At 65.6% G+C, this 56,585-nt stretch carries 50 protein-coding genes and 1 pseudogene (1 of these 51 running past the window's edge); 21 read left to right on the plus strand and 30 right to left on the minus strand.

The features are described from left to right. The coding region (locus tag HMPREF0298_RS02585) for a PH domain-containing protein (RefSeq protein ID WP_006839534.1) at nucleotides 1–880 on the plus strand (880 nt) is incomplete at its 5' end. A 1-nt stretch (nucleotide 881) separates the two neighbouring features. On the opposite strand, the gene HMPREF0298_RS02590 is transcribed toward HMPREF0298_RS02585, so the two are convergent. Further along, complete coding sequence (locus HMPREF0298_RS02590) at nucleotides 882–1,352, minus strand: tRNA (cytidine(34)-2'-O)-methyltransferase (protein ID WP_040422195.1); 471 nt, start codon at nucleotides 1,350–1,352, stop codon at nucleotides 882–884. Nucleotides 1,353–1,377: 25 nt separating this feature from the next. Here HMPREF0298_RS02590 and HMPREF0298_RS02595 point away from each other — a divergent pair, with 25 nt between their 5' ends. After that, nucleotides 1,378–2,229 (plus strand): bifunctional methylenetetrahydrofolate dehydrogenase/methenyltetrahydrofolate cyclohydrolase, encoded by an 852-nt coding sequence (locus HMPREF0298_RS02595; RefSeq protein WP_211205412.1) that lies wholly within the window; start codon nucleotides 1,378–1,380, stop codon nucleotides 2,227–2,229. Beyond that, a complete protein-coding gene (locus tag HMPREF0298_RS02600) occupies nucleotides 2,207–2,530 on the plus strand; it encodes a DUF3017 domain-containing protein (RefSeq protein WP_040422196.1) in 324 nt (107 codons plus the stop codon). The genes HMPREF0298_RS02595 and HMPREF0298_RS02600 overlap by 23 nt, the downstream gene beginning before the upstream one ends. On the opposite strand, the gene metX is transcribed toward HMPREF0298_RS02600, so the two are convergent. Together metX and HMPREF0298_RS02610 are read right to left on the minus strand one after the other, a co-directional pair. Further along, nucleotides 2,527–3,678: a homoserine O-acetyltransferase MetX gene (metX, locus tag HMPREF0298_RS02605; protein WP_006839538.1), complete on the minus strand. Its 1,152-nt coding sequence runs from the start codon at nucleotides 3,676–3,678 to the stop codon at nucleotides 2,527–2,529. The genes HMPREF0298_RS02600 and metX overlap by 4 nt on opposite strands. Nucleotides 3,679–3,695: 17 nt before the next feature. After that, nucleotides 3,696–5,018, minus strand: coding sequence for an O-acetylhomoserine/O-acetylserine sulfhydrylase (locus tag HMPREF0298_RS02610; protein ID WP_006839539.1), 1,323 nt, complete (start codon nucleotides 5,016–5,018; stop codon nucleotides 3,696–3,698). Between the two features lie 397 nt (nucleotides 5,019–5,415). Here HMPREF0298_RS02610 and HMPREF0298_RS02615 point away from each other — a divergent pair, with 397 nt between their 5' ends. After that, a complete protein-coding gene (locus tag HMPREF0298_RS02615; RefSeq protein WP_169304951.1) occupies nucleotides 5,416–6,069 on the plus strand; it encodes an endonuclease domain-containing protein in 654 nt (217 codons plus the stop codon). 194 nt (nucleotides 6,070–6,263) lie between these two features. Here HMPREF0298_RS02615 and HMPREF0298_RS02620 read toward each other — a convergent pair whose 3' ends face one another. Beyond that, entirely contained in the window at nucleotides 6,264–8,483 is a 2,220-nt protein-coding gene (locus tag HMPREF0298_RS02620) for an NADP-dependent isocitrate dehydrogenase (protein ID WP_006839541.1), read from the minus strand. Between the two features lie 108 nt (nucleotides 8,484–8,591). On the opposite strand from HMPREF0298_RS02620, the gene HMPREF0298_RS02625 reads away from it, so the two are divergent. Together HMPREF0298_RS02625 and HMPREF0298_RS02630 are read left to right on the plus strand one after the other, a co-directional pair. Then, complete coding sequence (locus HMPREF0298_RS02625; protein WP_006839542.1) at nucleotides 8,592–9,503, plus strand: exodeoxyribonuclease III; 912 nt, start codon at nucleotides 8,592–8,594, stop codon at nucleotides 9,501–9,503. 36 nt (nucleotides 9,504–9,539) lie between these two features. Next, a complete protein-coding gene (locus tag HMPREF0298_RS02630; RefSeq protein WP_169304955.1) occupies nucleotides 9,540–10,478 on the plus strand; it encodes a trimeric intracellular cation channel family protein in 939 nt (312 codons plus the stop codon). Between the two features lie 544 nt (nucleotides 10,479–11,022). Here HMPREF0298_RS02630 and HMPREF0298_RS02635 read toward each other — a convergent pair. After that, the gene (locus HMPREF0298_RS02635) at nucleotides 11,023–11,718 is read right to left on the minus strand and encodes an ATP-binding cassette domain-containing protein (RefSeq protein WP_006839545.1); all 696 of its coding nucleotides are present in this window, start codon (nucleotides 11,716–11,718) and stop codon (nucleotides 11,023–11,025) included. After that, nucleotides 11,719–12,069 carry a GntR family transcriptional regulator gene (locus HMPREF0298_RS02640; protein ID WP_050758261.1) on the minus strand — a complete coding sequence of 117 codons (351 nt, stop codon included), beginning with the start codon at nucleotides 12,067–12,069 and terminating at the stop codon, nucleotides 11,719–11,721. 61 nt (nucleotides 12,070–12,130) lie between these two features. Between HMPREF0298_RS02640 and trpS the strand changes: the two genes are divergently transcribed. Both trpS and HMPREF0298_RS02650 read left to right on the plus strand, forming a co-directional pair. Beyond that, nucleotides 12,131–13,141 (plus strand): tryptophan--tRNA ligase, encoded by a 1,011-nt coding sequence (gene trpS / locus HMPREF0298_RS02645; RefSeq protein ID WP_006839547.1) that lies wholly within the window; start codon nucleotides 12,131–12,133, stop codon nucleotides 13,139–13,141. Between the two features lie 95 nt (nucleotides 13,142–13,236). Next, nucleotides 13,237–14,325 carry a YhjD/YihY/BrkB family envelope integrity protein gene (locus HMPREF0298_RS02650; RefSeq protein ID WP_040422199.1) on the plus strand — a complete coding sequence of 363 codons (1,089 nt, stop codon included), beginning with the start codon at nucleotides 13,237–13,239 and terminating at the stop codon, nucleotides 14,323–14,325. Here the strand turns inward: HMPREF0298_RS02650 and HMPREF0298_RS02655 are convergent. Further along, entirely contained in the window at nucleotides 14,258–15,523 is a 1,266-nt protein-coding gene (locus HMPREF0298_RS02655) for a D-alanyl-D-alanine carboxypeptidase family protein (protein WP_006839549.1), read from the minus strand. The genes HMPREF0298_RS02650 and HMPREF0298_RS02655 overlap by 68 nt on opposite strands. A 158-nt stretch (nucleotides 15,524–15,681) precedes the next feature. On the opposite strand from HMPREF0298_RS02655, the gene HMPREF0298_RS02660 reads away from it, so the two are divergent. Continuing rightward, entirely contained in the window at nucleotides 15,682–16,395 is a 714-nt protein-coding gene (locus HMPREF0298_RS02660) for a VIT1/CCC1 transporter family protein (RefSeq protein ID WP_006839550.1), read from the plus strand. Between the two features lie 6 nt (nucleotides 16,396–16,401). Here HMPREF0298_RS02660 and HMPREF0298_RS12895 read toward each other — a convergent pair whose 3' ends face one another. From HMPREF0298_RS12895 to fliE, 5 genes and pseudogenes are all read right to left on the minus strand, one after another. Continuing rightward, nucleotides 16,402–17,040 (minus strand): trimeric intracellular cation channel family protein, encoded by a 639-nt coding sequence (locus HMPREF0298_RS12895; protein WP_006839551.1) that lies wholly within the window; start codon nucleotides 17,038–17,040, stop codon nucleotides 16,402–16,404. A gap of 166 nt (nucleotides 17,041–17,206) precedes the next feature. Continuing rightward, nucleotides 17,207–17,410 (minus strand): annotated as a pseudogene (locus HMPREF0298_RS12900) (TRIC cation channel family protein); the annotation flags it as partial. Nucleotides 17,411–17,449: 39 nt separating this feature from the next. Then, the gene (locus HMPREF0298_RS02670; RefSeq protein ID WP_006839552.1) at nucleotides 17,450–18,688 is read right to left on the minus strand and encodes a hypothetical protein; all 1,239 of its coding nucleotides are present in this window, start codon (nucleotides 18,686–18,688) and stop codon (nucleotides 17,450–17,452) included. A 22-nt stretch (nucleotides 18,689–18,710) separates the two neighbouring features. Continuing rightward, nucleotides 18,711–19,649, minus strand: a complete 939-nt coding sequence (locus tag HMPREF0298_RS12870) for a C40 family peptidase (RefSeq protein ID WP_006839553.1) — start codon at nucleotides 19,647–19,649, stop codon at nucleotides 18,711–18,713. Beyond that, nucleotides 19,650–19,931, minus strand: coding sequence for a flagellar hook-basal body complex protein FliE (gene fliE / locus HMPREF0298_RS02680; protein ID WP_157464344.1), 282 nt, complete (start codon nucleotides 19,929–19,931; stop codon nucleotides 19,650–19,652). A 70-nt stretch (nucleotides 19,932–20,001) separates the two neighbouring features. On the opposite strand from fliE, the gene upp reads away from it, so the two are divergent. The 4 genes from upp (at nucleotide 20,002) to HMPREF0298_RS02700 (ending at nucleotide 23,842) form a co-directional block, all read left to right on the plus strand. Then, nucleotides 20,002–20,637 (plus strand): uracil phosphoribosyltransferase, encoded by a 636-nt coding sequence (gene upp / locus HMPREF0298_RS02685; protein WP_083789499.1) that lies wholly within the window; start codon nucleotides 20,002–20,004, stop codon nucleotides 20,635–20,637. A gap of 61 nt (nucleotides 20,638–20,698) precedes the next feature. Next, nucleotides 20,699–21,118, plus strand: coding sequence for a helix-turn-helix domain-containing protein (locus HMPREF0298_RS02690; RefSeq protein ID WP_245527430.1), 420 nt, complete (start codon nucleotides 20,699–20,701; stop codon nucleotides 21,116–21,118). A 56-nt stretch (nucleotides 21,119–21,174) separates the two neighbouring features. After that, nucleotides 21,175–22,368, plus strand: coding sequence for an amidohydrolase (locus tag HMPREF0298_RS02695; protein ID WP_006839557.1), 1,194 nt, complete (start codon nucleotides 21,175–21,177; stop codon nucleotides 22,366–22,368). Nucleotides 22,369–22,435: 67 nt separating this feature from the next. Next, nucleotides 22,436–23,842: an NAD(P)H-quinone dehydrogenase gene (locus HMPREF0298_RS02700; protein ID WP_006839558.1), complete on the plus strand. Its 1,407-nt coding sequence runs from the start codon at nucleotides 22,436–22,438 to the stop codon at nucleotides 23,840–23,842. Here HMPREF0298_RS02700 and HMPREF0298_RS02705 read toward each other — a convergent pair. Continuing rightward, entirely contained in the window at nucleotides 23,839–25,149 is a 1,311-nt protein-coding gene (locus HMPREF0298_RS02705) for a helix-turn-helix domain-containing protein (RefSeq protein WP_006839559.1), read from the minus strand. The two genes, HMPREF0298_RS02700 and HMPREF0298_RS02705, sit on opposite strands and share 4 nt — an antisense overlap. 161 nt (nucleotides 25,150–25,310) lie before the next feature. Between HMPREF0298_RS02705 and prpD the strand changes: the two genes are divergently transcribed. The 4 genes from prpD (at nucleotide 25,311) to HMPREF0298_RS02725 (ending at nucleotide 32,534) form a co-directional block, all read left to right on the plus strand. Further along, nucleotides 25,311–26,822, plus strand: coding sequence for a 2-methylcitrate dehydratase PrpD (prpD, locus tag HMPREF0298_RS02710; RefSeq protein ID WP_006839560.1), 1,512 nt, complete (start codon nucleotides 25,311–25,313; stop codon nucleotides 26,820–26,822). Further along, nucleotides 26,822–27,745 (plus strand): methylisocitrate lyase, encoded by a 924-nt coding sequence (prpB, locus tag HMPREF0298_RS02715; protein ID WP_006839561.1) that lies wholly within the window; start codon nucleotides 26,822–26,824, stop codon nucleotides 27,743–27,745. Before prpD ends, prpB begins: the two co-directional genes overlap by 1 nt. A gap of 14 nt (nucleotides 27,746–27,759) precedes the next feature. Further along, complete coding sequence (locus HMPREF0298_RS02720) at nucleotides 27,760–28,902, plus strand: bifunctional 2-methylcitrate synthase/citrate synthase (RefSeq protein WP_006839562.1); 1,143 nt, start codon at nucleotides 27,760–27,762, stop codon at nucleotides 28,900–28,902. 221 nt (nucleotides 28,903–29,123) lie between these two features. Further along, nucleotides 29,124–32,534, plus strand: a complete 3,411-nt coding sequence (locus HMPREF0298_RS02725) for a pyruvate carboxylase (protein ID WP_006839564.1) — start codon at nucleotides 29,124–29,126, stop codon at nucleotides 32,532–32,534. On the opposite strand, the gene HMPREF0298_RS02730 is transcribed toward HMPREF0298_RS02725, so the two are convergent. The 3 genes from HMPREF0298_RS02730 to HMPREF0298_RS02740 form a co-directional block, all read right to left on the minus strand. Continuing rightward, nucleotides 32,531–32,863 carry a GNAT family N-acetyltransferase gene (locus HMPREF0298_RS02730; RefSeq protein WP_425358135.1) on the minus strand — a complete coding sequence of 111 codons (333 nt, stop codon included), beginning with the start codon at nucleotides 32,861–32,863 and terminating at the stop codon, nucleotides 32,531–32,533. The two genes, HMPREF0298_RS02725 and HMPREF0298_RS02730, sit on opposite strands and share 4 nt — an antisense overlap. A gap of 157 nt (nucleotides 32,864–33,020) precedes the next feature. Next, complete coding sequence (locus HMPREF0298_RS02735) at nucleotides 33,021–34,787, minus strand: acetyl/propionyl/methylcrotonyl-CoA carboxylase subunit alpha (RefSeq protein ID WP_006839566.1); 1,767 nt, start codon at nucleotides 34,785–34,787, stop codon at nucleotides 33,021–33,023. Between the two features lie 138 nt (nucleotides 34,788–34,925). After that, nucleotides 34,926–35,783, minus strand: a complete 858-nt coding sequence (locus HMPREF0298_RS02740; RefSeq protein ID WP_006839567.1) for a sulfurtransferase — start codon at nucleotides 35,781–35,783, stop codon at nucleotides 34,926–34,928. Nucleotides 35,784–35,962: 179 nt separating this feature from the next. Here HMPREF0298_RS02740 and HMPREF0298_RS02745 point away from each other — a divergent pair, with 179 nt between their 5' ends. After that, entirely contained in the window at nucleotides 35,963–37,027 is a 1,065-nt protein-coding gene (locus HMPREF0298_RS02745) for a Cj0069 family protein (RefSeq protein ID WP_006839568.1), read from the plus strand. A gap of 7 nt (nucleotides 37,028–37,034) precedes the next feature. Here HMPREF0298_RS02745 and HMPREF0298_RS02750 read toward each other — a convergent pair whose 3' ends face one another. The 4 genes from HMPREF0298_RS02750 to HMPREF0298_RS02765 are packed head-to-tail and all read right to left on the minus strand — an operon-like array spanning nucleotide 37,035 to nucleotide 39,764. Further along, nucleotides 37,035–37,430, minus strand: coding sequence for a DUF3151 domain-containing protein (locus tag HMPREF0298_RS02750; RefSeq protein WP_006839569.1), 396 nt, complete (start codon nucleotides 37,428–37,430; stop codon nucleotides 37,035–37,037). A 10-nt stretch (nucleotides 37,431–37,440) separates the two neighbouring features. Next, the gene (locus tag HMPREF0298_RS02755) at nucleotides 37,441–38,037 is read right to left on the minus strand and encodes a Maf family protein (protein WP_006839570.1); all 597 of its coding nucleotides are present in this window, start codon (nucleotides 38,035–38,037) and stop codon (nucleotides 37,441–37,443) included. Beyond that, on the minus strand, nucleotides 38,037–38,234 hold the full coding sequence (locus tag HMPREF0298_RS02760; RefSeq protein ID WP_006839571.1) for an acyl-CoA carboxylase subunit epsilon: 198 nt from the start codon (nucleotides 38,232–38,234) through the stop codon (nucleotides 38,037–38,039). Before HMPREF0298_RS02760 ends, HMPREF0298_RS02755 begins: the two co-directional genes overlap by 1 nt. Before the next feature lie 15 nt (nucleotides 38,235–38,249). Further along, nucleotides 38,250–39,764, minus strand: coding sequence for an acyl-CoA carboxylase subunit beta (locus tag HMPREF0298_RS02765; RefSeq protein WP_006839572.1), 1,515 nt, complete (start codon nucleotides 39,762–39,764; stop codon nucleotides 38,250–38,252). A gap of 175 nt (nucleotides 39,765–39,939) precedes the next feature. On the opposite strand from HMPREF0298_RS02765, the gene HMPREF0298_RS02770 reads away from it, so the two are divergent. Together HMPREF0298_RS02770 and HMPREF0298_RS02775 are read left to right on the plus strand one after the other, a co-directional pair. Then, entirely contained in the window at nucleotides 39,940–40,608 is a 669-nt protein-coding gene (locus tag HMPREF0298_RS02770) for a class I SAM-dependent methyltransferase (protein WP_006839573.1), read from the plus strand. Nucleotides 40,609–40,696: 88 nt separating this feature from the next. Further along, nucleotides 40,697–41,626, plus strand: a complete 930-nt coding sequence (locus tag HMPREF0298_RS02775) for an RNase H family protein (RefSeq protein WP_169304952.1) — start codon at nucleotides 40,697–40,699, stop codon at nucleotides 41,624–41,626. A 10-nt stretch (nucleotides 41,627–41,636) separates the two neighbouring features. On the opposite strand, the gene HMPREF0298_RS02780 is transcribed toward HMPREF0298_RS02775, so the two are convergent. From HMPREF0298_RS02780 to gltB, 8 genes are all read right to left on the minus strand, one after another. Then, a complete protein-coding gene (locus tag HMPREF0298_RS02780; protein ID WP_006839575.1) occupies nucleotides 41,637–42,320 on the minus strand; it encodes a hypothetical protein in 684 nt (227 codons plus the stop codon). 86 nt (nucleotides 42,321–42,406) lie between these two features. After that, on the minus strand, nucleotides 42,407–42,679 hold the full coding sequence (locus tag HMPREF0298_RS02785) for a DUF3253 domain-containing protein (protein ID WP_006839576.1): 273 nt from the start codon (nucleotides 42,677–42,679) through the stop codon (nucleotides 42,407–42,409). Continuing rightward, the gene (locus HMPREF0298_RS02790) at nucleotides 42,679–43,041 is read right to left on the minus strand and encodes a DoxX family protein (RefSeq protein WP_040422202.1); all 363 of its coding nucleotides are present in this window, start codon (nucleotides 43,039–43,041) and stop codon (nucleotides 42,679–42,681) included. The genes HMPREF0298_RS02785 and HMPREF0298_RS02790 overlap by 1 nt, the downstream gene beginning before the upstream one ends. 127 nt (nucleotides 43,042–43,168) lie before the next feature. After that, entirely contained in the window at nucleotides 43,169–43,606 is a 438-nt protein-coding gene (locus tag HMPREF0298_RS02795; RefSeq protein WP_040422204.1) for a hypothetical protein, read from the minus strand. Then, nucleotides 43,603–44,250, minus strand: coding sequence for a hypothetical protein (locus HMPREF0298_RS02800; RefSeq protein WP_006839579.1), 648 nt, complete (start codon nucleotides 44,248–44,250; stop codon nucleotides 43,603–43,605). The genes HMPREF0298_RS02795 and HMPREF0298_RS02800 overlap by 4 nt, the downstream gene beginning before the upstream one ends. A 117-nt stretch (nucleotides 44,251–44,367) precedes the next feature. Further along, nucleotides 44,368–45,804 carry a type I glutamate--ammonia ligase gene (glnA, locus tag HMPREF0298_RS02805; RefSeq protein WP_006839580.1) on the minus strand — a complete coding sequence of 479 codons (1,437 nt, stop codon included), beginning with the start codon at nucleotides 45,802–45,804 and terminating at the stop codon, nucleotides 44,368–44,370. A 186-nt stretch (nucleotides 45,805–45,990) separates the two neighbouring features. Further along, on the minus strand, nucleotides 45,991–47,523 hold the full coding sequence (locus HMPREF0298_RS02810) for a glutamate synthase subunit beta (RefSeq protein ID WP_040422206.1): 1,533 nt from the start codon (nucleotides 47,521–47,523) through the stop codon (nucleotides 45,991–45,993). Continuing rightward, on the minus strand, nucleotides 47,523–52,073 hold the full coding sequence (gene gltB / locus HMPREF0298_RS02815; RefSeq protein ID WP_040422402.1) for a glutamate synthase large subunit: 4,551 nt from the start codon (nucleotides 52,071–52,073) through the stop codon (nucleotides 47,523–47,525). The genes HMPREF0298_RS02810 and gltB overlap by 1 nt, the downstream gene beginning before the upstream one ends. Before the next feature lie 388 nt (nucleotides 52,074–52,461). On the opposite strand from gltB, the gene HMPREF0298_RS02820 reads away from it, so the two are divergent. Beyond that, nucleotides 52,462–54,111: an NAD-dependent epimerase/dehydratase family protein gene (locus tag HMPREF0298_RS02820; protein WP_006839583.1), complete on the plus strand. Its 1,650-nt coding sequence runs from the start codon at nucleotides 52,462–52,464 to the stop codon at nucleotides 54,109–54,111. Nucleotides 54,112–54,196: 85 nt separating this feature from the next. Here HMPREF0298_RS02820 and HMPREF0298_RS02825 read toward each other — a convergent pair whose 3' ends face one another. Together HMPREF0298_RS02825 and HMPREF0298_RS02830 are read right to left on the minus strand one after the other, a co-directional pair. Then, nucleotides 54,197–56,329, minus strand: coding sequence for a catalase (locus HMPREF0298_RS02825; protein WP_006839584.1), 2,133 nt, complete (start codon nucleotides 56,327–56,329; stop codon nucleotides 54,197–54,199). A gap of 79 nt (nucleotides 56,330–56,408) precedes the next feature. After that, a protein-coding gene (locus HMPREF0298_RS02830) for a DUF3253 domain-containing protein (protein ID WP_006839585.1) crosses the window boundary here: on the minus strand, nucleotides 56,409–56,585 show its 3' portion. The gene runs 78 nt beyond the window's last position; 177 of the gene's 255 nt are visible here — the last part of the coding sequence; the start codon falls outside the window, past its right edge; it ends in the stop codon at nucleotides 56,409–56,411.

The raw sequence follows: 56,585 nt of genomic DNA on the forward strand, positions 1-56,585 counted from the left end.
GCCACGGCGCGAGGCGGAGCAAGTGCGTGAGGAGATACTGCGCGCCGCGGGTTCCGCCGGCGGTGGCGCGGCGGCGCAGGAGGACTACCTTGTCGCGCCCATCCCCATCCGCCGCTCGCTCATTGGCACGGCTCTGCGGCTGACCACGGTCGCCGCCGCCGCCTGGACGGTCATTTCCCTGCTCACGAGTGTTTCCGTGGCCGCTGCGGTGCCGGTTCTCGTTGGCGTGTTGCCGGTGATCTGGCGGATGGTGGACCAGTCGTGGCGGTTTAGCTCGACGCTGGATAGCGGCGTGGTGAACCTCACCTACGGCCTCGCCAACCGCCGGAGGCAAGCGGTTCCGCTGGACCGCATCCACGCGGTCAAGCTATCCCAGCCGGTACTGTGGCGCCCGCTCGGCTGGTGGGAGGTCACGGTCAACGTGGCCGGCTACGCCACCACCGGTGCGCGCGCGGGCACGCTGACGCTTCTGCCGGTCGGCTCGCTGGAGCAGGCCCTCGAGGTGGTCGCGGCACTGAGCCCGGCACCGTGCACGGCACCGTGCCCGGCGCCCGACCCCGCCACCGCCGAGGTGGGCATGCGCTCCCCGCGGCGCGCACGCTGGGTCTCGCCGGTGGATTGGAAGCGGCAGACCGTCACGCTGGAAGGGGGCGTCGCCGTGGTCACCTATGGAGCGGTCTCGCGGCGCTACGTGTTCGTGGAGATCCCGCACATCCAGGAGCTGACGTACACCCAAGGCCCGGTGCAGCGCTGGCTCCGCCTGGCGCACGTGCGTCTCGACCTCGTGCCGGGGCCGGTCAAAGCGACGGTGCGCGATCTGGAGGAGGATCACGCGCGGGAGCTCGTCGATAAGCTGCGTGCGCGAAACCTGCCGGGGTGAGTCACACCCCGCCGGGAAAGCCCAGCTGGCGCCACGCCTCGTAGGTGGCCACGGCCGCCGAGTTGGACAGGTTCATCGAGCGCCGGCCGGGCAGCATGGGGATGCGCACGCGCTCGGTCACGCGGGGGTGGTGCGCGTGGCTTTCCGGCAGGCCGGTTGGTTCGGTGCCGAAGAGGAGGGCGTCGCCGCGCTCGTAGGCGATCTCGTGGAAGTACGCGGAGGCCTGGGTAGTAAACGCGAAGACGCGCGAGCCGGTCAGCGCCGCCAGGCACGCGTCCAGGTCCGGGTGGATGATCACGTTGGCCAGGTCGTGGTAGTCCAGCCCGGCGCGGCGTAGGTGCTTTTCGTCCAGGGTGAAGCCGAGCGGCTCGACGAGATGCAGCGTCGCCCCCGAGCCCGCACACATGCGGATCGCGTTGCCGGTGTTCGGCGGGATGACCGGGTTATCAAAGATGACATGCAGGTGCGCCACGGGCCATAAGTCTAGGATGGGGGCCGTGACTGCGATCAAATTGGACGGAAAGCTCTACCGCGACGAGATCTTCGAGGACCTGAAGAAGCGCGTCAGTGCGCTCAAGGACAGGGGGATCACCCCGGGTCTGGCCACGGTTCTCGTCGGCGAGGACCCCGCGAGCCAGAACTACGTGCGCATGAAGCACAAGGACTGCGCTGAGCTCGGCATCGCCTCCATCATGAAGGTGCTGCCCGGCGACACCTCCCAAGCAGAGCTTGGTGCGCTTATCGACGCCCTGAACAACGACCCGGCCGTCACCGGCTACATCGTCCAGCTCCCGCTGCCGAAGCACCTGGATGAGAACCGTGTTCTGGGGCTCATCGACCCGGACAAGGACGCCGACGGCCTGCATCCGGTCAACCTGGGCAAGCTGGTGCTGAATGAGCCCGCGCCGCTGCCGTGCACCCCGAACGGCTCCATCAAGCTGCTCGAACGCTTCGGCGTGGAGCTAAACGGTGCAATCGTCTGCGTCATCGGCCGCGGTGTCACCGTGGGCCGGCCGATCTCGCTGATGCTGACCACGAAGGCGACCAACGCCACCACGGTGCTCTGCCACACCGGAACGAAAGACCTCGCGACGGAGACGCGCCGGGCCGACGTGATCATCGCCGCCGCCGGCAAGCCGCACATGATTACCGCCGACATGGTCAAGGAGGGCGCCGCGGTGCTCGACGTCGGTGTCTCGCGTGTCGACGGTAAAACGGTCGGCGACGTCCACCCCGACGTGTGGGGCAAGGCAGGCTGGGTCTCCCCGAACCCCGGTGGCGTGGGCCCCATGACCCGCACCTTCCTGGTGCGAAACATCGTGGAGCGTGCCGAAGCACTTGCTGGATAACCCCCACGACGTCAACAACGCCCCCTCCACACTGCCCGTCGCGGTGCAGCGAGCGATGGTGGCGGTATTCGTGGTGGGCTTCGTCGCCTCCGGACTCTTCTCCGCCACCGAGCACTGGCGCCGCGCCACCTTCACCCTGGGCGCTGCGATGCTGTGGCTCACGCTCATGCGCCTGACCTGCGATTCCCGCGTCATTGGGCTAGTCGCCGTGCGCTCGAAGCGCTTCGACGCCTTCTTCACCACCGCTCTCGGCGCCGCCATGATGTGGCTGGCTTGGTCGGTGGATGCGCTGGGGAGTTAGATGTCGTACGCCCCGCTGCGCGCCGCGAAGTCGTGCGGTGAGGGGGTTTGCTCCGACAGCGCGATGAACTTGCGCAAGATGATGTCCATCTGGCGCGCCTCAACGAGAAAGGCGTCGTGGCCGACGGGGCTGGACAGCTTCGACATCGCCAGCAGGTTGCCCAGGTTGCGGCTCAAGTGCTCCTGCTGGTGGTAGGGGTAGAGAATGTCGGTGTCCACGCCGACGATCATGGTGGGCACCTTCGAGCTGGCCAGGGCCTTGTTCAGCCCGCCGCGGCCGCGCCCGACGTCGTGGCGGTTGAGCGTTTCGGTCAGGGCCACGTAGCTGCCGGCGTCGAAACGCTCGACGAGCTTTATCCCCTGGTGGTCGAGGTAGCTCTGCACCGCGAATCGCTGGTCGTCGAGGCGGTAGGGGCCGAGCGGGTTCTCGCCGGCCTGGGCGGAGGTGCCGAAGCGTTCGTCGATCTCCAGCTCGCCGCGGTACGTCAGATGCGCGATGCGCCGCGCCGCGGCGAGGCCGGCGTCGGGGCCGTTCGGCTGGTCGTAGTAGTCGCCTCCGTGCCAGTCGGGGTCGCGGGTGATCGCCGACAATTGCGCTGTTTGGATCCCGATCTGCCACGCGCTCGAGCGAGCCGAGACCGCGAGCACGCACGCGTAGTCCACCCTTTCGGGGTACATCAACGTCCATTCGAGCGTGCGGGCACCGCCCATGGAACCACCGAGCACGGCGCGCACGCGCCCGATGCCCAGGGCGTCCAGGAACTGTTTTTCAGCGGCGACCTGGTCCCTGATGGAGATGGCGGGGAAGCGCGAGCCCCAGCGGCCCCCGTCGGGGTGAGGGCTCGCCGGCCCGGTGGAGCCGTAGCAGCTGCCCAGAGCGTTGGTGCACACCACGCACCAGGTATCGGTGTCCAGCGCCTTGCCGGGGCCGATCACCTCACACCACCACTCGGCCGCGTTCGAGTCGCCGGTCAAGGCGTGTTCGACGAGCAGAATGTTGTTCGCCCCGTAGGCGTCACCACGAAACTCGCCCCAGGCCTGGTAAGCGATTTCGGCGCCCGCGATGACAGCGCCGGCTTCCGTGGCGACATCGCCGATCGGCACGACGCGCAGTGCACCGTCTCCGGTGAGCGGGGGTGTGGAGGTCATAGCAGTCAAGGGTATCGCTACACCGCCGCGAAGCCGCGCTCGAGGTCGACGATGATGTCTCCGACGTTTTCGATGCCCACGCTCAGGCGCACCGTCGCCTGCGTGATGCCGGCGCGCGCAAGGCCTGCCTCGCTCGACTGGGAGTGTGTCGTCGAGGCCGGGTGGACGACGAGCGAGCGGACGTCGCCGATATTGGCGAGGTTCGAGTGCAGCTTCAGGGCATCGATGAACGCCCACGCCGCGTTGCGGTCGTTCGGGTCACCGGCCAGGTCGAAAGAGAGCACCGAGCCGGTGTACTTCAGGCCCAGTTTCTCCTTCACCGCGTAGTAGGGGCTCGACTCAAGCCCGGCGAAGTTGACCTTGGCCACCTTGTCGTTGCCGGCAAGGAACTGCGCGACCTCCAGCGCGTTCGCATTATGCTTCTCGACGCGCAGACTCAGCGTATCCAGCCCCTGCAGCGCCACCCACGCGTTAAAGGGTGAGATCGCCGCGCCCGTGTCGCGCAAAATGCCGGCGCGCGCCTTGAGCGCGAAGGCCGCCTCGCCCAAGTCGGCGTACTTCAGGCCGTGGTAGGCGGGGTCGGGGGTGACGAAGTACGGGAAGACCGGTGCGCCGTCGCGGGTGACCGTCCAGTCGAAGCGCCCGCCGTCGATTAGCGCGCCGCCGATGGCGGCGCCGTTGCCGGTGTAGAACTTCGTGGTGGAGACCACGACGATGTCCGCGCCGAGCTCAAGCGGGCGAGCGATGGCGGCGGTGGCCATCGTGTTGTCCACGATCAGCGGCACCTGGTGGGAGTGAGCGACTTCGGCGACGGCGGGAATGTCGAGCACGTCCGCGATTGGGTTTCCGAAGGTCTCGCCGTAAAACGCCCGCGTGTTGGGCTGGACGGCCTGCGCCCAGGACTGCGGGTCGTCGGGGTTGTCGACGAAGGTCACCTCGATGCCGAGACGTGGCAGCGTGACCTCGAAGAGTGTCTCCGTGCCGCCGTAGAGGCGGGGAGAGGTCACGATGTGGTCACCCGCGGAGGCGAGGTTGGTAATCGCGGCGGTCTCTGCGGCCATGCCGGAGGCGAACGCCACCGCTGCCACGCCGCCCTCGAGGCTGGCGAGGCGGTCCTCGAGAGCCTGCTGGGTCGGGTTGGTCAGGCGGGTGTAAATGGGGCCTGGGTCGGAAAGGTTGAACCTGGCCTCGGCGTGCGCGGCGTCGTCAAAGACGTAGGAGGTGGTCAGGTAGAGCGGCTGGTTGCGAGCCTTGAAGTCGGAGTCGAGTTGCTGCCCGGCGTGGATCGCGCGGGTCTCGAAAGCCCACGACTGCGGATCGGAGTTGTCGTACTTGGTCATGTGGCCAATGTATCCGTGCCGTACGCAGTTGTGAACCAAGCTGTCTATATTGCGTAGTGACCTGTCTGTTTACGTGAATATAAATGCAGAGTGGAACCGTTGGCACATCTCGACAGCCTAATAGTGCATGGGTGTTGATCGTGAAAATCCTTTTGTCGTCTCGCAGCACGGTTTTCTCGTGCGTAGGTTGCGCAGCGAGTTGGTGAATCTGCGCACTGCCGATGGATTCCGATCTGTGTCCGGCGGGGTGGTTCCGCTCGGTGACCAGCTAGTGTTCTCGCGCGCGAAGTTTGAAAAACTGAGGCCGCATGAACAGCGCCTGCTGGAGGCGTTGGCAATCGGTTGGTCGAACCGCAGCGGAATCCTCATTGGCAGGTCGGCGGCGCGAGTTTGCGGCATGTGGGTGGTACCCCTCGGAGACGAGAAGATTGAGGTGGCGCTTCCCTCGCGCAGCGCATCGCCGAGCAGGCGCGCTTCCACCAGCGTCCAGTTCCGATATTCACCTATTCCGGCGGAGCATATTTCTGAGGTCCAGGGGATTCGGGTCACCGTCCTCGTCAGGACCTTCGCCGATATCGCGCGCTACCACGGTTTCCTCGAAGGCCTTGTGGCCATTGATTGTCTTCGTTTCCGCGGCATTGAGCTCAGCGTCGTCGCCGAGCACCTTCGCCCGATGGGCCGGTTCAAGGGCGTGGCGACGGTGCGTCGCTGCATACATCACAGCGTTGCCATCTCCGATTCCCCGTTCGAGTCACTCGCCCGAGGGCTGCTTATCGACGCCTGCGTCACCGGAATACAAACCCAGGTCAAAATCGAGGGGTACCGGGTTGATCTGCTTGTCGACGGTTGGCTGGTTGTGGAAATCGATGGCGCATCGAAGTACTCAGGGGCTGACGCAGAACGGGTTAGACAAAGCGAGTTCAACCGCCAAAAGACCATCGCCAACCTGGGGTATGTCTTCCTTCGTTACTCCCCGGCGGACCTGCTTCGTGACCCTGCGGCCTTCGTGGCGGAGGTTACCTCGACGCTCGCGAATCGTAGGTCGCGTTGACAGCCAAGGGGCCCGCATCCCTCTCAACCGCCCGTGTCATGCGCCCCGCCGAGGCAGATGCTGACCAGCACTTGCTTGTTAGTCGAGTGCGGGAGCGTGGACCAAGTCAGCTTTCTCGACTGACAAGCATGTACTGGTCAGCATCTGCACAAAGGAAAGAATGTGGGCCCCGCTGGAAAAACCACCGAGAGTGGCTAGCCCCGGGCCACCATCGAATCGATGATCTCGTTCAGGGTTGCCGACGGGCGCATCACCTTGAAGGCCTTCACGTCGTCCGGCAGGTAGTAGCCGCCGATGTCGCCAGCGCTGCCCTGCGGGGCGAGTAGCTCGGTGGCGATCTTCTCCTCGTTCTCGCGCAGCTTCTGCGCCACCGGCGCGAAGTACTGCGCGAGCTCGGCGTCCTGCGTCTGCTTCGCCAGCTCCTCGGCCCAGTGAAGGGCGAGGTAGAAGTGGGAGCCGCGGTTGTCGATCTCGCCGACCTTGCGCGACGGTGAGTGTCCCTGGATCAGTACTTCTTCGGTGGCCTTGTCCAGGGCGTCGGCAAGCACGTCGGCCTTGGGGTTGCCCTGGTCGGCAGCGAGGCGCAGTGACTCTGCCAGCGCGAGGAACTCGCCGAGCGAATCCCAGCGCAGGTGGTTCTCGGCCTCAAGCTGCTGGACGTGCTTCGGCGCGGACCCGCCGGCACCGGTTTCGAACAACCCGCCGCCCGCCATGAGCGGAACGATGGAGAGCATCTTTGCCGACGTGCCCAGCTCGAGGATGGGGAACAGGTCGGTGTTGTAGTCGCGCAGTACGTTGCCGGTCACCGAGATTGTGTCCTTGCCCTGACGCAGGCGCTCAACCGTGATCTTGGTCGCCTCGACGGGCGAGGCGATCGAGATGTCGAGGCCGTCGGTGTCGTGCTCGCCGAGGTACTTGTTCACCAGGCCGATCAGGTTGCGGTCGTGGGCGCGCGACTCGTCGAGCCAGAAGATGGTCTTCATGCCGGACTTGCGCGCGCGGCTCACCGCGAGACGGACCCAGTCGCGGATCGGGGCGTCCTTGGTCTGGCAGGCGCGCCAAATGTCGCCGGTCTCCACCTCGTGCTCCATCAGCGTCTCGCCGGCGGAGTTGACCATGCGTACGGTGCCGTCGGCCGGGATCTTGAACGTCTTGTTGTGGGAGCCGTACTCCTCGGCCTTTTGTGCCATCAGGCCGACATTGGGCACGGTGCCCATCGTGGTCGGGTCGAAGGCGCCGTTCTTCCGGCAGTCGTCGATCACGACCTGGTAGATGCCGGCGTAAGAGGAATCGGGGATGGTGGCCAGGGTGTCCTGCTCCTGGTCCTCGGCGTTCCACATGTGGCCGGAGGTGCGGATCATCGCCGGCATCGAGGCGTCGACGATGACGTCGGAGGGTACGTGCAGGTTGGTGATGCCCTTGGCGGAGTTGACCATGGCGAGATCGGGGCCGTCGGCGAGCGCTTTGTCAATGGCGGCGCGGATCTCCTCACCGTTGTCGAGCTGGGACAGCCCGTCGAGGATGGCGCCGAGACCGTTTTCGCCATTGAGGCCCGCGGCGAGAAGTTCCTCACCGTGGGCCTCGAATACGTCGTGGAAGTACGCGCGTACTACGTGGCCGAACATGATGGGGTCGGAGACCTTCATCATGGTGGCCTTGAGATGCGCGGAAAACAGCACGCCCTCCTCCTTGGCGCGGGCGACGGCCTTGAGCAGGAACTCGTCGAGGGCCTTGGCGGACATGAAGGTCGCGTCGACGACCTCGCCGGCGAGCACGGGCAGGGCTTCGCGCAGCACGTCGACAGAGCCGTCGGCCTTGACCAGCTCGATGCGCAGCGTGTCGTCGGCCGGCATGATCACGGACTGCTCGTTGTCGCGGAAGTCACCGGACTGCATCGTGACCACATTGGTTTTGGAGTCGGAGGACCACTCGCCCATGGAGTGGGGGTGCTTGCGCGTGTAGTTCTTCACTGCCTCGGGCGCGCGGCGATCGGAGTTGCCCTGGCGCAGCACCGGGTTGACTGCGGAGCCCTTGACCGAGTCGTAGCGCGCGCGGATGTCGTGCTCCTCGGCGGTGGTGGGGTTATCCGGGTAGTCGGGGAGTTCGAAGCCTTTGGCCTGCAGCTCAGCGATCGCCTTCTTCAGCTGCACCAGCGATGCCGAGATGTTGGGCAGTTTGATGATGTTCGCTTCCGGGCGGTTCGCCAGGTCACCGAGCTCGGCGAGGGCGTCGTGGGCGTACTTGTCATCCTTCACGCGCTCCGGGAACAGGGACAGGATGCGACCTGCAACGGAGATGTCGCGTGCTTCCACGTTGACTCCCGCGTTGGTGGCGAATGCCGTGACGATCGGCAGCAGCGAGTAGGTCGCAAGCAGCGGTGCTTCGTCGGTGCGTGTCCAGATGATGGTAGCCACTATTTTGCTCCTCTAACTATTACTTAATTATCCAAGCACTCAGAATACCAATGTTGGGCGGAAACGACGGTGAAGTTGCCCGCCGATGACATTGCTAGGGTGACACGCATGAGTCTCACGATCGCGTCTGTCAATGTCAACGGCATCCGCGCCGCCACCAAGGTCCGCAACGAGTTGAACCCCGGAATGCTCGCGTGGCTGGAAACGACCACTGCCGACGTCGTTCTTATGCAGGAGGTTCGTGCCAGCGTGGACCAGGCGCGCGCGGTACTCGCCCCCGCGCTGGAGGCGGGCTGGCACCTCGTGGTCGCCCCCGCCGAAGCCCCCGGTGCGAAGGGTCGTGCGGGCGTGGGAATTTTGAGCAGGTCACAGTTGGAGGACGTGGAGATAGGCATCACATCCTTCGAGGATTCCGGCAGGTTCATCGCCGGCACGCTTGACGACGTCCGCGTCGCGTCGCTCTACCTTCCTTCCGGTTCGGCGGGCACGGAGAAGCAGGACGAGAAGTACCGCTTCCTCGATTCGTTCGAGCCGCTGCTGGAGTCTTGGGCGAGCGAGCATCCGAACATGGTCATTGGCGGGGATTGGAACATCTGCCACCGCCGCGAGGACCTGAAGAACTGGAAGACCAACCACAAGAAGTCCGGGTTCCTCCCCGACGAGCGCGCGTTCATGGACGCCGTGTTCGGCGTCTTTCCGGACGATGAGGCTCAGGACCTGGAAGCGAAATCGCTCCACTCCTGGGCGGGCGCGGTGGATTACGCGTCGACGGGGCGTCGGCAAGCGAATGCGGACCCGAAGTGGTTCGACGTCGCGCGGCGACTCGAGCCCGAATCCGCACCGTACACCTGGTGGACCTTCCGCGGCCAGGCGTTCAACAACGACGCGGGATGGCGTATCGACGTCCAGGCGGCGACAGCGGCGATGCTCGAGCGCGCCCAGCACACGTGGGTGGAAAAGGTGCCGACGGTGGAGCAGCGCTGGTCCGATCACTCGCCGCTGATGGTCGAGTACGCTTAAGCCCCAGTGGAGTCGTTAAAAATGCTCGGCGTGAGCATGCCCGAGCTGTTGACCACGCTGTTTGTCATCGGCATCATTGCCGAATCCATGACAGCCGCCGTTGCCGCCGGGCGCGTGCGCTTGGACTTGTTCGGGGTGATCACTCTCGGTGCGCTGACCGCGCTCGGCGGTAGCACCGTGCGCGACGTCATCTTGGGTAACTACCCGTTGACCTGGGTCGACGAGCCGCGCTTCTTGCTGGCGACGGTAATTGCGTCCGTGGTGACCGTGCGGATCAACTGGCTGATGTACCAGCTGCGCAAGTTCTTCCTCGTCGCCGATGCCGTCGGCCTCGCGGCGTTCGTGGTGCTCGGTGTGCAGACCGCGCTTTCGCTCGGGCACGGGTTCATCATCGCTGCCGTGGCAGCCGTGACCACGGGTGTGTCTGGTGGTGTGATGCGAGACATCCTCTCCGGCCGGGTTCCGCTGGTCTTTCGTGAGGAGCTCTACGCCTCGATCGCGGTGCTAGGCACAGTGGTTTACATGGGGCTGATGACAGTCGGATTGCCGGAATGGATTGTCACGATCGTGTCCGTGATCTTCGTGTTTGTCACGCGCCTGCTGTCGCTCCGGTTCAGGTGGTCGCTGCCGATCTTCGACTACGACGAGGAAAGAGCGGCGCAGATCGACCCCAGAGATGAGCTGGCCACCTTCGTGCGCAACCGCGGGCGCAAGATTCCCGGTGCGCGGCGCGTTTACCGCAAGGTGCGCATGGTCGCGGAGCAAGCGCCCGTGCGCCACAAGCGCAAGGGCAACAGCAAGGGGTTAGCGGATAAACCGCGGGGCGCGCGCAATCACCCAGGCGGCGCCAAGGGCAAGTGCGGTCAAGACAGCGGCGAGCGCGATCGACCCCGCGTTGGGTGCGGTTCGTGGAATTATGTCGCCGCCGATCTCCACCGTCTCGGTCAACGCCGCGTAGGTAAATCCGGCCACTAGGCCACCGATCACAGTGGCGGCCATGAGGATTGCAAACGCCCCGCGGTTCCTGCCGGCAATCCCGGTGGCGATGCCCACCATCGCCGCGACGACGAAGAGGGCAAAGGTGAGAAGCACGGTCAGCGTGATCGTCGTGGCGTTCTGGCCGGCGTTGTCCACCATGTAGGGCTCGCCGTTGGTGTCGACAAACGGGGTGTCGCCCTGGGTGATCAGCAGGACGTCGTAAAGCCGGTACCAGGGGTTGTTCGTCCACATCACCTGGCCGGCGACGACGTTTGCTGCCGTCAGGATGACCGCGCTGATCGCGCTGAAGACGGCCGCACCGCCGAGCCAGCGGCCGTAGCTCGCCCCGAGCTGGTTGAGCGTTGCCCACTTGTCGGCGAAGTAGGCAGTCAGCCCGGAGAGCACAATTGCGGACAGGAGTGTCCACGTCGTGCCGTCGCCGGCGTAGAAGCGGCCTGCTGCGCCCGCCGCCGCGGCCAGTGCGATGACGCCAATGGTGAGGAGGAAACTGTGGGGACCGAGGAAGAGCTTCATAACGGTGTTAGGCCTTTCGGGTAGCAAGCAGGTCGATGAGTTCGGTGTCGTTCGGGTAGCTCAGCTCGATGCCGTCGGCGCCATCACAGGGTTCGGCGAGCTGCGCGCGAAGCGTCGGCCCCAGGGACTGGGCAGCAATCACGTCGCGGCCCGCGATCAGCTTGTCGACGTCCTCTTTACGCCCCGTGAGCACCGGAAATGATGTCCGGGCGTCGTCAAGCAGCAGCGGCTGCGAGATATCGCAGTCGAAGACGCGGATGACGCGGTCGGCGAGCCCCGCCAAATCCTCGCTGCGGTGCGACGCCATGATGACCACGCGGGTTTCGTCGGCTGCGACGAAATCGATCAGGTCGTTGCGCAGCCGGGCTCGCGTGGCTGCGTCGAGGCCGTCGAAGGGCTCGTCGAGAAGAAGCAATGGTTTTTCTGCGGCGAGAGCGAGGGCGAAGGTGAGCTCGCGCCGTTGGCCGACGGAGAGCTTGCTGAGACGCGTGGAGGTGTCAAACGGCAGAGTGAGGGCGGCGCGCGGTGTTGCCTCGCGGGCCCAGGCGATGTGGTCAGCGACGGTACGGCCAGCGAAGAGGGCGTCGGCGGCCGCGGGGACATATGCCGCGTCGGGGCCGATCAGTGAGCGCAGGTAGTAGGTCTTGCCGGCGGCGTTGGGGCCGATCAAGGCGCTAATACCGGGGGAGTGGTGGATGGTCATTTACGAGTTCTCCTGGGTGATCATCGCGGTGAGTTCCTCGGTTGAGATGCCAAGTTGCTTGGCCTCGTGCACAAGGGGGGTGATGAAGGTGTTGTAGAAAGCGTCGCGGCGGGTGCGCAGGACTTGTTCGCGCGCGGTGGGTAGCACGAACATGCCCAAGCCCCGGCGCTTTTCCAGCAGGCCTTCTTGCTGGAGTTCGGTGAGTGCTTTGGCGGAGGTGGTGGGGTTGACGGAGTGGAAGTGGGACAACTCATTGGTTGACGGGGCACGCTCGCCGGGGCCGAGTTGCCCGGATGCGATGAGATCGCGGAGCTGATCAGCGATCTGCATGTATATGGGTTTACCACTCATGTGGATAACCATATAACCCGTGGGCTGAGCGTGTCAACGCTCACCGCTAGAATGACCAACCATGACCGACAAGCAGCGAGTTCTCTCCGGTATTCAGCCGACCGCCGATTCCTACCACCTGGGCAACTACCTCGGTGCGCTGAAGCAGTGGATCGACCTGCAGGACGGCCACGACGCGTTCTACTTCATCCCCGACCTGCACGCGATCACGGTCGACCAGGACCCGGCGGAGCTGCGCGAGCGCACGCTCAAGGGCTGCGCCCAGCTGATCGCGCTCGGCATTGACCCGAACGTGTCTACGCTGTTCGTCCAATCCCATGTCCCCGCCCACGCGGAGCTGACCTGGGTGCTGCAGTGCCTGACCGGGTTCGGCGAGGCGTCGCGCATGACGCAGTTCAAAGACAAGGCGGCGAAGCAGGGCCAGGACCGTGCCACCGTCGGCCTGTTTACCTACCCGGTGCTCATGGCCGCCGACATCCTGCTGTACTCGCCGCAGCTCGTGCCGGTGGGCGAGGACCAGCGCCAGCACCTGGAGCTGACACGCAACCTCGCGGAGCGCTTCAACTCGCGCTTCGGAGAGACCTTTGTCGTGCCCGAGGGCTTCATTCCCGAAGGCGCGTCGAAAATCTACGACCTGCAGGACCCGACCACCAAGATGTCAAAGTCCGGGGCAAACCCGAAGGGCCTGATCAACCTGCTCGACGACCCGAAAACGTCGACCAAGCGCATCAAGTCCGCGGTGACGGACAATGACGGTGTCATCGCCTACGACAAGGACAACAAGCCGGGGGTGTCGAACCTGCTGGTGATCCAGTCTGCGCTGACGGGCACGGACATCGACACCCTGGTCGCGGGCTACGAGGGGCAGGGCTACGGCGCGCTCAAGGTTGACACCGCTGACGCGCTCGAGGCGTTCACCACCCCGCTGCGCGCGCGTTACGACGAGCTCATGGCCGACCGCGCCGAGCTCGAAGGCATCCTCGCCCGCGGCGCCGAGCGCGCCCGCGAGGTCTCGGAGCCGCTGCTGGCAGAAGTCTACGAAAGGGTTGGCTTCCTCGCTCCCGCCCGCTAGCTGCCACCCCGTTGGCAAACTCGCTGGCAAAACTTGCCCTAAACTGTGTTCCCACAGGTAAAAATTAAGCAAACCCGAACATGGAAGGACAGCTTATGGCGACCTCCACCGCGCCCCGCAAGGCGTACCAGGACGAGCAGGGCATTGAGCGAGCGAGCAAGCAGCAGGACAACGGGCCTGCCGACAAGGTGGCCAAGAAGTCCCCGTTCGTGGCGCACCTGCTGCGCATGAACGAGCGCTTTGCCAAGGAAGGGGGAAATCAACTCTCCGCGGGCATTACGTACTTCTCGGTGCTGGCGTTGTACCCGCTCGCCATGCTCCTCTTCGCCGGCATGGGTTTCTTTCTTGCTAATCGCCCGGAGTTGATCGAGCAGATCCGGACGCAGCTCGACAACTCGCTCGGCGGGGAGGTCGGCGGCGTGATATCGCAGTTAATCGACTCCGCGATCGCGCAGCGCGGCGCCGTCGCCGGTATCGGTTTGCTCACCACTTTGTGGTCCGGTCTTGGCTGGATGAATAACCTGCGCGTCGGCATTTCCGCGATGTGGAAGCTCGACGCCAACGAGGGTGGCAACTTCATCATGAAGAAGCTGTGGGACCTGCTCGGCCTGATCGGGCTGATCCTCCTGTTCATTCTCGCCTTCGCGGTGACCGCGATCGGTACATCGTCGTTTACGAGCGACGTCATGGACCACTTCGGGCTGGGTAACTTCCCCGGCGCCCGCTTCGTCGTCTGGCTCATCGGACTTGCCGTGGGTATCTTCGCCAACTTCCTCGTGATGGCGTGGCTGGTCATTTTCATGCCGCGCACGAAGGTGCCGTGGCGCTCCGGGCTCAAGGGCGCGCTACTCGGCGCTTTCGCCTTCGAGCTGATCAAACAGTTCGCCACCGTGATCGTCAGCTCCGCCACGAAAAACCCGGCCGGCGCGATCTTCGGCCCGATCATCGCGCTGATGGTCGTGCTCTACCTCATCTGGCGTGTGGTGCTCTACGTTTCAGCATGGACCGCAACCACCGAGGAATCCCTGGCCATGCAAAAGACCGAGGTGCCTGAGCCCGCAGTGATTAACGTGCGCGCGGCTGCCGCGACCCAGGCCAAGCCGGTCAAGGGAACCGCTATCGGCGTCGGTGCTGCCCTCGGCGCCCTCGGTGTCGGCCTGATGTCGTTGCTAACGCGCGACTAGCAATGATCCCAGCGCCGGCAAGGGCGAGAACCGCGCCCACAATCAACACCGGCAACCACGGCCGGGCCCGAGAGTAGGGCTCTGCCTGAGCTTCGGCCACCGCGGCCCCGCCAGGGGCTTCAGCGGTGGCCGTCGGCGTTTGCAACGCGGTAGGCGCCTGGGAGGAAGCAGCCTCGAGCGTGGCCACGGACGTGCCGGGGTCAAACCTGTAGGACTCGTGGAGCAGCTGCTGTGCTTGCTGCCAGGCTCGGGCCTTGTTCACGGTGGTGTCGAGGACAACGGCCACGAGGCGCCGGCCGTCGTGGTTCACAGCGCCGACGAAGGTGTGGTTGGCGTCGTCGGTATAACCGGTCTTGCCGCCGATGCCCTCGGGATCGTTGAGGTAGAGCGCGTTGTCGTTCCACAGCTCGAAGCCGGGAAGGTCGTCGAAACCGGGGAAGGGATACGACTGCGTGTCGACGATCCGAGCAAACGTCTCGTTGCCAAACGCAGCGCGGTAGGCGAGCGCCATATCCCACGCGGAGCTCGACATGCCGGGGCGATCCAGGCCGGTGTAGGTAGCCACCCGGGTGTCATTCATGCCGAGTTGCTGCGCCAGCGCATTGACCTTTTGTAAAGTCGCCTCGTCGCCGCCGAGCTCTTGTGCCAGGGCGTGCGCGGTGTCGTTGCCCGAGGCCATCAGCAGGCCGTGGAGTAAGTCGTTGACCGTGTACACACCGCCGGCGCCGATGCCCGCCGCGGACCCTTCCATATTCGCCGATTCAGCGCTAACGGTGACCTGCTTGTCCAGGGGTAGTTCGTCGATAGCCACGAGCGCGAGGAGCACTTTGATGATGGACGCGGGACGGTAACGGCCGTGGGGGTCTTTCATCGCCACAACCTCTCCGGTGTCCAGGTCCGCAACCAGCCATGCGGAGGCGAGGACTTCCTCGCCGACGGCGAAGCCATCGGGGGTGCTCACGCCGCACGGGCCCTGGTAGCCGACGGGCAGCGGGGTGGGGCTGCCGGCGGCCGCTGCCTCCGAAGTCGTTCGCGGCTCCGGCGGCCACGTGGCGTGCGGGCAGCCGTCGGTATTCGGCATGGATTCGCGCGCTGAGGTCGTCGGCGTGGATTCCTCCTGGGTCCATGCGGCGGGTTGGGCCGCGCCGATCAGGGTCGCGCAGGCGAGAAGGGTCGCAGTTCGTCGTGTGGTACGCATTGCGGCGAACTTTACGCCCGTCAGATACACCGGGGGCGCTTTGCGGTGCGCATTGATGGCTTCCGGTGAGGATAGCCTCACCGAAGAACGTCATGACCTGCGTAAACTTAGGCTTTCCACGCTTGCGCGCATGGTGGTGCAGGAGCAAGATATCGACTATGTCAACGAAAGAAACGCAAGGTGCTCCGGCGAGCGTGGGCCTGAACGAACAACTCAACAAGCTGCGCGCCGCAGTGCTCGGCGCCAACGACGGCATCGTCTCCACTTCGGCCGTCGTTGTCGGTGTGGCGGGCGCCACCTCGGACATCAGGGCGGTCGCGACGGCCGGCATTGCGGCCGTCATCGGCGGCGCTGTGTCGATGGCGCTGGGGGAGTACGTCTCCGTGTCCTCTCAGCGCGATACCGAGCGCGCCTACATCGCCAAGGAAACAGCACTGCACAACGCCGATCCGGACAGCGAGTTCGCCCACCTTGTCGCCGCCTACGAGGCGACGGGACTGAGCCGGGAAACGGCGACCCAGGCAGCCACAGAGCGCACCGCTGCCGATCCGCTCAAGGCGCACCTCGAGGTCCACTATGGCATCAACGAAGAGGACCTGGTCAACTCCTGGTCCGCGGCCATCGCCTCCTTCATCGCGTTTTCGCTGGGCGCGTTGCTCCCGCTGGCGGCCGTGTTGCTTCCACCGGATGCGTGGCGGGTGCCAGTGACGTTCGTGGTCACCCTCCTCGCCCTCGCGATCACGGGAGCGGTGTCGGCGCGAATCGGCGGCGCAGATCCGAAGCGCGCCGTGCTCCGGCTCGTTATCGGCGGCGCGCTCGGCCTGGCGGTGACCTTCGGAGTCGGCTGGGCCTTCGGCACCACGGAGCTTTAAGGCACACTAGCGCGGCTCGCGCTTCTGCTTGCCGTCGCCCTCGGCCAAGTGCATGGCGAGTATGCCGGCCAGTTCCGGGTCGGACAGGATCAGCTCGACGAGCCCCTCTTGGACTTCTTTCTGGTCCACGGCGGGGGCGGAGTCGGCGTAGGACGTGCCGTCTTTGTCAAAGCCAAACCCGTTGCCGCCGGTGTAGGCGGCAACGCGCGCCTCGGCGTCCTCGCGCGTGCCGGGGGCACTCGCGTTGTCGCTGAGCTCGCGGGCCTGAACTCGGCTGAGCGTGGCGTGGCGCCAGTCCCGCACCCGCTCGGGCTCAATCTTGTGCACCCCGCGCTTCGCCGCAGCGGCAAGCTGCGATGCGGTGGTGTTGACTGGGGCGAACTGCGGGGACGTGGGCACGCGCCAGTCGCGGTAGTAGGCGATCATGGAAATGGTGAAGCTGGTCAGCGGACCCGCCACCGCGCCGAGCGCGAGGTGGCCCGTGTTCACGCCGATGAGCGTGACGACGGCACCTGCGATCGCGGGCACCACCGTTGGCTGATTGTTGCCGAACACCGCAGGTTCGCGTCCGATCAGAACGTCGCGGATCATGCTTCCGCCCGTGGCGGTGAACACGCCCATCATGATCGTCGGCAGAACCGGCAACCCCGAACGTGATCGCCTTGAACGCGCCGACTGAGGCCCACAGTGAGGAGATGAGCGCGTCACCGTGGTCGCGCACCTTTTCCCAGGTGTTGCCCTTGAAGTAGGTAAAGCGCGCGATCAGTGCACCCGTGAACGCGAGGATCAGGTAGGCGGGTTCTCTCATCGCGGCGACGGTGCCCTCGTTGATGAGGACGTCGCGAAGCATGCCCCCGCCGAGCGCCGAGACCATCGCGATGAACAGGAAGCCGACGATGTCGTAGCCGCGCTGCCGAGCAATCGTTCCGCCGATCGTGCCCATGATGAGCACGCCACTTAAGTCAAGCCAGTGATAGATGGATTCAATGATCGGATCGACCTGATCGGGAGTCATAGCCCGCCATCATAGGACGCGTTGTCTACGCGGCGGGGCCTAGAACTTGGAGAAGCGCTTGATCAGCTGGTTTTCCATATCTGCCCAGGTTTGCGCCTTGTCTGAAAAAGGCGCGGTGGGGACGTAGCCGCTGGCCTCGGTGGAGCCGAGCATGTAGGCGAGGTAGTCCTGCATGCGGGGGTTGGCCAGCAGCAGGGAGTTCAGAGAGTCATCCTTCGCCCAGTCGGCGGCGTCGGCGAGTAGCTCGTAGGCCTTGGACATCTGGGCGGTGTCGACAGCGTCAGGGCCCTTCTCAATGTCGGCGGCAAGGCCGTTGAAGGAATACGCGTTGTCCGGGTGAACGGTGACCTCGAGCTCGCCCGCGTTAGCGAGGTTGACCAGGTCCGGCCAGGTGGACACCCCGGCAAGCTCGTGGTCGTCGTTTTCCACCATCCACCGCAGCATGTGCTTGCCGGAGGGGAAGGTGAAAATCTCGCCGTACTTGCCCAAAAACACCGGCGCCGTGCCGAGGTAGGTGCGCAACGTGTACACGCTTGTGCCCTGCATGGTGATCTTCACCGGGTCAATGCCCGCGTTAAACCACGCGGAGTCGTCGTAAGGGTCGGCGCTCGCGGCGCGCCTGTGCGCCTCCTCCTTTTCCCGCTCGGCATCTGCTGCCCGTGCGCTCTGGGCGGCGGCGATGCGCTCTTCCGCGGCGGAAACGGCGCCTTCGCCCAACGACGCCTCATCGACGACCTGGACGCTCGCGTCGAGCGAGTGGACAACGTCCGCCCAGTTCGCTAGCACGGCCCGGCCGACCCCGGACCATTCGCTCAACCCGTTTTCGCCCGCGTAGTGTTCCGACCCGCGCGCAACGTTGCCCAGCACGGAGTGGGAGGCGAAGAAGATCTGGGCCTCACCGGCGGCGGTGACATCGGCAAGAGAACGCGAGATGCGGAACACTTTGTCGAGCTTGGAGACGTTTTCGTGGCTCGGCCGCCCGGCGAGATAAGCGGGGGCGCCGACGATATCGTAGAAGTTTCTGTCCTCGGGCACGACCCGGTCGTCGCCCTGGGAGTTAAACCGCGCCCACTGCGGGTGATCCGTTAGGTCGTGCGGCGCGCCCGAGTCAAGGAAGGCCAGCATGTGGGCCGGGGAGGCGAAGACGAGGACCGAGGTCTCATCGCCGAGAAACGCCTGCCACTGCGTCCCGTTTTCCTTCCAAGCCGGGGCCCACAGGGTGCAGAAATCGCCCTGGGTGAGTGACAGTGTGACCGGAACAATCGCGCGGGTGCTCATGGTGGAAAACTCTACTCAACCCCTAGCCCGTCGGGCGCCAGAAGCCCTTGAACTCCATGCCGAGGTTCTGTGTTCGCACCGGGTTCATTTGCACCGGGTCGCCGGCCTCGATGTACATGCCGTCGCCGGCGTACATGGCCACGTGCCCGTCCCACACCGCCAGGTCGCCTGGTTGGAGCTGGTCGTAGGGGACTTGCACGCCGACGGCCTGCTGGTGCGCCATGCGTGGCAGCTCCACACCGGCCTGCCGGTACGCCCACGACGTCAGCCCGGAGCAGTCGAATCCGCCGGGCGAGGTCCCGCCCCACTGGTACGGCGTGCCGAGCTGACTGCGCGCCGCTTCCACCGCGGCGCGCCCCACGGCACTGCCCTCGGTCGCCTCGCCTGCGCCACCGGCTGGCTCCGCCAGCACGTGCTCCGTGGTGTCCGCGGCCTGCTCCATCGCAACCGGCTGCGCGATCTCGCGCAGCTTTTCCGTGGCGCGCTGGGCGTCGGGAGTTGCCTGCAGCGGCTCCTCGGCGAGTACGGAGGTGGCGATGCCGGTCATGAGCTTGGTGTGGGGATCAAGGTCGCGCTCGAGTTGGATTAGGCGCTCGTTGATCTCGTCGAACGCGCGTTGTGCGAGCTCGGCTAGCCGCAGCGCGGCGGACACCTGCCCGGTCGGTGTCAGCGCCAGGGCGATGAGCGTCGCCGCCTCGGCGAGGTAGCGCTGACCCACCGCGGTGATGTCGGCGGCGGCCTGGGTCAGCAGCGCGGCAGCTGCCGACATGGAGTTGTCGATGTCGCTGCGGTGGGCGGCGAGGCTTTCGGCGGCGTCGATCAACCGGGACGGATCTGCCCCCACGACCCGCGCGAGATCAACGACCGAGTCCAACCCCGGCAACTCCGCGACCCGCACGGGGTTGAACTGCGGGGGAATGGACTCGGCGACGGTGCGCAAGACCTCCTGCGGCGAGATCATTTACAGCACCGCCTTGAGATCGCGGGCAAGTGACCCGTCCACGCTTGTCGTTGCATCCACGGTGAGATCCATGACATCGGCGAGGCGCAGGGCCTCAGCGCGTAGCTGGCTACAGCGGTCGTTGACGCGCCCGATCGCGGATGCGAGCGCGGCGTGAAAATCAGCGGCCGGCCCGAATCCGGGCACAGCGGCGGGCGGGATATCCGTGATCTGGGCGGCCGCGGTGCGCAGCGACGACGTCAGTGCCGCAACCTCGGAAGCGTCGACGACAAAAGTTCTCATGGCCTTATTTGACTGCTCCACCGACCACCAGGTTCCCTCAGGGCCAAAATTGGCAACTAGCATGGGCCCCATGGACATCACCGTCGTCGATCACCCCCTGGCCGCCTCGCGCCTGACCATCATGCGCGACGAACGCAGCGACAACGCGGCGTTTCGGGCCGCGCTCGCGGACCTGGGCGCGATGCTCATCTACGAGGCGTCACGCGCGCTCGAGGTGGAAAAATTCTCCTGCCGCACCCCCGTCGGCGAGGCGGATGGCATCCGGCTGGCCAAGCCGCCGATCATTGTGCCGATCATCCGCGCCGGCCTCGGGATGATCGACCCGGCGCTGTCGATGATCCCCGACGCCCAGGTCGGCTTCATCGGCCTGGCACGCGACGAGACCACCCACGAGCCGGTGCCGTACCTCGAGGCGCTGCCTGAGGACCTCTCCGCGCAGCCGGTGTTCGTCGTCGACCCCATGCTGGCCACCGGTGGCTCGCTGATCTACGCGCTGGATCTGCTCAAAGGACGCGGCGCGGACGACATCACCTGTATCTGCATCGTTTCGGCGCGGCAGGGCGTCGATAAGCTCGCTGCCCACAGCCCCGACGTCCGGCTCGTCACCGCCGCGATTGACCCGGAACTCAACTCCGATGCCTACATCGTGCCCGGCCTGGGCGATGCGGGCGACCGCCTGTACGGCCCGCGCAACATTTTCCTGTAGTAGGCTTGGGCCCCGTCGTATTGGGGGATATGGACAGCGGGGGGCTGTTATGGCGGACATCATGCCGCAATCCAACTGGGCAAGCTATGGTTTTGTGCTGGCAGAGCGCCTGCGCGCGCTGCGCGAGATGAGGGGGTTGAGCCAGCGGCGACTGGCGGAGTTGGCGGGAGTTTCGCGCAGCCTGATATCCAACCTCGAGCGCAACCAGTACAACACGGCGCGTTCGGCGGACCCGACGCTGTCGACGGTCTACCGCATTGCGCATGCGCTGCACGTTCCCCCGGTGGCGCTGCTCCCGGCGTCGGATTCCGTTGTCAAGGCGCGCTGCGCCGAAGACGCCGCGGCCGTCATGCAGGTGTGCGCGGTGTGGCCCACCGCGCCGGAGGACACCGCTCGCTTCCACGCGACGTACCTTGTCAGCGGCCCGGCCACGTACCCGCCGCGCTTCGAGCAGCACCGCGCGATGAACCGCTTGGTCTAGTTGCTAGACTCAGCCCAGAGAAAAGATTTCCGGGCTACAAGCAGGAGGACACGCACGTGGGCAGAGGATCCGGCATCGCCGCCGCCGTTGGCGAGTGGGTACGCGCCAACGAGGACACCGTGACGCAGTGGCGCCGACACATCCACGCCCACCCCGAACTGTCCCACGAGGAAGTCGCCACCACCGCATTTATCTCGGAAGTGCTGAGCGAGCACGGGTTAAATCCCGTGCCCTTTCCCGGCACTGGGCTCTACGTCGACCTCGGGCCCGGTGACGGCGACCGCCTCGCCTTCCGCGCGGACATCGACGCGCTCAGCGTGGCTGAGATCTCCGGCCTCGAGTTCGCCTCGGGCACCCCGGGGGTGTCCCATGCCTGCGGGCACGATGTGCACGCCACCATCTGTATGGCGCTCGCCTGTGCTCTCGCGGAGCTGGACCTGGACTACGGCGTCCGGATCATCTTCCAGCCAGCGGAGGAGGTGATGGGCGGCGGCGCGGTGGACGTGATCCGCTGGGGCGGGCTGCAAAACGTTTCCGCGATCTACGCCCTGCACGTGGAGCCCTCGCTGCGGGTCGGACAGATCGGGGTGCGCACCGGGGCGATCACCTCGGCCGCCGATGTCCTCGAGCTCGAAATCACCGGCCCCGGCGGGCATACCTCCCGCCCGCAGGTCACCGCGGATGTCGTCTACGCCGCCGGTGCGGTGATCACCCAGCTGCCCGCGCTGCTGTCGCGCCGGGTGGACCCGCGCACAGGCACCGTGGCGGTGTTCGGCGCGGTGGAAGCGGGAGGGGCCCACAACGCGATTCCCAAATCCGCGCGGCTAAAAGGCACGATCCGCACCTCCGACATCGCCACGTGGCGCGCGATCGAGGAGCTCAGCAGCGAGCTCATCGCCCAGATCATTGCCCCGACCGGCTGCGAGTTCGAGCTCAACTACACGCGCGGCGTACCGCCCGTGCTTAACGACGACGTCGCGACCGCCCTGGCTGTCGAAGCCGGCCGCTCCGTCGACCCGCACGCCGTGGTGGCCACGCCGCAGTCCTCCGGCGGGGAGGATTTCTCCTGGTACCTCGAGCACGTCCCCGGCGCCATGGTCCGCCTCGGTGCGTGGGATGGCAAGGGTGACAAGCAGGACCTGCACCAGGGCGATCTCAACGTGGACGAAAAGTCGATTGCCGTCGGGGTGCGTCTGTTCGGTGCGGTGGTGGAGAAGTACTTCGCTGCTGTCGCTAGCGACGCTGAGTGACTGTAGACTTGCGTCGGTCTAACGCGACCGGCAGTTTCATGTCGAGCCCATCACGGAGGAAAACCAGGTGTCCAAGAAGATCGTCATCATCGGTGGTGGCCCAGCGGGTTACGAGGCGGCGCTGGCCGGCTCGAAGTACGGTGCGGATATCACTTTGATCGAAAATCGCGGCATTGGCGGTTCTGCGATCAACCTCGACGTGGTGCCCTCCAAGGGATTCATCGCGGCGTCGAACATCAAGACCGACTTGCGTCGTGCCGACGACATGGGCTTGAACCACGGCCTCGGCGAGGCGAGCTTGATGATCACCGCGTTGAACAACCGCGTGGTGGCGCTGGCGTCCGAACAGGCTCGCGACGTCAGGACCCAGCTTGAGCGCGCCGGGGTGAAAATCATCCGTGGCCACGGCGCCCTGTCCTCGGAACAGACCGGCCACACCACCCACAGCGTGAAGGTGACCTACCCGGATGGCACTTTCGAGCGCGTCGATACCGACATGGTGCTGGTGTGCACCGGAGCCTCCCCGCGCGTGATCAAGGGTGCCGAACCCGACGGCAAGCGCATCTTGAACTGGCGCCAGGTCTACGACCTCATTGAGCAGCCGGAGCACCTCATCGTGGTCGGTTCGGGCGTGACAGGTGCGGAGTTCGTCTCGGCGTTCGCCGAGCTCGGTGTGAAGGTGACCATGGTGTCCTCCGGCAGCCGCATCCTGCCGCACGACGACGCCGATGCCGCGGACGTGCTGGAGACGGTCCTGGCGGGACGCGGTGTTGAGGTGGTCAAGGACGCCTACGCCGACAGCGTGGTCAATGCCGGCGACAGCGTGGTGGTCACCACCAAGGACGGCCGCGAAATCACCGGATCCCATTGCATCATGTCCATCGGTTCGATCCCCAACACCAAGGATCTCGGCCTGGAAGCCAACGGTGTGGCCATGACACCGTCGGGCCACATCCACGTCGACCGCGTCTCGCGCACAAACGTCGCGGGTATCTACGCGGCGGGTGACTGCTCCGACCTGATGCCGCTGGCCTCCGTCGCCGCGATGCAGGGGCGCATCGCAATGCACCACGCGCTCGGCGAGGGCGTTGAGCCACTGCGCTTGAAGACGGTGGGCAACGCCGTGTTCACCCGCCCGGAGATCGCGGCGGTCGGCGTGACTGAGCAGCAGATCACGAACGGCGAAGTCGACGCCGACGTGATCAAGCTGGATCTGGAGACCAACCCGCGCGCCAAGATGCGCTCCCTGCAGCACGGCTTTGTCAAGATCTTCTCCCGCAAGGGCTCCGGCCAGGTGCTCGGCGGGGTCATCGTCGCGCCGACTGCGTCCGAGCTGATTCTCTCGCTCACCATCGCGGTGACCAACAACTTGAGCGTCGCTCAGCTCGCCGAATCCATGGCGGTCTACCCCTCGCTGTCCGGCTCGATCACCGAAGCCGCGCGTCGCCTGGTTACCTCCACCGATCTGGACTAGCCGGCAGTTCCCCGCGGCGCCTCAAGCTTGGGAAACGCGCGCTGCGGGCAGGTCGTGCGCGGGCAGGTTTCGCAGCCCGGGCCGATCGGGGTGGCGGAGCCCAGACTCAGATCGAGCCCGTCCGCGTAGACGAGCTTTTCCGCGTGCGCGATGTCGCATCCCAGCGCGACGGCGTTCTCCTGCCGGGGTGCTCCGAACCCCGCGGTCGGGCCCTGCACCATCCGCGCCACCCACAGGTAGCGGCTCCCGTCCGGCATTACGGACACCTGGCGCGTTACCCGATTAGGGGTATCAAAGGCGCGGTGGACCACCCACAACGGGCACGTCCCGCCCGTGACGGCGAAGGGGAACGAGGTGGTGGACTGGCGTTTGGAGATGTTGCCCGCCCGGTCGGTCCGGATAAAGAAGAACGGCACCGCCGCAGCGCCGGGGCGCTGGAGCGTTCCCAGGCGCTGGCAGGTGGATTCGAAACTGGTGCCGAAGCGCGACGAGATCACCTCGATGTCGTAGCGGGTGCTTTCCGCCGCGTGGAGAATTTCCGTGTACGGCATAGTCACCGCGGCCGCGAAATACTGCGCGAGTCCGTGCCGGGCGATGCGGCCGGAGGGGGAGTTGTCCCCGCGGGTGTCCGGGTGCGCGGCCACGTGAGCGTCGATAAGCGGGGCGAGGGTATTCAAACCGTAATGGTACGCCATTTCGAAGCACTGCTGAGCTTCCGTGAGGCCGGATCGCAACCGTAGCTCGCGGGCGGGAACGTCGTAGACGGAGCGGGGGCCGCCGACGTCCTGGTTGAAGCGGACGCTGACACCGAGGTTCTTGTCGAAGGCCGCGGTGAGACTGGTCAACCGCGCCTGACGTCCGCGGGCGGCGGCGGCGAGCTCCTCCGCGGCCCGATCGAGGTCTGCGAAGTGGTTGCGGTTGTCCTGGAAGAATGTGCGCACGGCGGAGTAGGGGTTCGCGGCTCCGACGTGGAGGTTCGAGGGGATGGACACGATGGCTTCGGCGACAGCGGGGTAGCGGGCGGCCATGTCGCGCAGCACCCCCGGGGCGACACCGGGCAGGAGGCCGGAGAGTTCGGTGAGGGTGCGACGCTCGTCGTCGCCGGAGAAATAGGCCGGGTCGAGGCCGAAGGCGCGGGAGAGCTCGACGAGCACGGACACGGTCAAGGGGCGCTGGTTGTTCTCCAGCTGGTTGAGGTAGCTGGTGGAGATGCCGAGGCGCTGCGCCATGTCCATCTGGGTGAGGTCGTTGTCCCGGCGCACCGTCCGAATCCGTCCCCCCGCGTAGAGCTTGCCCACCGTGCGCACCCGCCTTCCTCTGCCGTGAACTGCATTTTTACAAACTTTACATACTAAGGGGGTTTAACATGCAAACTTTCACACTTTTGATCATGGCGGCGGTCACAATCGTTCTCCTACTATGAGGTGAACCATTCAATCTTGAGTGACTCAAGGAGTAACGCACTGCCATGATCAACCACGAAGTACGCACACGCCGTTCCGCAGAGGAGTTCCCGATCGAGGAGCACCTGGCATACAAGGTGGCCAAGGTCGCTGCCGATCCGGTCGAGGTCCCCGAGAACACCAAGGAAATGATCATCAACAGGATCATTGACAACGCCTCCGTCGCCGTGGCCTCCTTCGCGCGACGCCCCGTCACCTCGGCCCGCGTGATGGCCCAGGCCCACCCCGTCAGCGAGGGCGGTGCGCCGCTGTTCGGCGTCGACGGCAACTACTCCGCAGAGTGGGTCGCATTCGCCAACGGCACCGCAGTGCGCGAGCTCGACTTCCACGACACCTTCCTCGCCGCCGAATACTCCCACCCCGGCGACAACATCCCGCCGATCCTCGCCGTCGCCCAGCATAAGGGCCTCGACGGCAAGGCCCTGATCCGCGGCATCGCCACCGGATACGAGATCCAGGTCAACCTGGTCAAGGGAATCTCCCTGCACGAGTTCAAGATCGACCACGTCGCGCACCTCGGCCCCTCGGTCGCCGCCGGCATCGGCACCATGCTCGGCCTCGACGTGGACACCATCTACCAGGCCGTCGGCCAGGCGCTGCACACCACCACCGCGACACGCCAGTCGCGCAAGGGCCTGATCTCTTCCTGGAAGGCCTCCGCCCCGGCGTTCGCCGGCAAGATGGCTATCGAAGCTGTCGACCGCGCGATGCGCGGCGAAGGCGCACCCGCCCCGATCTGGGAGGGCGAAGACGGCGTGATCGCCTGGCTGCTGCACTCACCGGAGCGCACCTACATCGTGCCGCTGCCCGCCGACGGCGAAGCCAAGCGCGCGATCTTGGACACCTACACCAAGGAGCACTCCGCGGAGTACCAGGCGCAGGCCCCGATCGACCTTGCGCGCCGCATGAAGGCGGCCATCGCGGAGGCCGGCAAGACCACTGCGGACATCGAGTCCATCGTGCTGCACACCTCGCACCACACCCACTACGTCATCGGCACGGGCGCGAACGACCCGCAGAAGATGGACCCAACCGCCTCGCGGGAGACGCTGGACCACTCGATCATGTACATGTTCGCCGTCGCGCTCGAGGACGGCACCTGGCACCACGTCGATTCCTACACCCCGCAGCGCGCGGGCCGGCCGGAAACGGTGGAGCTGTGGCACAAGGTTTCCACCGTCGAGGACCCGGAGTGGACCCGTCGCTACCACTCCACCGACCCGAACGAGAAGGCCTTCGGCGCCAAGGCAGTGATCACGTTCACCGACGGTTCTGTGATCCAGGACGAGATCGCTGTCGCCGATGCGCACCCGCTCGGTGCGCGCCCCTTCGGTCGCGAGGACTACATCGCCAAGTTCCGCACCCTGGCCGCCGGGATCGTCTCCGAGGAAGAGCAGGAGCGCTTCCTCGCGGCAGTCCAGGACCTGGAAAACCTCACCGACCTCACCGAGCTCAACGTCCGCGTCACCGAAGAGGCTGCCGCGAAGGCGCCCGAGACCCCGGCAGGCATCTTCTAATGTTCGCGCCAGAGAAAACGCCGCACGAGCGTCGTCAAGCGCTGCGCGGGTCGCTGACTTCACCCACGATCACGAAGCTGCCCGGCGCGTTCTCGCCGCTGGTGGCCCGCTTGATCGAGGACATCGGCGGCTTCGAGGGCGTCTACGTCTCCGGCGCGGTCGTGGCCAACGACCTGGGCCTGCCGGACATCGGTCTGACCACATTGACCGAGGTGGCCAACCGCTCGTGCCAGATCGCGCGCGTGACCAACCTGCCCGTGCTTGTCGACGCCGACACCGGCTTCGGCGAACCGATGAGCGCCGCCCGCACCGTCGCGGAGTTCGAGGCAGCCGGCGTGTCCGCGCTGCACCTCGAAGACCAGGTCAACCCGAAGCGCTGCGGCCACCTCGACGGCAAGGAGGTCGTGCCCCGCGACCTGATGCTGCGCCGCATCACAGCCGCGGTGCGCGAGCGCCAAGACGATGCCTTCGTCATCTGCGCGCGTACCGACGCCGCCGGGATCGAGGGCATCGACTCCGCCATCGAGCGTGCCAAGGCCTACGCCGACGCCGGTGCCGACCTCATCTTCACTGAGGCGCTCTACTCCGTGGCCGACTTTGAGAAGTTCCGCGCCGCGCTCGACGTACCGCTTTTGGCCAACATGACCGAGTTCGGCAAGACCGAGCTCATCCCCGCCGGCAAGCTCGAAGAAATCGGCTACAACGCGGTGATCTGGCCGGTCACCACCTTCCGCACCGCGATGGGGCAGACCGAGGCGATGCTGCGCGAGATCAAAGAGACCGGCACCCAGGAAGGGTGGCTCGATCGCATGCAGCACCGCTCACGGCTCTACGAGCTCGTGCGCTACGACGAGTACAACCAGTTCGACCAGTCCGTGTTCACCTACTCGGCGGATACCTACCGCCCGACGTTTGAGAAGTAAAAAGGAGCAGCACCATGACCGAGCAAGAAGTGCGCAAGGGTCTCTACGGCGTTGTCGCTGACTACACCGCAATCTCCAAAGTCAACCCTGAAACCAACTCGCTGCTCTACCGTGGCTACCCCGTTCAGGAACTCGCCGACAACGTCAGCTTCGAAGAGGTTGCCCTACTTTTGTGGAACGGCGAGCTGCCCACCGGTGAGGGGCTCGACGAGTTCTACGCCAAGGCACGCGCCCGCCGCGGCCTCGACGACGACCTGATCAAGGTCATCGAATCAATGCCGCAGGACTGCCACCCGATGGATGTGCTGCGCACGGCAGTGTCGTTTTTGGGCACGCGCGATCCGCACAAGTTCACCCAGGACACCGACCACATCCGCGACATCGCGCTGACGCTTTTGACGAAGCTGCCCACCATCGTCGCGCTCGACATCCGCCGCCGCCGCGGGGAGGGCTACATTGAGCCGGACCCCGCAAAGGGCTACGCCGAGAACTTCCTCTGGATGGTCTTCGGCGACGGCGAAGGTTCGCCGGCGACGATCCCATCCGACATCGAGGCGTTTGAGAAGTCGATGATCCTCTACGCCGAGCACTCGTTCAACGCCTCGACGTTCGCCGCCCGCGTGATCACATCCACCAACTCGGACACCTGGTCCGCTGTGACCGGTGCGATCGGTGCGTTGAAGGGCCCGCTGCACGGCGGCGCCAACGAGTTTGTGATGCACAACTTCGTCGAGATCGACGACCCGGCCAAGGCCGAGGAGTGGACCCTGGACAAGCTCAAGAACAAGGAGCTGGTCATGGGGTTCGGCCACCGCGTGTACAAGAAGGGGGACTCGCGCGTGCCGACGATGGAGGCCGCCTTCAAGAAGCTCGCCTCCGAGCACCCGGAGAAGGACTCGCAGAAGTGGGTCGAGATCTACGACATCATGGCAAAGACGATGTACGACAACACCTCGATCCACATCATGCCGAACCTGGACTTCCCGGCCGGCCCGGCCTATCACATCCTCGGTTTCGACATCGAGTTTTTTACCCCGCTGTTTGTCATGGCCCGCATCACCGGCTGGACCGCTCACATCATCGAGCAGTACGAAAACCCGACGATCATCCGCCCGCTGGCCGCGTACAACGGCCCGGACGAGCGCCACGTGCGCTAGCCGACGGGTTGAGTGACAAAAGTTGCACCGCTGGTGCAACTTTTGTCATTTTCCCAGGTCGTTTTCGGCGCCGGTACAACTTCTGTCACTGGCCCCCACCAGCGCCCACAATCACAGAAGCCCCCACACAGAGCGAAATTCAAGCCCGCTCGTGTGCCTTCTTTGGGGGTTAGAATCAGCTTTAGCATGACCCCACACCCGCTCGGGAAAGGACCACCACCATGGCTCGCACGCTTCCGCACTTTGACAAAGTCCTCGTTGCCAATCGGGGTGAGATCGCCGTGAGGGCGTTTCGTGCAGCGTTCGAGACCGGGGCCAAAACGGTCGCGGTCTACCCGCGCGAGGATCGTAACTCCTTCCACCGCCCGTTTGCGGACGAGGCCGTGCAGATCGGCGTCGAAGGCCAGCCGGTTCGCGCCTACCTGGACATCGACGAGATCATTGCGGCCGCGAAGAAGACGGGCGCGGACGCTGTGTACCCCGGCTACGGCTTTCTGTCCGAGCGCGCTGAGCTCGCCCGTGAGTGCGCGGAGAACGGGATCACCTTCATCGGCCCCAGCCCGGAAACGCTGGATCTGACGGGTGACAAGGCTGCCGCCGTCCAGGCCGCGGAGCGCGCAGGGCTGCCCACGCTGAAAGACTCCGAGCCCTCGGATGACCCGGCGCAGATCGCGGAGTTTGCCAAGGAGTTCGAGTTCCCCGTCTTTGTTAAGGCCGTCGCGGGCGGTGGTGGGCGCGGGATGAGGTTCGTGGAGCGTCAGGTAGACGTCGAGAAGCTCGCGGCGGAAGCGTCGCGCGAGGCGGAGGCAGCGTTCGGCGACCCCCGGGTCTACGTCGAGCGCGCGGTGATCAACCCGCAGCACATTGAGGTGCAGATCCTTGCCGACGGCCAGGGCAACGTCATTCACCTCTTCGAGCGTGACTGCTCCCTGCAGCGCCGCCACCAGAAAGTTGTGGAGATTGCCCCGGCGCAGCACATCACACGGGAGCAACGCGAACGGATTTGCGCGGACGCGGTGCGCTTCTGTGAGGAGATCAACTACGCGGGTGCGGGCACGGTCGAGTTCCTCGTCGACGAAAACGGCAACCACGTCTTCATCGAAATGAACCCGCGCGTCCAGGTCGAGCACACGGTGACGGAGGAGGTCACTGGCGTCGACATCGTGCGCTCGCAGCTCTACATCGCCGCCGGCGCCACCCTCGACGACCTCGGCCTGAACCAGGAAAGCGTGCAGCTCACCGGTGCCGCGCTGCAGTGCCGCATCACCACCGAGGACCCCGCCAACGGCTTCCGCCCGGACTCCGGCCTGATCACCGGGTACCGTTCGCCGGGCGGTGCGGGCGTGCGTCTCGACGGCTCCGTCGCCGTCGGCACCGAAATTACCCCCAACTTCGATTCCTTGCTGGTGAAGATGACCTGCCGCGGCAAGGACTTCCAGATCGCCGTGGACCGCTCGCTGCGCGCGCTCAACGAGTTCAGCGTCACCGGGGTCTCCACCAATATCGCGTTTCTGCGCCAGCTCCTATCGCATCCCGACTTCCGCTTCAAGCGCATCAACACCGGATTTATCGCCGAGCACCCGGAGCTGCTCGAGGCGCCGGCGGCGGCGGACGAGATCGGCCGCATCCTCGACTACGTCGGCCACGTCACCGTCAACCAGCCCAACGGCCCGCGGCCGACGAACATCGCACCGTCGAAGAAGCTGCCCGAGCTCAACTACGGCGACCTGCCGCGCGGCTCGCGCGACGACTTGCTGGAGCTCGGCCCCGAAAAATGGGCGCAGAAACTTCGCGGGCAGACCGCGCTCGGCGTCACCGAGACGACCTTCCGCGATGCGCACCAGTCGCTGCTGGCGACGCGCATCCGCACCAACACGCTCGTCGCCGCCGCAAAGCACGTCGGCTACCTCACCCCGCAGCTGACCTCGGTGGAAGCGTGGGGCGGGGCGACATACGACGTCGCCATGCGCTTCCTGCACGAGTCGCCGTGGATGCGCCTCGACGAGATGCGCGAGGCGCTGCCGAATGTCAACCTGCAGATGCTGCTGCGCGGGCGCAACACAGTGGGCTACACCCCGTACCCCGACAGCGTGACCAAGGCGTTTGTCGCCGAGGCCGCCCGCAGCGGCATCGACATCTTCCGCATCTTCGACGCGCTTAACGACGTCTCCCAGATGCGCCCGGCCATCGACGCCGTGCTGGAGACGAACACCACCGTCGCCGAGGTGGCGATGGCGTACTCCGGCAACCTGCTCGACCCGGCCGAGGACCTCTACACCCTCGACTACTACCTGCGCCTCGCCGAGGAGATCGCGGGCACCGGGGCACATGTGCTGGCGATCAAGGACATGGCGGGGCTGATGCGCCCGGCTGCTGCGACCCGCCTGGTCGGCGCGCTGCGCGATCGCTTCGACCTGCCCATCCATGTGCACACGCACGATACGGCGGGAGGGCAGCTGGCAACCTACCTCGCGGCGGCCGCCGCGGGCGCCGATGTGGTCGACGTCGCTTCCGCGCCGCTGGCCGGCACCACCTCGCAGCCGTCGATGTCCGCGCTGGTCGCGGCGTTTGCCAACACCGAGCGCGACACGGGACTCTCGCTCGAGGCCGTCTCCGACATGGAGCCCTACTGGGAGGCCGTGCGGCAGGTCTACGCGCCGTTTGAATCCGGCATTCCCGGCCCGACCGGCCGCGTGTACAAGCACGAGATTCCCGGCGGCCAGTTGTCCAACTTGCGCACCCAGGCCAACGCTCTGGGCCTGGGTGAGCGCTTCGAGCTGATCGAGGACACCTACGCCGCGGTCAACGACATCCTCGGGCGCCCGACCAAGGTGACGCCCTCGTCGAAGGTGGTCGGTGATCTCGCGTTGCACCTCGTGGGCGCGGGCGTTGACCCTTACGTGTTCGCGGAAAATCCCCGCAAGTTCGACATCCCCGAGTCCGTCATCGGATTCCTCCAGGGTGAGTTGGGCACCCCGCCCGGCGGTTGGCCGTTGCTGCGCGACAAGGCGCTTGAGGATCGCGCCGTGGTCAACCGCACCGTCGAGGTTCCCGCCGAGGCGGCCCAGGCATTGGAGTCCGGGGACGAGAAGCTGCGGCGCCAGGCGCTGGACCAGCTGCTCTTTCCCAAGCAGTACGAGGAATTCCTCGAGCACCGCCGCGCCTACGGCATCACCGACCAGCTCTCGGACAAGGCGTTCTTCTACGGGCTGGTCGAGGGCGAGGAAAACCTCATCTACTACGGCGAGGTCGCCGAAGAGAAGACCCCGTTGGTCGTGCGACTCGAGGCGATCGGCGACGTCGACGACAAGGGCATGCGCCAGGTCATTGTCACCGTCAACGGCCAGGTCCGCCCCCTGCGCGTGCGCGACGAGTCCGCGGAATCTTCCGTCGCCGAGGTGGAGAAGGCCGATGGCTCCAACCCGGGCCACGTTGCGGCCCCGTTCGCTGGCGTTGTCAACGTCACCGTCAACGTCGGCGACGAGGTCGCCGAAGGCGACCAGGTCGCCACTATCGAGGCGATGAAGATGGAGGCCGCGATCTCCGCGCCCAAGGACGGAACGGTCGAGCGCATCGCGCTGACAAAGGCGACGAAGGTCGAAGGCGGAGACCTCGTGGTGGTGATCAGCTAGAGCTCGAGCGCCATCACGTTGTCGGCGGCGGTGTTGTCAAACCCGAAAGTTTCGTAGCGGTGCCGCGCCCTGGGGTTGTCCGGGTCGACGAACAGGGCGAGGCGCCGCGCCCCCTGGGACCGGGCGAGGTCGCAAGCGGCCCGAAGCAGCGGGTGCCCAGTGCGTGGCCCGCAAAGCGGTTTTCCACGGCGATTGCCAGCTCGGGGACGTCGGGGCAGAGGTTGGCGAAGCCCTGCTCGGGCGAGGCCCAGTGCCGCAACCAGACCCCGCCGGCCGGGGTGCGGTAGGGGTCGAACGCGATGACCCCGCCGTCGCGCAAAGGGTCCCACTGGTCGACGTACTCGTTAACGCCGCGCAGCGAGGACTCGCTGAGTGGAGCTGACTCGTCGCCGAACACCTCAGTGAGGTAGTTCAGGCGCTGAATGTAGGTGCGGTCCGATTCGCGTGCCGGGCGCAGTGTGAACTCCATGAGCCCAACTTTAGGGACTACTTCAGCTCCATCAGCACGGCACCCTTGTTCACTTGGCCGCCCTCGACTGCGGCCAAGCCGGTGACGGTACCGGCCTTGTGCGCCTTGACGGGGTTTTCCATCTTCATCGCCTCCAGGATGAGCACGACGTCGCCCTCGGCGACCTCGTCTCCCTCTGAGACGTTGACCTTGATCACGGTGCCCTGCATGGGTGCCGCGACCGCGTCGCCGGAGGCGGCAACCTTGGTGCCGGAGGCGCGGCGCTTCTTCGGCTTGCGGCGCGGGCCTGCGCCGAGAATCAGGGAGTGGGGCAGCGCGACCTCGATGCGGCGGCCGTTGACCTCCACCGAGAAGGTGCGCTTGGGCTCGCTGGGCTCGGCGCCCTCGGCACCGGCGTCCTCGTCGGAGTCCACGTACGGCGGGATCTGGTTGTCCCACTCCTCCTCGATCCAGCGGGTGTAGACGTCGAAGGACTCACCGTCGCCGGTGAATGCGGCGTCGTCAAGCACTGCCTTGTGGAAGGGGATGACGGTGGGAAGGCCCGAGACCGTGTACTCATTCAGCGCGCGTTTGGCGCGCTGAATGGCCTCGTCGCGGGTTTCGCCGGAGACGATCAGCTTGGCCAGCATCGAGTCGAACTGGCCGCCGACGACGGAGCCGGCGCGCACGCCTGAGTCGACGCGCACGCCCGGGCCGGACGGCTCGGCGTATTCGCTAATGGTGCCCGGTGCCGGCATGAAGTTCGCCGCCGGGTCCTCGCCGTTGATGCGGAACTCGATCGCGTGGCCGCGCGGGGTGGGGTCGCTGACAAGGCGCAGCTTTTCGCCCTGCGCGATGCGGAACTGCTCGCGGACTAAGTCGATGCCGGCGGTGACCTCGGTGACGGGGTGCTCGACCTGCAGACGCGTGTTGACCTCCAGGAACGAGATCAGTCCGTCGGCGCCCACGAGGTACTCGACGGTGCCGGCGCCGTAGTAACCGACCTCGCGGCAGATCGCCTTGGCGGAGGAGTGGATGCGCTCGCGTTGCTCATCGGTCAGAAACGGCGCCGGGGCCTCCTCGACAAGCTTTTGGAAGCGGCGTTGCAAGGAGCAATCGCGCGTGCCGACGACCACCACATTGCCGTGCTGGTCTGCCAGGACCTGTGCCTCGACGTGGCGCGCTTTGTCCAGGTAACGCTCCACGAAGCACTCGCCGCGGCCGAAGGCGGCGACGGCTTCGCGTGTCGCGGAGGCGAACAGCTCGGGGATTTCCTCGCGGGTGTAGGCGACTTTCATGCCGCGCCCGCCGCCGCCGAATGCGGCCTTGATGGCTACCGGCAGGCCGTGCTCGTCGGCGAACGCGAGCACCTCGTCCGCGTCGGCGACGGGGTCCTTGGTGCCCGGCGCCATGGGAGCGTCGGCGGCCTGGGCGATGTGGCGGGCGGTGACCTTGTCACCCAAGGCAGCGATCGCCTCTGGGGAGGGGCCGATCCACGTCAGACCGGCGTCGATGACGCGGCGGGCGAACTCGGCGTTCTCAGACAGGAAGCCGTAGCCCGGGTGAACGGAGTCCGCGCCGGAGTCCGCGGCGGCCTTGAGGATCTTGTCCATGTCAAGGTAGGACTCGGCGGCGGTAGCGCCCCCGATGGCGAAAGCCTCGTCGGCCATTGCAACAAAAGGAGCGTCCGCGTCCGCGTCGGCGTAGACGGACACAGACGCGATGCCGGCGTCTTTGGCCGCGCGGATGACGCGGACGGCAATTTCACCGCGGTTGGCGATGAGTACCTTCTTCAACTGTGACACGACTTGAGTTCCGTCCTTACTGCGACTTTATTAACGTAATAGGCAATTATCGGTTCTGCTAGGTACAACCAAAATGCGAACTGGAATGTTACAGCCCACATTCAGTACAAAGTACTTAGCTTCGGTTAACTTTCTGCCTCAGGCCTTTCCGCGGGCGATCGGAACCCCGACCAGGTTGCCCCATTCCGCCCACGATCCGTCATACAACGATACGTGGTCGAAACCGAGCGCATAACGCAACGTGTACCACGTGTGCGCCGCCGCGGCCCCGAGATTGCAGTAGGCAACAGTGTCCTTGTCCGGGTCGAACTGCGCATACGCTTGCTCAATGTCCGCACGGCACTTGAACCGCGCGTTCCGGTGGACGGCTTCACCCCACGGGACATTGACCGCACCCGGAATGTGGCCGCTGCGCAGGCACGAGGCGGAAACTGCGGACGCCGTGCCGGAGAATTCGTCGGGGGTGCGGGCGTCGATAAGCTGCGGCGAGGGCGAATCACGCACGCCGGCGACGAAGGTGCGGATCGCGGAGTCGTCGCGCTCCACCACGGGGTAGGTGACTTCGGGGTAGCTCGGCACGGCGAAGGACGTATCGCGCTCCTCGCCCATCCAGGCGTCGCGCCCGCCGTCGAGCAACCGGACGTCGGGGTGGCCGAAGAGCTCGAAGACCCACGCGGTGTAAGAGGCCCACCAGTTGGCGCTGTCGCCGTAGACGACGACGGTGTCGTCGCGCGAGATGCCGCGCGAGCCCATCAGTTCGGCGAAGGCGGCGCCGTCGATGAAGTCGCGGCGCACCGGGTCGTTGAGATCCCGGCGCCAATCGATGCGCAGTGCGCTGGGAATGTGGCCAATGTCGTAGAGGAAGGCGTCCTCGTCGGACTCGACGACTTTCAGCCCGTCGATGCCGAGGCGCGCGGACAGCCATGCGGCCGAGACGAACTTTTCGGGGTGGGCGAACTCTTGGAACAGCGGGTGCGGGTCATGCTCGATGCCCATGCGGTACCTTTCCTCGGGCGCGTTCGTATCAGGGTTCCACCATACCCGCGCCGCCGACGGTCCCGACGCCACCCCCTGCAATGTGAGGTTTGTCACTTGCGCGCAAGCTTGCCCAGCGTAACGGGCATTTTACACATATCGTCAAAGTCGTAATCACCCACGCGTTAGGAGAGTTCGCCATGCACAAAGCAATCGTCGTCTTCGAGGTCGAAGGCGGTTCCGACAAGTACATCGACGGCCACCGCAAAGACACCATGCCCATCGTCAACTCGATCAAGGAAAAGGGCTGGAACGCCGAGGTCGTCTTCTTCCGCCCCGAGTGGACCGAGGATCTGTTCGGTTACGTTTCCGAGAATTTCGACGCTTACATCTCCCGCGTCAACCCGGGCAACATCCCGGGCGGCGAGAAGGGCTACTTCGAGCTGCTCACCCGACTCTCCGACGCCGGCCTGGTCGGCATGTCCACCCCGGAGGAGATGATTTCCTACGGTGCCAAGGACGCCCTGGTCAAGCTCAACGACACCGATCTGGTCCCCTCCGACACCGCCGCGTACTACGACATCGAGTCCTTCCACAACACCTTCCCGACCTCCCTGTCCTACGGCGAGCGCGTGCTGAAGCAGAACCGCGGCTCCACCGGCTCCGGCATCTGGCGCGTCCGCCTCGCTGACCCCGAGGCCGCAGCCTCCGTCGAGCCGGGCACCGCGCTCCCGCTCGACACCAAGCTCAAGTGCACCGAGGCCGTGGACAACCACACCGAGGAGCGCGAGCTGGGCGAGTTCATGGATTTCTGCGACCAGTACATCGTCGGCGACAACGGCATGCTCGTGGACATGCGCTTTATGCCACGCATCGTCGAGGGCGAGATCCGCATCCTGCTCGTCGGCCCGCACCCGGTCTTCGTCGTGCACAAGAAGCCCGCCGAGGGCGGCGACGCGTTTTCCGCAACCCTGTTCTCCGGCGCGAAGTACACCTACAACAAGCCGGAGGAGTGGCAGGAGCTTATCGACATGTTCGCCGATGCCCGCCCGGTCATCGCGGAGAACCTCGGCGGCGACAACATCCCGCTGATCTGGACCGCCGACTTCATGCTCGCCGACGACGACGAGAGCGGCAAGGACACCTACGTCCTCGGCGAGATCAACTGCTCCTGCGTCGGATTTACCTCGGAGCTGGACATGGGCATCCAGGAGATGGTCGCCGATGAGGCGATCAAGCGCGTCGAGGAGAACCACTCCGCGTAGACAAGCTCTACAGCAGCTTGTCGACGCTCTCCGGATCAGCGTCGCTGAGCATCTGGCGGCACCGGTCGTACTCACCGGTGTCGCCAATTGCTTTGGAAGCCAACGCCAGCATGGCAATCGCCTTGAGCACCCCGCGGTTCGGGGCGTGGTTGCCGGGCACCGGGCCCCACCCCTTCCAGCCGTTGGCGCGAAGCCGATCCAGCGAGCGGTGGTAGCCGGTGCGCGCGTAGGCGTAGGCGATCAAAACGTCGCCGTCCGTGAGTTCGTCGGCGGCGCGGGCGGCCCACACCGCCGGCGAATCCGGGTGGGAAAGCGCGGTTTCGCGATCCAGCAGGTCTTTGCCCTCGGCGGGATCCTCGGGTAGGTGAACGGGCGGCGGGGCAAGCATATCGTCGAACTTCATGCCCGCCAGGCTACCCGCGCCTCCCCCAGAACTGCGAGGCGTCGAGCCCGAAGGAGTACAGGGCCCGGCGCAGAAGCGGCATGGACAGCCCGATCACGCTCGAGGGGTCTCCCTCGATGGAGTCGATGAACCAGCTGCCCAGGGCCTCCAGGGTAAAGGCCCCGGCGCACTCGAGCGGCTCGCCCGAGCGCGCGTAGGCCTCGATATCGGCATCCGAGACCTGGCCGAAGGCGATGGTGGTGGCAACGCTCTCTGTCACCCATTGGCCCTGGTAGTGCACGGCGTGGCCGGTAATCAGCTGGGCGGTTTTGCCGCGCTGGGCGCGCCACCGCGCAACCGTGGCCTCGGTCGAGTGGGGTTTGCCTTGGAGGTGGCCGTCGAGAAGCAGCATCGAATCGCAGCCGATGACCACGTCGCCGGGGTACTGGGACGCGACCGCGGCCGCTTTCGCGCGGGCGAGGGCAGTGACGGTGTCGGCAGGCCCGGCGGTGGAGGCGGCAAGCAGCGCGTCCTCATCGATGTGCGCCGGGTGGATCACGGGGCGCACCCCGGCGTTTTCCAGCAGCATCCGCCGCGACGGCGACTGGGAGGCGAGAACGAGCCGCATCAGAAGTAGGTGACGTTGGAAAACGCGCCCGGGTTAAACAGCGGGCGGGGGTGTAGCGGGGTGACGTGGCTGCCCCACAGGTTGCGCTCGCCCGGGTCCTGGGCGTTCGTGGCTTTGGCCTGCAGGTCTGCCAGCACCATCGTCAGCGCGGTGAGCTCGTCGTCGGTCGGGTTGCCCTTGATCAGGGTGATGTCCATCGAGAAAGTCTCCTTTTACAGCGGGATGTTGCCGTGCTTCTTGGCGGGTGGGTAAACCACCTTGCGCTCAAGCAGGCGCAGGCCTTCGAGGATACGGGCGCGGGTGGTAGACGGCTCGATGACCGCGTCGACCAGGCCGCGCTCGGTGGCCACGTAGGGGTTGAGGTTCTCCGCGGCGTAAGCGTCCGCGTCCGTGGCGAGGGCCGCGGCGGCGGTGGGGGCGTCGGCAAGCGCGATTTGCGCCGTGGGCCAGGCGAAGACGAGGTCAGCACCGAGGTCCTTGGCGCCCATGAGCGTGTACGAGGGGCCGATGGCCTTGCGTGTGACCACGGTGATCGTGCCCACCTGGGCCTCGGCGAAGGCGTACGCCAGGGACGCGGCGCGCGTGATCACGCCGGACTTTTCTTCCTCGATCGAGGGGACGAATCCGGGCGAATCGACGAGCAGCAGAAGCGGCAGGTTGAACGCGTCGCAGGTGCGGATAAAGCGCGCGGCCTTAATGGAGGCGTCGCTGGTCAGGCAGCCCGCGAGGACTGACGGCTGGTTGGCCACGATGCCAACCGCGCGGCCTCCGACGCGCGCGAAACCGGTCACGATGTTGTCGGCGTGGGCGGAGCCGAGCTCGAGGAAATCGCCGTCGGTGATTGCCGCGATGATGTCGAGCACGTCGTAAGCGGCGCTGTCGTCATCGGGCATAAACGCGTCCAGGTCCGTCTCGCCCGGCTGCGGGTTGTCGCCGACGGGGGAGGCGGCGCGGTTGTTCGTCGGCAGGAACCCGATCACGTCGCGCGCGAGCTGGACGGCATCCTCGTCGGTGGAGGTGGTCAGCTGCACCAGCCCCGTTGTCGCGGCGTGAACCGCTGCGCCGCCGATGGACTGCGCCGTGGCCTCAGTTCCGGACACCTTGGACACAATCTCCGGATCCGTCAGGTGCAGGGTTGCGCGATCGACCATGATCGCCAGGTCCGCGAGCGGCACGCTAATCGACGCCAGAGACGACGTCGGCCCAGCCACCACAGCGATCTGGGGGATCAGGCCCGAAGCGGCGGTGGCGGCGCGCAGGAGCTTCGCCTGCATCGCGCCGGCGACAATACCCTCGGCCATGCGCGGGCCTGCGGAATCGTAAATGCCGACGAGCGGCACGCCCGTCTTCGTCGCCAGGTCGTAGATCTTGAGGATCTTCTCCGCGGTCACCTCGCCGAGCGCTCCGTCGAAGATGGTGGGGTCTTGGGAGAACACGCAGACCCGGCGGCCGTCGATAAGCCCGTAGCCCGTGACCACGCCGTCGGTGGCGGGCTTGGTGCGATCCATCTTGTAGGCCTCGACGCGGTGGCGGGCCAGCGCGTCCGTTTCAACGAAGCTACCGGGATCCAGCAGGTTTTCCACCCGTTCGCGGGCGGTGGACTGGCCCGCGGCGTGGACCTTCTCAATCGCGTCACGGCCGACCGGCGCCTGCGCTTCCTCCAAGCGGTTGCGAAGGTCGTGGAGCCGGCCCGCGGTCGTGGTCAAATCCGGTTTCGTTGAACTCATAACGTCTTAGTCTAACTGTCAGTTTTCTTCTCGGTTGTGTCTACGGCTCGCGGTCCGGCGCAGGTGGATTCCACGCCGGTTAATCGCAGTACCCAAAGGACTATATCGCCGCAGCCTTTAGATTGTTTCGCGGGGTAAAGGTGTTGGGTGCACCAATGCGGTAAACATGGCAGATATGCGTACCTTTGAACACGATAAAGAGCACGGCGACGTCCCGGCGGAGGATCCTCGCGCATTTTGGGATGCGCGGTACGCCTCCGCCCCAAACGTGTGGTCCGGGCAGGTTAACGCCGCCCTCGCTGCCGTGGTTGAGCCTTTGGGCCCAGGCAGCGCGCTTGACCTCGGGTCAGGGGAAGGCGGCGACGTGTGCTGGCTTGCACAACGAGGCTGGTTTGCCACCGGCGTGGAGCTGTCTGCGGTGGCTGTTCAGCGTGCGCGCGAACTCGCCACGGCGACCGGATGCCAGGACCGCGCACACTTTATTACAGGTGACCTCACGACGTGGCGCCCGCCGAACGAGCAGTGTTACGACCTGATCACAGCAAGCTTCTTACAATCGCCCGTGCGGCTAGAGCGATCGTCGATCCTGCGAGATTTCTCCCGCTACGTGGCCCCGGGAGGCCACATGGTGATCCTCGCGCACGCGAAGCCCCCGACCTGGCTCGAGGGCACCGGCCGCGGGCCCTCGAGCTTTTACACGCCCGACGAGGATCTCGCCGCCCTTGACCTGGACCCAGATACATGGGAAATCAAGCGCGCCGACACTATCCTGCGCGAAGCGACCGGGCCAGAGGGGCAACCCGGCGTGTGGGAGGATTCCGTCGTCGTTGTTCGCGCTGCGTAGCTGGTAGGTGAGCGCCCCGGGGGCGGTTCAAAAGGGGGTTTGAAGTGGCCGCGGGGCGATGTCGCAGCGGCGTTTTAGTGTCTTCGCCATGACTATTTTGACGAAACCCACCGCAGTTATCCACTACACAGCCCGCCGCGCGTCATGCGTTGACGCGCTCGTGGTCACCGCCGCCGTTGATGGCAGCGTTGTGCAGACCAACCGGCAGCCCGTCTCGTCATCGTTCGAGGTGCTCAACTGGCTCGTTGAGGTGGTCGGTGAAACATGGGAGCACCAGCGCGGCGGCATGATCCTGTACATTTCCCACCCGAAAATTCGCCAGCTGCTGCATGACGTCTGCGATGCCTATCCCGGCCTTGAGGTGCGCGATGTTGTGACCGGCGCGGCGCTGAAAGCAACGTGGGAGGTGTGCAGCCGGGCGCACTCACTGGACCTGCACGGGCCGATTAATCGGGGCGCTCCCGAGCGCAGCGCCCACTACGTCTACGCAACCGATGCCTCGAAGAGGAAGTCCAACAAGGTAGTCGGCATCGCGGCCGTGGACACGAGCGGTGGGAAGTGTAAGGTGCTCAGCCGCGTCACCTGCGCAACGGCTGTGCTGGAGGGGGAGTTCGTGGCGGTGCACATGCTTCTCGAGCAGGTTCGGCACTCCCCAGACGCGATTGAGTTGGATATCATCACCGATTCCTTGACCGTGGCGCGGGTGATGAATGCCGACGCGCGGCGCCCGTTCGCGCTGGACTACGAGCGCCGCGCCATGGCGGAGCTGGATAAGGTGCGCGCGTGCGGGGTGACGGTTCGGGTCAGCTGGGTGCGAGGCCACGCTGGCAACCCGCTCAACGAGCTCGCCGATCGCGCCGCGGTGTCCGCCCGCCGCTGCAAGCAATGGGAGCAGCCGCGGGGTCCGATTATGGACAATCTTCGCGGCGAGCTCCGAGAACTTCTCAGCTCGGCGCATCCTGCCGACTTCGTACCCGCGACCCGGTTGCCCGGTTCCGTGGCGGCCGTCGGGGCCTAGAAGCTTAACCCTAAGCGATATTTGCCTGCGCCAGCGCGGTGACATCGTCTACGGTCGCTCCGCCGCTGCCTGCCACGAAGTAGGTGTTGCCGCCCGCTTCGACGACCAGCAGCGTCGACTGCTCGCCGGCCTTCATCGCGCCCATGTCGGTGCCGTCGAGCGTGACGCCCGTGACGGTCTGGGTGAACCCTTGCGCGCGGTCGGCGCCCGGGACGTTCACGTCGATCGGCGCGGTCGTGTACGTGGTCACCGTCGTGCCCAGGGGAGTGGTGTTCTCGCGCGTGAAGCTCTCGCAGCCGGCTGCGTCGAATCCGGCGAGTTCGGCGTCCTGGCGCACGAACACCACCTGCTCGCCCGCGGAGGTGTACATCGTTACCGGCTTTTGCTCGGGCGGCACCGCAACCCATTCGACCAGCGTGCTGGAGTCGAATGCGAGCGGGGTGCACTGCGGCGGGGTGACGGTGGGAACGCCCGGCGATTCGGTGGAGCCGAACAGCGCGTAGAAGTCCTCTTCCGTGTAGCCAGCGGGAATGCCGGCCGGGGCTGCGGGTGCGGCGGCGGGCGCTGATGCCTCCGTCGTGGCCGGCTGGGCCGCCGGGGCAGATGTCGGTTCCGCGGTGTCCTGCTCGCCACAGGCCGTCAGGGTGAGTGTTGCTGCCGCGGCGACCGCCGCAAATCCGAGTACGTGCTTCATCAATATCCTTCTGTGGTTTAGCTATTGTGGACAACTGTGCGACCACTTTAGAGCACGGCCCGCTAATCGACGTTCATTGTCAACACCTAAGGAGCCTCAGACGCGCCCCACTGCGGTCCGCGACGGATCCGGATCGGCCCTTTCGCGCCATCGGCCTGAACCACCGTGTCGCCCTGGGTGGCCACGACGATACCGCGAAGAGCGAGCTGAGCAGCGGCTTCGCGCACCGCTGGCATCAAATCACGCCAGGAATCGTCGCCAAGCTCGCGCGCGACCTCGGACGGGCAGATCGACGACTCGGCGGCACGAGCCGCAAGCTTATCGACGATCCCTTCACGCAACCTCTCTGCCGAAACCACTAGGACCGGCCCTTGTAGATCCCCCACGCCGCTCGGATAAGCGGGATCTGCAGCGGGACGCGCCCGATGCTGATGGCCTGGAGGTACCACGGCTTGTTGCGCCACAGCCACGCCATGTACATATTCGCAGGCCACACGGCCACGAGCAGGGCCGCGGCCGCGAAACCGCCGGCCTTGCGGGTGCGTTTGTTGGCCAGTAACGCGGCCGTTGCCAGTTCCGCGACGCCGGAGGCGTAGGTGTAGCTGCGCGCGTTGCCCGCGAGCTGCAGCGGCACGATGCTGTCGAAAGGTTGCGGTTTAACGAAGTGGAGGACGCCCGCGGTGGCGAAAACCGGGGCGAGGGCCTTCTGGATGCCATTCATAAACGACCAGCGTAGCGTCGAGGGGAGATTCACGAGCGGAAAAGGGATGGCCATTGGTAATGGATACGCACGGGCGTGACGCAGCACTGCACGACGCCCCACGCTGGCGCACCGCGGCCAAGACGAGCTAGCGGACATCCTCCGGCAGCTGTAAGCCAGCTTTCCTGGGTTGAAGCGCACTTGCGGCGCGATACGGCGCGTAGAGCGAACGAAACAGTGTGCCCTGGTCGCCGGCGCGCTCCGAGGAGGCGCCGGGGTCCGGGGCGGACTCTGTCGTGCCTAGGGGATGGGAACTGCGAATCTTCTCTTTCACGCTGATTGCCGAGTAATTCCCGAACAGATTTACAATGTCGTTGGCTGTTTTCGTGACCAGAGCCAGCGACATCGCCCGCGGCCAGCCGGCGCCGCCATCGAGGGCGTTGCCCACGTATGTGCGGAGGTATTCGGCCGATTTCCCCTCGACTCCTTTGCTCTTGGACACGATGTATGCGACTGCCTCGGCTTCGAGCTCTTTGATCGTCCTGTCCATGTTCCGGCGGGCGCGGGCATTCGCATCCCACTTCACCTCTGGGTCATCCGAATCGTATGGCCCGAGATGGCCGAGGAGGACGTGAGCGTACTCATGGACAAGGGTTTGGAACTGAGTTTCGGGGAGTGCGACGCGTTGTAGCGAACCACAAACCGCAGCTTGAAGTGGTGTTCCTTCCTCGGACGGATGATGACTTTGGTTCCGCGGTCACTGCGAAAAGCATCTCCCGCGCGGTTGCCGCCGAGGCGAGAGGGCATCGGGTCGATCACAAAATGGCAGGCATGCTCCAGCAGCTTATCGACGTACGGCCCAACGTCGTCGATGGCCTCCGCGAACTCGAACGACGGGGTGAGGTCGACCGCCTCAGCTTCGCGGCCCGGGATCGGCTCGGTGTCCGAAAACTCGTAGATAGGCGCAACCGGGCCGTGATTCCACAGGATCAACTGCGGTATTGCTGACGGGCGGGGCTGGCGGGCCAGCTTTTCCCACTCGCCCGCCGGCATGGCGTTGTTCGAGCCGGGGCACTGGATCTCGACGAGCAAGGCGTTGTAGGCGGAGAGCCTGTTGGTGCGTTTGATTACCGAGTCAATAATCTCGAAGAACTTGTCGGTGGAGTCAGCCGCATCCTCGATGCGGTTGAGCAGGTCAATTAGGTAGTCGTCGCAGGATTCTTGTCTCATGGCTGCTCACGCTACGGGCACACCTCGACACGGCCCGGTGTGTTCTCGAACACAAAAGCGCCCCGAATGGAGAATCCGGAGCGCTTAAGGTGAGCGTCGATAAGCGAATTGCTCGCTCTAGCAGTCGAAGTACATCTCGAACTCGAGCGGGGTCGGGCGCAGGCGGTTCGGTGCGATCTCGTTGACGATCTTGTAGTTGATGTAGGTGTCAATGAGGTCCTCAGGGAACACGTCGCCTTCGGTGAGGAAGTCGTGGTCCTGGCGCAGTGCCTCGATGACGCCTTCCAGGGAGGTCGGCGCCTGCGGGATCGTGGCGGCCTCCTCCGGGGGAAGCTCGTAGAGGTCCTTGTCCACCGGGGCGTGAGGCTCGATGCGGTTCTTGATGCCGTCGATGCCGGCCATGAGCATGGCGGCGAGGCCGAAGTACGGGTTGCCCGAGGGGTCCGGTGCGCGGAACTCGATGCGCTTGGCCTTCGGGTTGGCGCCGGTGATCGGGATGCGGACCGCGGCGGAGCGGTTGCGCTGGGAGTAGACCAGGTTGATCGGGGCCTCGAAGCCCGGGACCAGGCGGTGGTAGGAGTTCAGCGTCGGGTTGGTGAACGCGAGCACTGCAGGTGCGTGATGCAGCAGGCCACCGATGTAGTAGCGGGCGATGTCGGACAGCCCGCCGTAGCCGGACTCATCGTAGAACAGCGGGTTCCCGCCCTTCCACAGCGACTGGTGGGCGTGCATGCCGGAGCCGTTGTCGCCAGCGAGCGGCTTCGGCATGAAGGTAGCTACCTTGCCGTACTGGTGGCAGGTGTTCTTGACGATGTACTTGAACGTCTGGAGGTCATCCGCGGCGTGCAGGAGCGTGTCAAAGCGGTAGTTGATCTCGTTCTGGCCGCCGGAAGCAACCTCGTGGTGGAAGCGCTCCACATCGAAGCCGACCAGCTGCAGGTTCTTCACGATGGCGTCGCGTACTTCCTGTGTCCTGTCAACCGGCGCGTTGGGGAAGTAGCCGCCTTTATGACGCGTCGGGTTGCCAAGGTTAGGGGAGCCGTCCAGCATTGTCTCGTTGCCGCGGTTCCACCAGCCCTCGTCGGAATCGACGTGGTAGAAGGAGGTGTTCGCCTCAGCGGCGTAGGACACCTTGTCGAAGATGAAGAACTCGGCTTCCATTCCGAACGACGCGGAGTCAGCGATGCCGGTGGAGGCGAGGTACTCCTCGGCCTTCTTGGCCACGTTGCGCGGGTCGCGGGAGAACGGCTCGTAGGTGAACGGGTCATGGACGAAGAACTTCATGTTCAGCGTCGGCACGTCGCGGAACGGGTCGCGGTGCGCGGTGGTGGGGTCCGGGAGCAGGACCATGTCCGACTCGTCGATGGTGGTGAAGCCTCGGATGGAGGAGCCGTCGAAAGCCATTCCAGCCTTCGCCGCCTCCTCGTCGAAGGCGGACGCGGGCAGGGTGAAATGGTGTTCCGTGCCAGGGACGTCGGTAAAGCGGATGTCGAGGAATTCGATTCCCTCATCCTTGATGTACTTGACGACGTCGTCGGTGTTAGTGAAAGCCACTTGAGTCTCCTTGCTGTTAGAGGCTGTTTCGGCTGCGGGGATGAGAATCGGGCCCGCAGTAGCGCCTAATGCGATTTTAGTAAATATCTGTCGATGTATCGACAGGAAGCTGCAAATTGAGTTGTACGTCACCTTCGGCTCTGGCTCCGCGTGGGGCGTAGTCGAAGGTGCGCACGTTGCCCAAGCCTAGATGCCGATCGGCGCCTTCGTCGGATCCACCGGCGCCGGCAGCGCAGTTTCGCCCATAAGGTCCGCGTCGACCGCTGCCGCGGCGGCGCGGCCCTCCGCAATCGCCCACACGATCAAGGACTGACCGCGTCCGTTGTCGCCCGCGATGTAGACTTTCGGTCCGTCCTCCACCGTACGCGCCGCGCGGTAGGAACCGTCGCGGGTCATCCGGCCGCGATCATCGATCTCGATGCCGAGCTCAGCGTTGAGGCCGCTGGCCTGGGATCCGGTGAAGCCGAGTGCGATGAGCACAAGGTCGGCCTCGATTTCGAAGTCGGTGCCCTCGATCGGGGTGCGGCGACCGTCGATTACGCGCACCTCGTTGCCGCCGATGGACTCAACCTTGCCGTCACTGCCGTGGAAGCTAACGGTGTTGACCGAGAAGAGGCGCTCTCCCAGGGTGTCGCCGGCACCGCGGTGGGCGAGGCCGAGCTGCTCGATCTCGTCCGCCGACTCGTCGCCGGTAACGATGTACTCGCCCTCCTCGTGCGCGGTGGCGGTGCGATACATCAAGGGATACATCGGCCACGGCGTCGAGGCCCCGCGCAGCTTCGGGGCGCGGGGGCGGATGTCGAATTGCGTGACGCTGGCCGCACCCTGGCGCAGTGCGGTGCCGAAGCAATCGGTTCCGGTGTCGCCTCCTCCGATGATGACGACGCGCTTGCCGCGGGCGTCGATCGCAGGGGAGTCCGTGTCGCCCTCACAGAACTTGTTCGCGGCGGTGAGGTATTCCATCGCGAGGTGGATACCGTCGAGCTCGCGGCCGTCGACAGGCAGGTCGCGGGCAACCGGCGTACCTGTCGCAAGCACGATCGCGTTGAAGCCGGCGAGGTCGGCGGCCGAGGGGGAGGTGCTCACCTTGAACTCGGTGCCCTCGGCGCGCATCTGCTCGATGCGCCGGTCGATATGCTTTTTCTCCATCTTGTACTCGGGCACGCCGTAGCGCATCAACCCGCCGAGGCGGTCGTCGCGCTCATAGACCGTCACGCGGTGGCCCGCCCGGGTCAGCTGCTGCGCCGCGGCGAGGCCCGCCGGGCCCGATCCAACCACGGCAACGGAGCGTCCCGTGTCAAAGCTGGCCTGGATCGGCTCGACCCAGTCATTCTCGAAGGCGACGTCGACGATCTTCTGCTCGATGTGCTTGATCGAGACCGGGTCGTCGTTGATGCCCAGCACGCAGGCACCCTCGCAGGGAGCCGGGCACAGACGGCCGGTGAAGTCCGGGAAGTTGTTGGTGGCGTGCAGCCGGTCATAGGCCTCCTGCCACCGGCCCTGGCGGACCAGGTCGTTCCACTCGGGGATGATGTTGCCCAGCGGGCAGCCCTCGTGGCAGAACGGCACACCGCAGTCCATGCAACGCGCGGCCTGGGTCTTGTCGTGCTCCTCGGTGGTCTCTTCGTAGACCTCGCGGTAGTCCATCAGGCGCAGCGGCACTGGGCGGTGCCCCGCCTCGCGGCGTGGATAGCGCATAAATCCATGTGGGTCGGCCATTAGCTCACTGCCTCCATGATTGCTTCCGCCTCGTCGCGGCCAGTGCGGCGCGCGAGGTCGATGATGTCCAGAACTTTGCGGTAGTCGCGCGGCATGATCTTGATCATGTCCTGCGGTGCGTAGGAAATGGCTGCCCCCGTGTACCGGGTGTGGTCAGCGAAGATGGCGGTGAGGAACTCGATGTCCTCCTCGTCGACCTCCATGATGTCGACCTGGCCCGGGTTGACCTTGCGGGCCAGCTCGGCGGGGTCATCAACTGGGGCCAGGTAGGCGATTCCGCCCGACATGCCTGCGCCGAAGTTGTCGCCGACCTCGCCAAGCACAACCACGCGCCCGCCGGTCATGTACTCGCAACCGTGGTTGCCAATGCCGTGGACGACGGCGGTGGCGCCGGAGTTGCGCACGCAGAAGCGCTCACCGGCGTAGCCCGCGATGAAGAGCTCACCGGAAGTGGCGCCGAAGGCGGTGACATTGCCGGCGATGATGTCCGGCTCGCCCAGGTCGAGCTGTGCGGGCGCGGTCGGGTTCGGGCGCACAATGATGCGTCCGCCGGACAGGCCCTTGCCCACGAAGTCGTTTGCCTCGCCGACGAGATCGAGGGTCATTCCGCGGGGGACGAACGCGCCGAAGGAGTTGCCGGCCTGGCCGTTGAACGTCAGGTTGATGGCGCCGTCGTCAAGCCCGTTGGCTCCGCTGGCGCGGGTGACCACGCCGCCGGACATTGCGCCAACACTGCGGTTGGTGTTGCGGATCAGGTACTCCTCGGCGACGCGTTCCTTGCTGCCGTCGTAGGCCGCGGCCGCGTCCGCCGCGATTGAGTGGTCGAGCGCGCCCTCGAGCCCGTGCTCTTGGGAAGTGGTGCACTTCGGCGCCTGGTTCGGGAAGAACTCGGAGCGTGCGGTGGAGAAAATCGGCGACAGATCCAGCTGGGCGGCGCGCGGGTTGTTCTCCACGAACTCCTTGTCCGTGCGCTGGCGCAGCAGATCGGCGCGGCCGATGGCCTCATCCAAGGTGCGGAAGCCCAGCTCGGCCAGGTACTCGCGGATCTCCTCGGCGATGAACATGAAGAAGTTGACCACGTGCTCCGCCCGGCCCGTGAACTTCTTGCGCAGCTGCGGGTTTTGCGTAGCCACGCCCACGGGGCAGGTATCGAGGTGGCACACGCGCATCATGATGCAGCCCTCGACCACCAGCGGCGCGGTGGCGAAACCGTACTCCTCGGCACCGAGTAGTGCTGCAACCATTACGTCGCGGCCGGTCTTGAGCTGCCCGTCGGCCTGGACCGTGATGCGGTCACGAAGGCCGTTGAGCAGCAGCGTCTGCTGCGCCTCGGCGAGGCCCAGCTCCCACGGGCCACCAGCGTGCTTCAGGCTGGTCAGCGGCGACGCGCCAGTGCCACCGTCGTGGCCCGAGATGAGGACCACATCGGCGTGCGCCTTGGACACACCGGCCGCGACCGTGCCGACGCCCTGCTCGGCGACGAGCTTGACGTGCACGCGGGCGTCTGGGTTGACCGACTTCAGATCGTAGATCAGCTGCGCCAGGTCCTCGATGGAGTAGATGTCGTGGTGCGGCGGCGGGGAAATCAAACCCACGCCCGGGGTGGTGATGCGCACCTCCGCGATCCACGGGTAGACCTTGTTCGGCGGCAGCTGGCCGCCCTCGCCAGGCTTGGCGCCCTGGGCCATCTTGATCTGGATGTCAGTGCAGTTAGACAGGTAGTAACTGGTCACGCCAAAACGTCCCGAAGCGACCTGCTTGATCGCCGAGCGCTTCCAATCGCCGTTCGGCTCGCGCTCAAAGCGCTTCGGGTCCTCGCCGCCTTCACCGGAGTTCGACATGCCACCCAGGCGGTTCATCGCGATCGCCAGCACCTCGTGCGCCTCGGCCGAAATCGAGCCGTACGACATAGCGCCGGTGGAGAATCGCTTCACAATCTGGCTCGCCGGTTCGACCTCGGAGATCGGGATCGGCGGGCGGTCAGGCGCGAACTCCATCATGCCGCGCAACGTGGCCAAGCGAGCGGACTGCTCGTCGACCGAGCGGGTGTAGTCCTTGAAGATCTCGTACTGGCCCGTCTTCGTCGCGTGCTGCAGCTTGAACACGGTCTCCGGGTTGAACAGGTGGTACTCGCCCTCGCGGCGCCACTTGTACTCGCCGCCGATCTCGAGGTCACGGTGGGCGTGCTCCTCGGGGCGCGGCAGGAAGGCGTGGCGGTGGCGGGTTTCGACGTCGGCGGCGACGTCGGCAAGCCCGATGCCTCCGATGGGGGAGGGTTCGCCGCCGAAGTAGTCGTCGAGAAGCTCCTGGCTCAGGCCTGTGATGTCGGCGAGGCGCGCGCCGCGGTAGCTGGCGACGGTGGCGATGCCCATCTTCGACATCACCTTGAGCACGCCCGTGGTGGCGGCGGTGACGTAGTTCGTGCAGGCCTCGTCCAGCGACAGGTCACCGAGCTGACCGTCGGTACGCAGCTCGTCGATAGTTTCGAAGGCCATGTACGGGTTGATCGCGTCGGCACCAAAGGCGATGAGCATCGCCAGGTGGTGGACCTCGCGGGCGTCGCCGGATTCGATCACCAGCGAGGCGCGGGTGCGGGTGCGCTCGGCGACCATGTGCTGGTGCACGGCCGAGGTGAGCAGCAGCGACGGAATCGGCGCGAAGCGCTCGTCCGACTCGCGGTCGGAGATAATGATCAGGCCGATGCCGTCGTGGACAGCTTCCGAGACCTCGCGCCGGACGCGGTCAATGGCCTCCTTCATGCCCTTGCCGTGGTGCGCCTTCGGGTACAGGCCCGAGATGACGCGGGAGGAGAAGTGCGGGAACTTCCCGTCGTCGTTGGCGTGCACCAGGGTGGTGAACGCATGGTTGTCGATGATCGGGGAGTCCAGCTGGATGCGGGCGGCTGCCTCGGGCCCGGGGTTGAGCACGTCGGACTGGGGGCCGAGCAGCGTGTGCATCGAGGTGACGGGCTTCTCGCGGATGGAATCCAGCGGCGGATTTGTGACCTGCGCAAAGCGCTGCGCGAAGAAGTCGAACAGTAGACGCGGGCGCTGCGACAGCGCCGCAATGGGGGTGTCGGAGCCCATGGAACCCAGCGCCTCGGCGCCGGTCAGCGCCATCGGCTTGATCAACACGTCGACATCTTCTTCGGTGATGCCGAACACGCGCTGGCGTAGCACCGCGCGATCATGCTTCATGTAGCTGGCGCGGGTTTGGGGGAGGTCCTTGAGCGGGGTGAAGTTCTGCTCAATCCACTCGCCATAGGGCGCCTTGATGGCCAACGCGTGTTTGATTTCCTCGTCCGGGACAATCCGGCCAGCCTCGGTGTCCACCAGGAACATCCGGCCGGGGCGCACGCGGGTGCGCTTGACGATCTTCTCCGCCGGAATATCCACCACACCGGCCTCGGAGGCCATGATGACTAGGTCATCGTCGGTGACCCAGATGCGGCCCGGGCGCAGCCCGTTGCGGTCGAGCAGCGCGCCGATGTAGCGGGAGTCAGTGAAAGCGACCGCCGCCGGGCCGTCCCAGGGTTCCATGAGGCAGGAGTGGTAGGCGTAGAAGTCGCGCAGCTCGTCCGAGATCGTGGGGTTGTGCTCCCAAGCCTGCGGGATGAGCATGGCCATCGCGTGGGGCAGGCTGTATCCGCCGAGGGTGAGCAGCTCGAGGGCTTCGTCGAGACGCGCGGTGTCGGAGGCGCCTGGGGTGCAGATCGGAAGGACGCGCTCCAGCGGGCCGAGCACCTCGGAGTTGATCAGGGCCTCGCGGGCACGCATCCAGTTCTCGTTACCCTTGACCGTGTTGATCTCACCGTTGTGCGCGATCAGGCGGTAGGGGTGGGCCAGCGGCCACGACGGGAAGGTGTTGGTGGAGAACCTCGAGTGGACTAGTGCCAGCGCGGATACGACGCGCTCGTCGCGCAGGTCCGGGTAGAAGGTGGGCAGCTGCGAGGCGGTGAGCATGCCTTTGTAGACGATGGTGCGCGAGGACAGCGACGGGAAGTAGACGGTATCGCGCCCTTCGGTCTCACCGAGCTCGCGGGTCAGGCGCTTGCGCAGGAACCACATGATTCGGTCCAGCTCAATGCCGGACTTTCCTTCGGCGGTGAAGAAGGGCTGGGCGAAGTAGGGCATGGCGTCTAGTGCCATGTTTCCGACACCCTCAGAGTTTACGGGGATGTCGCGCCAGCCGAGCAGTTGTGCGCCCTCTTCATCTGCGATGTTCTCCACCGCGCGCATCGCGTCGAGCATGGCCATGCGCGTGGTGGGCATGAAGGCGATGCCGGTGGCGTAGTGGCCCGGCTCCGGAAGCGTGAAGCCAAGGTCGGCGGTGACCTCTCGGTAGAACGCGTCCGGGATGTTGATCATGATGCCGGTACCGTCGCCGGTGTTTACTTCCGCGCCCGCAGCACCTCGGTGGTCGATGTTCTCAAGAACATCGAGGCCGTGTTCGACGATCGCACGGCTTGCGCGGCCCTTCATATCGGCCACGAAACCGACGCCACAGGCGTCGTGCTCGTGGGCCGGGTTGTACAGGCCGACTCGGTTCAGGCTCAACGTTGGTCACCTCACTCTCGATTGTGGAGTTCTGTCAAGCTATAGAAAACACTGTCACAGGGCTGTTGCGCAATTCTTATACCTAACGACTAATAGAAAACCCTGCATATTGACGCGCAGTGTGTTTTATGTCATAGCGGGTGCCAGGGTGGGGGTGCGCGAGCACTGGGTTCCTCTACACCTGTACGGGCAGCCGGGTGGTAGTGACAAAATCAGCACGACACAAAATGTGACCTGGGGAAAGTGACAGAATCCGCGCGATGAACGCCGATTTTGTCACCGCAGCACGGAGGTCGCTAACTCAAGGGCCACGCGCGCGGTCGAATTAGTGTTCACTGGATAGCGAAACATAAACCATCGTTTACGCATTGGAGCATTCACCATGAAGATCGCCATCACCGGCGCATCGGGCAACGTTGGTACGGCCCTGCTGCGCGCACTGCACAAGGACAGCGAAGTCACGGACATTGTCGGAATCTCCCGGCGCGTACCCTCATCGACGCAGGAGCCCTACGCGGGAGTCGAGTGGCACAGCATTGATGTTGGGGCCACAACACCTGATATTGAGGCCACTGCGCAATTGCAGGAGGCGTTCGCCGGGGTCGACACCGTTATCCACCTGGCCTGGATCATCTACCCCAACCACGACCGCGAGCTGCTGCGTCGAGTCAACGTCGAGGGCACCGAGCGTGTGCTCGACGCTGCGGTGGCCGCCGGGGTGAAGCACATCGTGGTCGCATCTTCGATCGGGGCCTATAGCCGTGACGACGCCCGCGGCAGCGTGCAGGACGCGCAGGACACCCCGCCGCTGCGCGGTGAGGACTTCCCGGCGCGAGGCATTATGGGATCGCACTACAGCGAGGACAAGGGTGCTGTCGAGGCACTTCTCGACGCCTTCGAAACCACCCACCCGGACATCACTGTCGCCAGGCTGCGCCCTGGCCTGATCTTCCAGGCCGACGCGGCCTCTCAGGTGCAGCGCTTCTTCCTTGGGTCCGCAGCTCCGGTGGGCATACTGGGGAAAGCAAAGCTGCCCACGCTTTTGCTGCCGAAGGGTATCCGCGTCCAGGCCGTCCACGCGGATGACGTCGCCCAGGCGTACCTGCTGGCGGCGAAGAAGCGGGCTACCGGCGCATTCAACATCTGCGCCGATGACATCCTCTACCCGAAGGACTTCGCGGATCTGATCGATCACGGTCGTTTCGTTGAGCTGCCTCCGGCGGTCGTGCGCGCGGCGGCCACAGCTGCCCACCGCGCCGGGGCGCTTCCGGCCGATGCGGGGTGGATCGATATGGCAATGGGCGTGCCCATGATGGACAACTCCCGCGCGAAGAACGAACTCGGTTGGCGGCCGACGCACAGCGCGAAAGACACGGTGCGCGAGCTAATCGACGCCATGATCAACGGCTCCGGCCATAATTCACCGAGCCTGTGGGCCGAGGAGTCCACCGACAAGGTTCTGCCGCAGCTCGGGGTGACCGCCGGGGAGACCGCACAGATGGCGCAGGAGACCGCCTCCCCGTCGAGTGAGGTTGATCTGGAGCTTCTGGAGCACTACCTAGCCAACCACCTCACCGGCGCACGCGGAGCGGTAGAGCGCCTCGACAAGATGACGATGAATTACCAGGACACACCGGTGTTTGCCCAGATCGCCCGCGTTGCCCGTGAGATCCGAGCTGATCGGGACTTCCTCGAAATTCTGACGCGCAAGTTCGGATTCAACCCCAAACCGGCGCAGGGAGCTCTTGCCTGGGCAGGGGAGCGGTTTGGCCGGCTCAAGCCGAACGGCCGGGTGGCGCAGCGCTCTCCCATGGCGCTGCTGCTGGAGGCGGAAATGATGCGCTCTGCCGTCGTGGGCAAGATCGGCGGATGGGAGGTCCTGCGTGATAATGCGGAGCACTTGGGCATCGACGCTGGGGTGTTTGAGGCGCTGATTGATGCTGCGCACGGGCAGCTCAGCCTCATCACGGAGGTTCACGAGTACGCCTCGGCCACGGCGTTCCGTGAGGACCGCGAGACCTACGAAGGCTAGTCTGGCGCACCGCACACGGAGAATGCCCCCGAGCCGAGCACCGGCCGGGGGCATTCCTTATTGCGCGCTGTCGCGCTGGGGGTGTTTAGCGCTCCCAGACGCGGTGCGCTGCGAGGAGCTCGCCGACGGGGCCGGCGGCCTTGGCAGCGTTATCAACCGCGGCGATACCGGGCTGGTTGGCTGGCACGCGCGCCGCGTCCAACGCAGCCGTGCCGTCGTTGCCCACGACAACCAGTGCCTTCTTGTGGCGATCAAACTCGCCGAGCATCGTGGCTACCTCCGGCGTGGCCGGCGGGTTGATCACCACGGCGGCGTCGAACTCGATGGAGCGCGCGGTGAGGTAGGTGCGCGAGACCGGCAGCTCGGTGTCACCGACGGGCAGCGTGCCGCCCTTGTCGGAGACGATCAGCGGTGTCACGCCTGCGCTGAAGAGCTCGTTGACGAGCGTGTCCAGCCCCTCGAGATCTCCCGCGGAGCTGACCATAACGGCCACCTGACGGCCGTCGATAGGCCAGGTCTTGCCCAGCTGGGACAGCGCCGGCGACGGCTCGACCTTGGCCACCTCGGCCTTGGCAGGGTGCGGCAGGCCGAGGTTGTCGGCGACGGCCTCGGCGAGGTCCTGATCTACCTGCGCGAGCACGTCGAGGTAACGCAGCTTGATGGCTTCCTCGTAGCACTTGCCCAGCTCGAAGGAGAAAGCGTCAGTCAGGTGCTGCTTCTCCACATCGGTCAGGGACAGGTAGAACATGCGCGGCTGCGTGAAGTGGTCCTCGAAGGAGGCCGGGTTCTCGCGCGTGATGGCTCCTTCGACGGGCTGGGGGACGTCAATGAATGCGCCCTGTTCCACCGTGGCCTCGGTGGGATTGCCGGCGTCGAGCGTGTTGGGCTTGTAGGGGGCAATGCCCGTGTGGGCGCCCTGCTGGTACATACCGTCGCGCAGCATGTCGTTGACCGGGGCGTGGGGGCGGTTAATCGGTAGCTGGCCGAAGTTCGGCCCGCCGAGGCGGCTGATCTGCGTGTCCAAGTAGGAGAACAGGCGGCCCTGCAGCAGCGGATCATTGGTCACGTCGATGCCCGGTACGAGGTGGCCCGGGTGGAAGGCGACCTGTTCGGTCTCTTCGAAGTAGTTGCCTGGGTTCTTGTTCAGCGTCACGGTGCCGATGATCTCGACGGGGGCCAGTTCCTCGGGGACAATCTTCGTCGGGTCGAGCAGGTCAATGCCCTGAAACATCTGGTCCGGGGTGTCCGGGAAGATCTGCACGCCCATGTCCCACTCGGGGAACGCGCCGGCCTCAATGGCATCGGCGAGGTCGCGGCGGTGGAAGTCGGGGTCCACACCCGCGGCGATCTGCGCCTCCTCCCACACCTGGGAGTGCACGCCGAGGCGCGGCTTGAAGTGGAACTTCACCAGGGTGGTCTCGCCGGCTTCGTTAATGAAGCGGAAGGTGTGGAGGCCGAACGCCTCCATCATGCGGTAGGAGCGCGGGATGCCGCGGTCCGACATGTTCCAGAATGTGTGGTGTGTCGCTTCGGTGTGCTGGCCCACAAAATCCCAGAAGGTGTCGTGCGCGCTCTGAGCCTGCGGGATCTCGCGGTCCGGGTGCGGCTTGGCGGCATGGATGACGTCGGGGAACTTGATGGCGTCCTGGATGAAGAACACAGGGATGTTATTGCCCACCAAGTCCCACGTGCCTTCGTCGGTGTAGAACTTGATGGCCGTGCCGCGGGTGTCGCGCACGGAATCGGCGGAGCCGCGAGAGCCCAGGACGGTAGAGAAGCGCCAGAAAACCGGGGTTTCCTTGCCCTCGGCGAACAGGCCCGCCTTGGAGATTTTCGAGGCCTTGCCGTTGGAGCGGAACACACCGTGCGCAGCGGCGCCGCGGGCGTGGACGACGCGCTCGGGGATGCGCTCGTGGTCGAAGTGGGTGATCTTCTCGCGGAAGTGGTGGTCCTGCATAAGCAGTGGACCGCGCGTTCCTGCGCGCAGCGAGTGGCTGGTCTCACCCAAGCGAGTGCCCTGCGCGGTGGTAAGGAATTCGCCCTGCTGAGCCCGGGGGTCGGGCTCGCCCGCGCCGAAGTGGAACGGGCAACCGGTCGGGGAGTAGGGGGCGGGCGGCTGCTGGTCAGCCTTCGGGGTGGGCGGGGTGGTGGGTTCGGTCGGTTCGGAGCCAGTGGGGGTGTGATTTCCCGGTGCGCCGGGAATCGTGTTGTCAGCCATTATGGTGTACCTATTCCTCGGAGTTTATGGGTCCCGCCCGAGGGTAGGCACACCGATAGACATCTACCCCCGCACGGGGTTACCAGCCCGGGCCACGCCGCAAACGGATCGGCCCCTTCGCACTTTCCGCGTCCACGACCGCGTCGCCTTGCGTGGCGACGATTGTGCCCTCCCGCGCCATCTGAGCTGCGGTTTCGCGTACAAAGGGCGTAAGCTCACGCCACGTGTCGCCACCGAGCTCGCGAGCCACCTCCGA

Origin of the sequence: Corynebacterium lipophiloflavum DSM 44291 (genome assembly GCF_000159635.1) — a bacterium.
Taxonomy (GTDB): domain Bacteria; phylum Actinomycetota; class Actinomycetes; order Mycobacteriales; family Mycobacteriaceae; genus Corynebacterium; species Corynebacterium lipophiloflavum.

What these genes read in the sequence shown, in the direction of transcription:
- HMPREF0298_RS02690 (WP_245527430.1), top strand. Translation starts at nt 20,699, where the DNA reads ATGCCGCAATCCAACTGGGCAAGCTATGGTTTTGTGCTGGCAGAGCGC.
- HMPREF0298_RS02755 (WP_006839570.1), bottom strand. Translation starts at nt 38,037, where the DNA reads ATGCGGCTCGTTCTCGCCTCCCAGTCGCCGTCGCGGCGGATGCTGCTG.
- HMPREF0298_RS02655 (WP_006839549.1), bottom strand. Translation starts at nt 15,523, where the DNA reads ATGCGTACCACACGACGAACTGCGACCCTTCTCGCCTGCGCGACCCTG.
- HMPREF0298_RS02615 (WP_169304951.1), top strand. Translation starts at nt 5,416, where the DNA reads ATGTGGGTGGTACCCCTCGGAGACGAGAAGATTGAGGTGGCGCTTCCC.
- HMPREF0298_RS02670 (WP_006839552.1), bottom strand. Translation starts at nt 18,688, where the DNA reads ATGAGCACCCGCGCGATTGTTCCGGTCACACTGTCACTCACCCAGGGC.
- HMPREF0298_RS02745 (WP_006839568.1), top strand. Translation starts at nt 35,963, where the DNA reads ATGCACAAAGCAATCGTCGTCTTCGAGGTCGAAGGCGGTTCCGACAAG.
- HMPREF0298_RS02780 (WP_006839575.1), bottom strand. Translation starts at nt 42,320, where the DNA reads ATGAAGCACGTACTCGGATTTGCGGCGGTCGCCGCGGCAGCAACACTC.
- HMPREF0298_RS02825 (WP_006839584.1), bottom strand. Translation starts at nt 56,329, where the DNA reads ATGGCTGACAACACGATTCCCGGCGCACCGGGAAATCACACCCCCACT.
- HMPREF0298_RS02720 (WP_006839562.1), top strand. Translation starts at nt 27,760, where the DNA reads ATGACCGAGCAAGAAGTGCGCAAGGGTCTCTACGGCGTTGTCGCTGAC.
- HMPREF0298_RS02810 (WP_040422206.1), bottom strand. Translation starts at nt 47,523, where the DNA reads ATGGCCGACCCACATGGATTTATGCGCTATCCACGCCGCGAGGCGGGG.
- HMPREF0298_RS02740 (WP_006839567.1), bottom strand. Translation starts at nt 35,783, where the DNA reads ATGGGCATCGAGCATGACCCGCACCCGCTGTTCCAAGAGTTCGCCCAC.
- fliE (WP_157464344.1), bottom strand. Translation starts at nt 19,931, where the DNA reads ATGAGAACTTTTGTCGTCGACGCTTCCGAGGTTGCGGCACTGACGTCG.
- HMPREF0298_RS02770 (WP_006839573.1), top strand. Translation starts at nt 39,940, where the DNA reads ATGCGTACCTTTGAACACGATAAAGAGCACGGCGACGTCCCGGCGGAG.
- HMPREF0298_RS02800 (WP_006839579.1), bottom strand. Translation starts at nt 44,250, where the DNA reads ATGAGACAAGAATCCTGCGACGACTACCTAATTGACCTGCTCAACCGC.
- trpS (WP_006839547.1), top strand. Translation starts at nt 12,131, where the DNA reads ATGACCGACAAGCAGCGAGTTCTCTCCGGTATTCAGCCGACCGCCGAT.
- HMPREF0298_RS02625 (WP_006839542.1), top strand. Translation starts at nt 8,592, where the DNA reads ATGAGTCTCACGATCGCGTCTGTCAATGTCAACGGCATCCGCGCCGCC.
- upp (WP_083789499.1), top strand. Translation starts at nt 20,002, where the DNA reads ATGGACATCACCGTCGTCGATCACCCCCTGGCCGCCTCGCGCCTGACC.
- HMPREF0298_RS02775 (WP_169304952.1), top strand. Translation starts at nt 40,697, where the DNA reads ATGACTATTTTGACGAAACCCACCGCAGTTATCCACTACACAGCCCGC.
- HMPREF0298_RS02630 (WP_169304955.1), top strand. Translation starts at nt 9,540, where the DNA reads ATGCCCGAGCTGTTGACCACGCTGTTTGTCATCGGCATCATTGCCGAA.
- HMPREF0298_RS12870 (WP_006839553.1), bottom strand. Translation starts at nt 19,649, where the DNA reads ATGATCTCGCCGCAGGAGGTCTTGCGCACCGTCGCCGAGTCCATTCCC.
- HMPREF0298_RS02820 (WP_006839583.1), top strand. Translation starts at nt 52,462, where the DNA reads ATGAAGATCGCCATCACCGGCGCATCGGGCAACGTTGGTACGGCCCTG.
- HMPREF0298_RS02765 (WP_006839572.1), bottom strand. Translation starts at nt 39,764, where the DNA reads ATGAGTTCAACGAAACCGGATTTGACCACGACCGCGGGCCGGCTCCAC.
- HMPREF0298_RS02660 (WP_006839550.1), top strand. Translation starts at nt 15,682, where the DNA reads ATGTCAACGAAAGAAACGCAAGGTGCTCCGGCGAGCGTGGGCCTGAAC.
- HMPREF0298_RS02790 (WP_040422202.1), bottom strand. Translation starts at nt 43,041, where the DNA reads ATGAATGGCATCCAGAAGGCCCTCGCCCCGGTTTTCGCCACCGCGGGC.
- HMPREF0298_RS02750 (WP_006839569.1), bottom strand. Translation starts at nt 37,430, where the DNA reads ATGAAGTTCGACGATATGCTTGCCCCGCCGCCCGTTCACCTACCCGAG.
- HMPREF0298_RS02760 (WP_006839571.1), bottom strand. Translation starts at nt 38,234, where the DNA reads ATGGACATCACCCTGATCAAGGGCAACCCGACCGACGACGAGCTCACC.
- metX (WP_006839538.1), bottom strand. Translation starts at nt 3,678, where the DNA reads ATGACCTCCACACCCCCGCTCACCGGAGACGGTGCACTGCGCGTCGTG.
- HMPREF0298_RS02640 (WP_050758261.1), bottom strand. Translation starts at nt 12,069, where the DNA reads ATGAGTGGTAAACCCATATACATGCAGATCGCTGATCAGCTCCGCGAT.
- HMPREF0298_RS02650 (WP_040422199.1), top strand. Translation starts at nt 13,237, where the DNA reads ATGGCGACCTCCACCGCGCCCCGCAAGGCGTACCAGGACGAGCAGGGC.
- HMPREF0298_RS02635 (WP_006839545.1), bottom strand. Translation starts at nt 11,718, where the DNA reads ATGACCATCCACCACTCCCCCGGTATTAGCGCCTTGATCGGCCCCAAC.
- HMPREF0298_RS02610 (WP_006839539.1), bottom strand. Translation starts at nt 5,018, where the DNA reads ATGACCAAGTACGACAACTCCGATCCGCAGTCGTGGGCTTTCGAGACC.
- prpB (WP_006839561.1), top strand. Translation starts at nt 26,822, where the DNA reads ATGTTCGCGCCAGAGAAAACGCCGCACGAGCGTCGTCAAGCGCTGCGC.
- prpD (WP_006839560.1), top strand. Translation starts at nt 25,311, where the DNA reads ATGATCAACCACGAAGTACGCACACGCCGTTCCGCAGAGGAGTTCCCG.
- HMPREF0298_RS02725 (WP_006839564.1), top strand. Translation starts at nt 29,124, where the DNA reads ATGGCTCGCACGCTTCCGCACTTTGACAAAGTCCTCGTTGCCAATCGG.